Source organism: Devosia aurantiaca (genome assembly GCF_011058215.1).
GTDB lineage: Bacteria > Pseudomonadota > Alphaproteobacteria > Rhizobiales > Devosiaceae > Devosia > Devosia aurantiaca.
In genome coordinates this window covers 5,001-60,431 of sequence record NZ_JAALFG010000001.1, presented here as the reverse complement: position 1 = coordinate 60,431, position 55,431 = coordinate 5,001, and the positions used below count along the sequence as shown (strand labels likewise).

Here is a 55,431-nt window from a genome sequence, read left to right as displayed (position 1 = left end):
GCGCCCGACAGCGCCGTGGTGCTGCTGCACGGCTATGGCAGCGATGGCAACGACTTTATCGCCATGGCGCCGCACTTCCAGCACCTGCTGCCGGGTGCGCTGTTCGTCTCGCCGCATGCGCCCCATCCTGCGCAGATGACGGGGTTTGGTCATCAGTGGTTTCCGATCAGCCTTGAGGAAGGGCGGCTGGCGCAGCGCCAGTTTGGCGTGGCCAGCGCGCGTCCGGTGCTGGTCGATTTCCTCCATGACCTTTGGGAGCAGACCGGCGTACCGCCAAACCGCACCATCCTGGCCGGCTTCAGCCAGGGTGCGATGATGGCGCTGCATGTCGGCTTGTCGCTGCCCAAGGAAGAAACCCTCATGGGTGTGATCGGCATCTCGGGCGCATTTCTGCCGCCGGACAATTTCGGCGATCCGTCCTTGGCTCGTCCTCCGGTCTGCCTCGTGCATGGTGACCGGGACGACGTTGTCTCACCCGAGCACAGCGCAAATGCTAACAGTCTGCTAACCAAGTCCGTCCCAGTGCTACGATATCACGTAAGCCGGGGAACTGGGCACGGCGTTTCGCCGGATGGAATCGCCTTCATCGCCAAGTTCATCGAAGTAATCACGAACAAATAAGCATCGCTGCCGCTTCACACGCCCGACACAAAGGGCTTAGTATAAAGGGGCTATGGACTTACGCGATTCCCGTTTCGGGAGCCTCAAGTGACTATCCATGTGTCGCCTGAGACCTGTCCCGCTCTTGTATTGAACGCCGATTACCGGCCGCTCAGCTATTACCCATTGTCCTTATGGTCCTGGCAGGACGCGATAAAAGCGGTGTGCCTCGATCGGGTGAACATCGTTTCCGAATACGAGACGAAGATCCATTCGCCCAGCTTCGAGATGCGGCTGCCCAGCGTCGTGTCTCTCAAGGACTACGTGAAACCGGCACGGCATCCCGCCTTCACGCGCTTCAATGTTTTCCTGCGCGACCGTTTCCAGTGCCAGTATTGCGGTTCGCCGCACGATTTGACCTTCGATCACGTCATTCCGCGCTCGAAAGGCGGTCTCACCACCTGGGAAAACGTCGTTGCCGCCTGCGCGCCGTGCAACCTGCGCAAGGCCAACCGCCTGCCCAGCGAGATCAAGATGTTCCCGCATCAGGCGCCTTTTGCGCCGACCGTGCATGACCTCCACAACAATGGCCGGGCCTTCCCGCCCAACCACCTGCACCAAAGTTGGCTCGACTACCTTTATTGGGACATCGAACTCGAGCCCTAGTGGCGGTTGCGGCGGTACTGGAAGGCAATGGACGCAAACAGCAGCACGACGATGGCTAGCGAGATCAGCGCGTTGTAGCCGGCCAGCGAAATGCCGAGAAAGCGGAACTGGACGACGTCGCAGCCGATGACCGGCTTGAGGTCGTTGAGTGCGTCGAGGCTGAACTCTTCGCCGAGGCCCGTGCAGGCAGTCGGGCCGGGCCAGAAACCCCATTCAACGCCAGCGTGGAAGGCGCCCATATAGGTGCCCCAGGCGAAAATGGCGAGTACGATCGCCATGCCAATATACCAAACGGGCAAGGGCAGCCTGTTCCAGAGCACGAGGATCAGCGCCAGGAGCGGCAGGCCCCAATAGTAGGCGAGGCGCTGTTCGAGGCAGAGTTCGCAGGGCACGAGGCCGCCGATATATTGCGATCCCAGCGCACCCAGGATGGCGGCGAGGCCAAGAAGAAAGGCAAGACCGGCAGCGATCTTGTCGAGCGGGCGGGCAGGGGACATGGCGATGATCTCAGGTGACGCTGTGATGGGAAGGACTTAGCGCCCGGCTGGGGCAAAAGCCAGATGGCAACAGGCTCGTGATTATTGCCCGTCTACGGCCTTCTTGAGGGCCATGGCATTTTGCGGCGCGTGCAGTTTGTCCTCGTGGACGAAGTAGGCGAAGACGTCACGACCGCCATCGCGCCAGGTTGCTATCTCCTTGGCCCAGCTTGCAATATCGGCATCTTCGTAGCCGGTGGCGGCTTCGCGCGCAGGCCCTTGCAGGCGGCAATAGGCGAAATCTGCGGTGAGTTCACGGCTAGAATTTTCCAGCGTATCGGCGATAACGCGAGCGACGTTGTGTCGAGCGAACAATGCGTTCGCTGCAGGATCATCAAAGCTTTTGTGCCGCGGCTCGATGGCGTGGCGGATCGGACCGACATCGGTTGCGTCGAGATAAGGTTCCGACTTGGAGCCATCGGCTTCGCTGGCGAGGGCCAGGTAGGAGGCGCTGTCTTTCGGTAAGAGCTTGAGAAAATCGGCAAGGACCTGTGGATCGAAGGCCAGGTTGGGCGGTAGTTGCCAGACAAAGGGGCCCAGTCGATTGCCGAGGGCCAGCGGACCGGAAGCAAAGAAGTTGGCGAGTTCCTGGCGGCAGTTCTTGAGGCGGCGAATGTGGGTGACGAGTTGCGGACCCTTGATGGAAAATCGAAAATTATCGGGGGTTTCGCCGGCCCATTTCTGGAAACTTGCTGGCTTCTGATTGGCGCGAAACGTTGCGTTGATCTCGATCGTCGTCAGTTGGCTGGCTGCGTAGCTCAGCTCTTTTTCTGAACGAGACCTTGCGGGAAGAAGGTGCCGCGCCAGGGTTCGAACACCCAGCCGGCGGTTCCGGTTCGCACTTCGCCACGATCTGTCATTCCCATTCCCTCCCTGAGGCGAGAGTGTCGCGACAGGTCGGTGTTAGCAATAGGCCGCAAATTGGTAATCATTTTTTGCCTTATTTGAGTGCATGGTGAACGAAGAGTTTCCGGGGGTGTTGTGTGCGCCGATCAACCATCGTTTCTTTTGCCGCAGCCATCCTTTCGGGTCTCAGCGCGGCAACCGCTGGCGCATGCGATGACCTGCGCATGGCGCGCGGTGGCGTGGTCACCGAGGTGGTCGACGGCGACACGGTGATCCTCGATTCGGGGCTCGTGGTGCGCATGATCGGAACGCAGGCGCCCAAACTGCCCCTGGGTCGGGAAGGCTATCCGACCTGGCCGTTGGCGCCCGAGGCAAAGACCGAGCTCGAAAACCTGGCGCTCAACAAGACGGTGATGCTCGGTTATGGCGGCGAGGAAAAAGACCGCTATGACCGGGCCCTTGCGCATGTCTTTGTCGAAGAGGGCGACGATGCCGTCTGGGCGCAGCAGCATATGGTCGAGAATGGCTTGGCGCGGGTTTACTCGTTTCCGGACAACCGCAAATGCCTCGATCAACTGTTTGCGGCTGAGGCGCGGGCGCGCGTGGAGCGGCTTGGAATCTGGACCGATCCCTATTACAGCGTGCGGGCGGCGGATCGACCGGCTGATTTGCTCGACCGAGTGGGCGACTATGAATTGGTGGAAGGACGCGTGCTCGTTGCCGAACGCAGCGGATCGCGCGTCTACCTCAATTTCGGGCGCTTCTATAAGGAAGATTTTACGGCTGTGATCGAAGCGCCGGCGCTGCGGCTTTTCGCGGCGGACGGGTTTGATCCGTTGACGCTCGAAAATGCCTTTGTGCGCATCAGGGGATGGGTGGATGACCGGGATGGTCCGCGCATCGAGATAACCCATCCCGAACAGATCGAGGTTCTGGCGAGGCAATGACCGCGCTTTTGAGCAAAAAGGTTTGGCGCATGGGAACGCTGGCAGCGCTGCTGCTGGCGCTGAGCGCCTGCACGTCGCTGACAGGGTCCAACATCAATGTGGCGCGCACCGGCGACATTCCGGCGCCGACCGTCGTGCCGGAAGGTACCGACCCCAATGATGACGTTCTGGGCCGGCGTGAGCATCCGCGCATTGTTGCGGCCTATGGCGGGGTCTACGAAGACCGGCAGGCCGAGATCATGGTCGCGCGGATCGTCGGCCGCCTCCTGGCGGCAGCCAACCAGCCCAATGTGCAGTTCCAGGTCACCATTCTCGATACGTCCGAAGTCAATGCCTTCGCGCTGCCGGGCGGCTACATCTATGTGACGCGCGGAATCCTGGCGCTGGCATCGGACACGAGCGAATTGGCAGCCGTGCTGTCGCACGAGATCGCGCACGTCACCTTGCGCCATGCCCGTGCCCGCACCGACAAGACACGCAACACGCAGATCGTCGATCGGGTGATCACCGGCATTCTGGGTGGCGATACGTCGACCGACGCCACCGCCAATCGGACGCGCCAGCAGTTGGCGGCATTCAGCCAGAATCAGGAACTCGAAGCCGATGCCGAGGGCATCAAGTTTGCCGGCAAGGCAGGCTATGACAGCCAGGCGGCGGCGCGCTTCCTGGGCGTCATGAGCCGGTTCGCGGCCTTTTCGGCAGGCGATACCGGCGATGGCGGCTTCTTGTCCTCACACCCGTCGACACCCTCCCGCATCCAGACCGCTTCAAGCCGGGCGCAGGGGCTGTTCGGGTCTTCGGCTGCCGGCGAGACGGATCGGGAAGGCTATCTTTCGGCAATTTCCGGCATGACCTTTGGCGACAGCCCGTCGCAGGGCTCGATCATCGGCCAGAGCTTTATCCATCCGGCGTCCAAATTCACCTTCACCGTGCCGCAGGGCTATTCGCTGCAAAATTCGCAGAGCGCGGTGGTGGGCGTTGCGGGCGATGGCGAAGCCGTGCGCTTCGACAGCGCCGTAGTGCAGCCCAATATGGCGCTGACCGATTACCTCAAGTCCGGCTGGATCGCCGGGCTCAAGGCCGACACTGTGCAGTCGCAGAGCTTTAACGGCATCGAAATGGCTTCTGGCCTCGCGCAGACGGACCAGTGGTTCTTCCGCGTCGCCGTGATGCGGCTCGATGGCGAAGTGTACCGCTTCATCTTTGCGGCCAAGTCAGACAGCCAGCGCTTTGCCAGCGGCGCGCAGCAGACGCTGCAGAGCTTCCGCCGCACCGATGCCAACGATCTGGCCAAGATCCGTCAGTTGTCGATCCGGCTGGTCACGGCAAAAGCCGGCGACACGGCGGACAGCGTGGCAGCGCAAATGGCCAATATCGCTGGCGGGCGGGATCTCTTTTATATCCTCAACAACCTTTATCCGGGGATCCGATGTCGCCGGGGCAGCGCTACAAGATCGTCAGCCGTTAAGGCTAGTCGGACGTGGCGTGCTGAAAGACAGCGCTGGCACGGCCAACCCCGTTGACGCCGAAGACGTTGCCGAATGCGTTACTGAACACCAGCATGCCGCTGATCAAGGCCACGGCGATCAAGCCGGCAATCAGCCCGTATTCGATGGCTGTGGCACCGGCATCATTGCGCAGAAACCGAATACTCAAAAGCTTGAGCATGGCCGCTCCTGAACAGGCGCCTTCTGGCGCTCACAAAAGATCGCAAAGGGCTGCGATCAGGGGCTCGTCCGCCGGTGGCATGGGATAGTCGCGCAGGGCTTGAGGCCTCACCCATTTGAGGGCTTGGTGCTCCCGGGCCTGCGGCGTGCCCTGCCATTTGCGGCAAACGTAAAGTGGCATCAACAAATGAATGTTTTCGTAAGAGTGGCTGGCAAAGCTTAAGGGCGCGAGGCAAGCTTCCTTGGTCTCGATCGCCAACTCTTCGCGAAGCTCGCGGATGAGGGCCGCCTCCGGCGTTTCGCCGGGTTCGACCTTGCCGCCAGGAAATTCCCAGAGTCCGGCCATGGACTTGCCTTCCGGCCGCTGCGCGATCAGGACACGGCGATCGGCATCGACCAGGGCGCAGGCGACAACCAGAAGGATCGGCTTGCCTGTCACTTGGCGGCTCCGGGAATGCGATAGTGGTAGTCGTACTGATGGGTGTAGCCGAGGCCCGTGTAGAGCGCCTTGGCGGCTTCATTGTCGCCCTGGACGTTGAGGGCTGCAAACTTTGCGCCCTGATCCTTGGCCCAGCTGAGGCCGGAGCGCATCATGGCGGCTGCCAGCCCCTGGCGCCGGCGGGTTGGATCGGTCACCACATTGCCGGTGATGCCTATGCCATTGGCCACGGCCATGATCGAGGAGGCAACGGCTTCGCCATCGCGGTGGATGACCACGCCCGCTGCAGGGACCGCAAGCATGGCAAGCAAAGCCTTCATCGCCGCCAGGGTCGCATCATCGTAGCTTTGCAGGCGCTGGGCGATTGCGAGGAATTTTGGGTCAAGCGGCGCAAAATACTCTGCGCTGGCATCGGCTTCAAAATCGCCGAGCTCCATGGCAAAGAGGTGGCTAGGGTCGATGGTCTGCCAATCGGCCTCATCGAGCGTGGCATTGAGTTCCGGGCTCGATAGCGGGGTGATGCGGAAGACCGGCTTGATCTTGCGCAGCACCATCCAAGACGAAGCCGAGATCACCCGGACATCGGCATCCTCGAAATCATCAGGGTCGAAGCACTGGGTGGAGTTGGCCCGCTTCGTATAGCCGCCCGCGGCACGGCGCAGCCAAGCGCCGTCCCATTTTTCTTCAATGCCGGGCCAGGCCAGGAGGCCGGCGCGTTCGAATGCTTCGGCGTCGGGGAGGCTCACATCAGCTCCGATAGTCGCCGTTGATGGTGATGTAGCCGTGGGTAAGGTCGCAGGTATAGACCGTGGCCTGGCCTGAACCGAGGCCAAGCTCGACCGTGACTTCAAGCTCTTCGCCCTTCATGTAGGCGCTGGTGGCAGCTTCGTCATAGCCTTGCGCGCGCTCACCGTTCCTGGCGACAACGAGGTCGCCGAAACGGATCGAGAGCTTGTCGCGGTCGGCCGGCTCGCCGGCCTTGCCGACGGCCATGACGACGCGTCCCCAATTTGCGTCTTCGCCGGCAATGGCGGTCTTGACCAAGGGCGAGTCAGCGATCGCCTTGGCGATGCGGAAGGCGGAGGCGTCGGTGGTGGCGCCTTCGACATGGATCGAGACCTGCTTGGTCGCGCCTTCGCCGTCGCGAACGGTGAGGATGGCGAGCTCGAAGAGAACGTCGGCAAGTGCGGCGCCAAAGATTTCGGCGCGCGGGTCATCGAGGCTGTTGATGGCATCGACCGGCGCCTTGCCGGTGGCAAAGGCAAGAAGCGTGTCGGAAGTGGAGGTGTCACTGTCGACTGTGATGGCGTTGAACGTGGTCTGCACATGCTGGCTGAGCAGCGCCTGCAGAACCGGGGCCGCGATCGGCATGTCGGTGACGACGAAGCTCAGCATGGTCGCCATGTCCGGCGCAATCATGCCCGAGCCCTTGGCGATGCCGTTGATCTTGACCTCGACGCCATCAATCTCGAGCACGGCGCCCGAGAGCTTTGGAAAAGTATCGGTGGTCATGATCGCCCTGGCCGGCTCGATCCATGGCGCATCGACGAGACGGGTGGCGGCTTCGTCGAGCTTGCCATCGAACTTGCTCGCGTCGATCAGCTCGCCGATCACCCCGGTCTGGGCGATGAAGACTTCCGACGGTGCGCAGCCGAGAGCCTGTGCCGCGACCCTCGTGATATAGCGAACGCTTTCGCGGCCCTTCTGGCCGGTGAAGGCGTTGGAATTGCCCGAGTTTACGACCAGTCCGCGGGCAACGCCGCCGGGCAGGTTTTCGCGGCAGAGCTCGACTGCAGCCGAGGAGGTGGCGGAGCGGGTGAGCACACCGGCGGCCACCGTGCCTTCATCGAAGGCCATCAGCAGCACGTCGGTGCGGTTCTTGTACTTGATGCCCGCTTCAGCCGTGGCGAAGCGAACGCCGGCGATGGGCGGCAGATCCGGATAGGATTTGGGAGCGAGGGGAGAAACCGGATGGGCAGCCATGAAGCATCACCTTAGCCAAGCAGAATGTGCTTCGTGTGCCCGAAACATGTGACGGGCGCAAGGCTGAGGCGAGGCTCCCGGCTTAGGCAATGATGCGCTTCTTGCCGGCGATGAAGGCGCCGAAGCGGCTGGTGATGAAGGGCACGACAAGGAAGACGATGGTGGTGGCCATGAAGGGCACGAGCACGAGACTGCGCTGCCAGAATTCCCAGCCTGGCGTCATCATGGAGACAAGCGTCGCATAGATGACGACCACGGGATAAACGGCAAAAGTCATGAGCAGGGCCATGCGGGCCTTGGCGGCAAAAGAGAGGTGCATGAGAAACTCCAACGAAACGATGCGTTTCGATATTTAACGAAACGGTCCGTTTCGTTCAAGTCTTTTCTTCAGCTCTTTTTTGACCCATATTGCCGACATGGAAACCGAGACCGAAGATCTTAGCCGCCGCTCGATCGGCGCCCGCCGCAATCCTGCAAGCCAGGAGGCCATTCTCGACGCCGCCGAAGCGGTGCTGCGGGAAGGCGGCATTGCAGGCTTTTCAATCGAGGCGGTGGCACGGCGGGCGAGGGCGGGTAAGCCGACGATCTATCGCTGGTGGCCCAATCGCACGGCGCTGATGCTGGACGTTTATACGCGCTTCAAGAATGCCCGCGCCTTTCCGGACACCGGAACGCTGCGCGGCGACCTCGTGGCGTTTCTGGACAACCAACTGCTCGGCTTTTGGAAGGACAGCCTTTGCGGCACGGTTTACCGCGCAGTGATCGCCGAGGCCCAAAGCGATGCGGGCGCCGAGGAGGCTTTGCAGGCCTATCAGGCAGATCGCAAGCAGCGTGCCCTTGTTCTCGTGGAGCGCGCCAAGGCGCGCGGCGAGGTATCCCAGGATGTCGACGCGGCGCTGATCATCGATCTTGTGGTGGCCTATGCCTGGCACCAGTTGCTGGTGGGGCATGTGGCGCAATCGATGAGCAAGGTCGAGGCGGTCGTCGATACGGTTCTGCTCGGCACTCCCGGCTACCGGGCATAAAAAAGCCCGGCGCATGGCCGGGCTTTCCCCTTCGATTTGGGTGATCTTACTGCGCGGCCGGCTCGGCGGCGACACCGGCAGCCGCTTCGGCTTCCATGGCCTCCTGGGCGTCGAACTTTGCCTTGAGCTCGGGATCGGCGATGTTGACGGTGACGCCGGCCATCAGCTCGTCGACCTTGGAGACGAAGGCCTGCTGGAGAAGCTGCTGCTGGATCTGCGGGGCAACCTGTTCGAGAGCCGGCGGGGCGGACTGGCGCTTTTCCTCGAGACGGATGATGTGCCAGCCAAACTGCGACTGCACCGGAGCGGAGATGTCGCCCGGATTGGCCAGCGCATAGGCGGCTTCCTCGAAGGGCTGGACCATCATGCCGCGGCTGAAGAAGCCGAGGTCGCCGCCATTGGCTGCGCCGGGATCGATGGAGTTTTCCTTGGCGAGGGTGGCAAAATCGGCGCCGCCATCGAGCTCGGCCTTAAGCTCGTTCGCCTTTTCCTCGCTGTCGACGAGGATGTGGCTCGCGTGGATTTCGTCCTGCGGCTGGAACTGGGCGACGTAGCGGTCGTATTCGGCCTGCACGGCCTCGGGCGTCACGGCGCCGGCAATGGCGTCGGCAAAATAGGCTCGGCGGAGGGCGCGTTCTTCAAGATAGGCCTGGCGCTGGGCAAAAAGCGGGGTCTGGTCCATGCCGGCGGCGCGCGCGGCGTCGGACATGACCTTCATGTCGATGAGGATGCGGACCAGAAAGGCGCGGCGCTCTTCGGGCGGCATCTGCGAGAGGTCCTGCGCCATGTCTTCGGCGGCAAAGCCGAGATCGGCTTCGGTGATGTCCTGGTCGCCGACCGTTGCGACTACGGCATTGGGGTCGATCGCTGCCGGTGCGGCAGGCGTCGCGGCGGCAGGAGCGGCCGGTGCGGCCTCTGCCGGGGCAGCATCGGCGGGGGCGGCTGTGTCAGCAGGCGGAGTCGAGGCGTCCTGGGCGATCGTCGCCACAGCCGGCGCGGCAAGCATGAGCGCAGCAAGGCTAAGGGCGCGGGTCAGGCGCGAAGAAGAGGTCAGCATCGGGGAATTGTCTCCTTGGCCGGGCCCATCGCGGGCGATCCAGCATGGTCGAAAAGCAGTTCGGACCCGGCTCGCACGACAAGGGGGCCAAAATGTGCCGCCAGCATCGCGATCCGTTCACTCGATCGTGGTCGGCAAAGGCGTAAAGCCGAAGGATCAAGGGAGGTGTCGCCGATTTCGGATACGTTGACAAGCCTTGGCCCCCTCCTACATCTCACCCGCTTTTACGAAAGCATGCGCCTTGTGCCGCGTTCAGTACGCGCCGGGACATGCGGACACTCCACACAGGGAACCGGAAGGGTTTCCCCAAGTTGTGACGAGGCGAAAATGGGGTCTGCTGCCGCGCCCGTCTGACGCTGGCTGCCCAACCCGACGCCCCGCCGCCCAACACAAGGACCTTACGAATATGGCACTTGCTGCGTTTGCCCGAAAGATTTTCGGGTCGCCGTCTGACCGTCAGGTCAAGCGGTACCAGGGCAAGGTGACGGCGATCAATGCGCTTGAGCCGGATCTGGTCAAGCTCAGCGATGACGAATTGCGGGCCCGCACCGCCGATTTCAAGGCGCAGATCGAGCGCGGCGCGAGCCTCGACGATCTCGTGGTGCCGGCCTTTGCCACCGTGCGCGAAGCGTCCAAGCGCGTCCTGGGCATGCGGCACTTCGATGTGCAGATGATCGGTGGCATGGTCATGAACGACCGCGGCATTGCCGAAATGCGCACCGGTGAAGGCAAGACGCTGGTGGCGACGCTGCCGATGTATCTCAATGCGCTGACCGGCAAGGGCGCGCATCTGGTCACGGTCAACGACTACCTCGTCAAGCGCGACGCGGCCTGGATGGGCCAGATCTATGCTTTCCTCGGTCTGTCCTGGGGCACGATCGTGCCGGGTCTTTCGGATGCCGAGCGCAAGGCCGCCTATAACGCCGACATCACTTACGGCACCAATAACGAGCTCGGCTTCGACTACCTTCGCGACAACATGAAATATACGCGCGCCCAGATGGTGCAGCGTGGCCATGAATTTGCGATCGTCGATGAAGTGGACTCGATCCTCATCGACGAAGCGCGCACGCCGCTGATCATTTCTGGTCCGTCCGAAGATCGTTCCGAACTCTATATGCAGATCGATGCGCTGATGCCGATGATCGGCGAGGGCGATTTCGAGCTCGAAGAAAAGCACCGCGCCGCGACCTTTACCGACCAGGGCGTCGAAAAGCTCGAAGCAGCGCTCGCCGAAGCAGGGCTGCTCAAATCCGGCTCCATGTATGACGTCGAAAACGTCGCGCTGGTGCACCACGCCAATTCGGCGCTGCGTGCACACAAGCTCTTCCGTCGCGACAAGGATTATATCGTCCGCAACGATGAAGTCGTCATCATCGACGAATTCTCGGGCCGCATGATGCCGGGCCGCCGGTATTCGGAAGGCTTGCACCAGGCGCTGGAAGCCAAGGAACACGTCAAGATCCAGGCCGAGAACCAGACGCTGGCCTCGATCACGTTCCAGAACTATTTCCGCCTCTACAAGCGCCTTGCCGGCATGACTGGTACGGCCGAGACTGAAGCGGAAGAATTCGCCGACATCTATAGCCTCGGTGTGACCACCGTTCCAACCAACCTGCCGATCCAGCGCATCGACGAAGACGACGCGATCTTCCGAACGGCAGAAGAAAAGTTCGACGCCATCGCCGACCTGATCAAGGAATGCCAGGAACGCGGGCAGCCGGTTCTGGTCGGCACGACCTCGATCGAAAAATCGGAAATGCTGGCCGATCTTCTGCGCAAGAAGAATGTGGGCCAGATGAACGTGCTCAATGCCCGTCACCACGAGCAGGAAGCCTTTATCGTGGCCGATGCGGGCCTGCCGGGCGCGATCACCATCGCCACCAACATGGCTGGCCGTGGTACCGACATCCAGCTCGGCGGCAATCTCGAAATGCGCATCCAGAAAGAGGCCGATGGCCTCGAAGGGGAGGCGCGCGACGCCAAGATCGTCGAGATCAAGGGCAAGATCGCCGAAGACAAGCAGAAGGCCTTGGCTGCCGGGGGCCTCATGGTCATCGGTACCGAGCGCCATGAATCGCGCCGTATCGACAACCAGCTGCGTGGCCGTTCGGGCCGCCAGGGCGATCCGGGGCATTCAAAATTCTTCCTGTCGCTTCAGGACGATCTGATGCGCATCTTCCCGGTCGACAGCATGGACTCCATGCTCGGCAAGCTCGGCCTTGAGCAGGGCGAGTCGATTACCCATCCGTGGGTAAGCAAGGCCATCGAGCGGGCGCAGGGGAAGGTGGAGTCGCGCAACTTCGACATCCGGAAGAACATCCTCAAATACGACGACGTGATGAATGATCAGCGCAAGGTGATCTTCGAGCAGCGTATCGAATTCATGGATGCGACCGACGTCAGCGAAACCATTCTCGACATGCGTCAGGAGGTGGTCACCAATATCGTCGCCAAGTCGATCCCGCCGCGCTCCTTCCCAGAGCAGTGGAACATCGAGCAGCTGACGGAAGCCTGCAAGACCTATCTCAACCTCGACCTGCCGATCGCCGAGTGGGCGCAGGAAGAGGGGATCGACGCCGAGACCGTCGAAGAGCGCATCCGCAACTCTGCAGACCAGTTCATGCAGAGCAAGGAAGAAAATACGGTCAAGGCTTTCCAGGAAGCCGGTTCGCCGATGCCAAACGTCATGCGGCAGATGGAAAAGGACATCCTGCTGCGCTCGGTGGACGGGCTCTGGCGCGAGCATTTGGTGATGCTCGACCACCTCAGCAAGGTTGTCGGCTGGCGCGGTATCGCCCAGCGCGATCCGCTGATGGAATATAAGCAGGAAGCCTATGAGCTGTTCCAGTCGTTGCTCGCCAACCTGCGCGAGCTGGTGACGACGCAGATGAGCCATCTGATGATCCAGCCGCGTCCGCCGGCACAGCCGTCGTCGATCCCGCCGCTCAACCTCAACACGACGGGGCTCAGCGCTACGCATATCGATCCGACGACGGGCGAAAACGATGCGACGAGCGGTGTTAGCGGTACCGTGCCGGGCAATGCCTTTGCGGCAGGTCCCTTTGCCGATGGGCAGAATGATAGCCAGGATGCCGATACGTCGTTACGGCCGATCGATCCTGCGCTGCTGGTCGGGGTGTCTCGCAACGCTCCCTGCCCCTGCGGTTCGGGCAAGAAGTTCAAGCACTGCCACGGCGCCTTCGCCTAAGAAGTGGCGTGATCCAAGTTCTAGGGGCGGCCTTCTGGTCGCCCTTTTGTTGGGCTCAGCAGGTGACGCGGATTTCGGCGTAGCCGGTCAGGCCTTCGTCGCCGCTCGAGGTCACGCCGATGGTGCAGGCGCTGTTGGGGAGGGGCATGGAGCCGCCCGAGGGGATGGTCGTGCCATCGACCAGGGTCATGTAGCCATTGTCGATCATGCCGACCTCGACGCTCGCCGGCTGGCCGCAGATTTGATACTTGTCGCCCATCGCCACCAGCAGCCGCATGCCGGCGGGAAGGCAATCCTCGCCAGTGGCGGTCACCGCGGGGGTCGAGGCCGGTGCGATGGGAGGCAGGGTTACGGCGGCGGTCTGCGCTTGCTCAAGCGCGGTCAACCGGTCGGACAAAGCGGTCAGTTCTTCGCTGGTGGGGCCAGCAGCAGCCGCGGGCTGGCTGCGGGCATAAAGATCAAGGCTCACGCGCAGCTGCGCCAGCTCGGTCGATAGCCGCAGGATTTCGCGTTCGCCCTGGGCCGAGAACCAGATCGTCGAGCCGAGGGCGCCGAGGCCTGCAAGAGCGCCAATCGTGCCCAGGATGATCGGCAAACGGGATCGTTTGACCCGAGCGGTTTGGGGCAGGAGGGTCTCGGAAGCCATGACGACTTCTGGGCTTTGGCTTGGGGTCTCGCTCGTCGGCTGATCCACGGCGGGTCTCCACATGCGTTAGGGTGGCCATCTCACCCAAGTGCGGCAGCAGTACGGCTAGGGGCGCTGGGCTGAAGCGGTCGGCATGGCTGCCGGCTGGCTCATCGCTGGTGCCGGGGCAGGTGTCGTGGCCGGAGCTGGCGCGGCGCCGCCGGTAAACATATTGCCCATGTTATTGAAGAAGCCGCCGATGGCCTGTTCTCGCTGCTGCAGCGCCAACTTTTCGGCTTCCTGCTTGGCCGCAGCATTCTGGATCGTTGCGACGCGGCTGGCCAGCGCAGCGTCGTCGGCCTGCTGACGCTCCGTGACCGAAGCGTTCTGGATCGAGGGCGGGCAGAGGCCCGCAGGGTCGAGCGGACCGGCCGAGGATGGGTTGAAGATGTACTGCTTTTCGCAAACGTCCCAGACCGGCGGGGTCTTGGTGGTTTCGAAATAATCGTAGCCTTCCTTGATGTCCTTCCAGAACTCGATGTGCTGGCTCGAAGCGTGCTGGGCAAGGTTCGCCGGTGTCATGCGGAAGGGGAAGATCTGCAGCTGGAAGCTGGTATTGCCGCCCTTAAAGGTTTCGCGGGCCAGGGCATAGATTTCGGCAATGCCGGCATCGGTCATGGCGTAGCAGCCGACGGACTTGCAATCGCCATGGACCATGAGGTTGGACCCGGAGCGGCCGTTGACGCGATCGAACTTGTTGGGGAAGCCGGTGTTGAAGGAGAGATAATAGGCCGACTTGGGATTCATCAGGCCAGGCGTGATCGTATAGAAACCCTCGGGGCTCTGCCGGTCGCCTTCCTTGAATTTGGGTCCGAGATCACCGGAGTAGGTGCAGATTTCGTAGGTCTTGAAGAGATTGTAGGTGCCGGAGCCGGTCTGCTTCCAGACTTCGAGCACGGATTCCTGCTTGAAGATGCGGACGACCATGCCGCGCTCGGGCGCCGAGCCCATGTTGCGCAGGCCCTGCACGACGCCAGAATTGAGCGGAATGTTGTGGCGGTTGTTGTCGCCCTTGGCAAAGCTGGCGCAGGCGGCAAGGCCGATGGCCAGCCAGCACAGGATGACAACAGCGCCGAGGCGATTGAAAAAGGTCGCAGTCACTAAAATTCTGCCCACGCAAAGAAGGCCCGGACCGGGCCAATGGTTAGCGCAGAATGACCCAATGCGGTGAACGAAGCCTTTACCACGGGCGAGTGCACTGTCGGAAGCAGTGCACAATCACGCAAGCGTGTGGATCGGTGTCCTAGAGCGAAGTGCCTATGGCGAGGAACTTTTCGCGGCGATGCTCGCGGGTTTCGAGGCGCGATCGATTGCCGAAATCCTTGAGGAAGGTCTCGATGGCCGACTTGGCGTTGTCGAGCACCACGGAAGGGTGGCGATGGGCGCCGCCGGTCGGTTCGGGAATGATGCCGTCGATGACACCGAAGCCCAAAAGGTCCTGCGCGGTTATCTTTTGCGCGGTGGCCATGTCCTGAGCGCGCGCGGCATCGCGGAAGAGAATCGAGGCGCCGGCTTCGGGCGAGATCACCGAATAGATGGCGTTTTCGAGCATCAGCACGCGATTGGCCGTGGCGATGGCGATGGCGCCGCCCGAACCGCCTTCGCCGATGACGATGGCAAGGTTGGGGACACCCAGTTCAAGGCCTTTTTCAGTGGAGCGGGCGATGGCTTCGGCTTGGCCGCGCTCTTCGGCGCCGATGCCGGGATAGGCGCCGGCGGTATCGACAAAGGAGATGACCGGAACCGAGAAGCGGTCGGCCATGTCCATGATCCGGACGGCCTTGCGGTAGCCTTCTGGATTGGCCATGCCAAAATTATGCTTGAGGCGGGTTTCGGTGGAATTGCCCTTTTCCTGGCCGAGGATGGCAACGGGCTGGCCGTTGAAACGGCCGAAACCGGCCTGGAGGGCCGCGTCTTCGCCGAACTTGCGGTCACCGGCGAGCGGGGTCCATTCGGTGATGAGCTTGGCGACGTAATCGGAAAAATGCGGGCGCTGCGGGTGGCGGGCAACCTGGGTTTTCTGCCATGGCGTCAGCTTGCGGTAGATCTCGACCAAAGCCTCTTCGGCGCGGGCGGAGAGCCGGTTGACCTCCTCGTCGATGGACACGGCCTGGTCGGTTTGTGCCAGCGACTTGAGTTCGGCGATCTTGGCTTCAAGATCGGCAACCGGCTTTTCGAAATCGAGATAAGACTGCATTCCACCGCCCGTAGGGGTCTGATTTTTCGCGCGAAGGCGCTGCTCTTGCGCCCTAAAGTGGCTGGAAAGTGGCGGTGGAGTCCCACCAAGTCAAGCACTGGCTAACGGAGGGTTAGCATTTGCCGTCACTCAAGTGCTACTCGCGAGCGGATGATGGCTCTCCACAAGGGTGCGCAGCTTCTCGTCCAGCACGTGGGTATAGATTTGCGTTGTGGAAATGTCGGCATGGCCGAGCAGCATCTGGACGACACGCAGATCGGCGCCGCCAGCCAGCAGGTGACTGGCGAAGGCGTGACGGAGGACGTGCGGAGCGATGCGTGCGGAGGAAATCCCGGCGCGGCCAGCAAGGGCTTTAAGATCGCGGGCAAAGACCTGGCGGGTGAGGTAGCCGTCTTCGCCATTGGCGGGAAAAAGGAAGGGGCCGGGCGGGAGTTTTTCTTTCCAGGCGCGGACGGCGTCGCGGGCGCGATCGTTCATCGGCACGATACGTTCCTTGTTGCCTTTGCCGGTGACGGTCAGAAACGCGCCCTCGCGCATCACGGCATTCCGGCGCAGGCTTACGAGTTCGGAGACGCGGAGGCCGGTGGCGTAGAGCATTTCGAGGAGGACATAAAGCCGCTGGGCCGATTCCTGCTTGGGCCCCTCGGTGTTGGCTTCCGTCTCGGCCAGGGTAAGGAGCTTATCCACTTCGGCGACCGACAGGACCTTGGGCAAGGCGCGGCGCGATTTGGGGCTGGCGACGATGCGGGTCGGGTCATCGCCGCGCATACCATCGGCACAAAGAAACTTGTGGAACTGGCGGATGGCGGAGAGACGCCGAGCGCTGGACGACGCAGAAAGACCTTCGGCCTTGAGACGATCAAGATAGGCGGTGACGGTATCGCGCGGGCAATCGAGCAGGGTCTGGCCCTTGCCGGTGACGAATCCGGAATAATCGGACAAGTCGCGGCGATAGGCTTCGATCGTGTTGGCGGCAGCGCCGCGTTCGGCGCTCATCATTTCGAGGAATGCCGAAATTAGATGGCTCATTGCGCCGGGGTTTCCGCCGGGGTGCTGGTGACATTGGGCTGCAGCAGGGCAGGGCCACCGCCGCTGGTACCGGTCTCACCGGTTTCGCCCAGAAGTTCGCGCGTGGGGATGCGCTGGCTCACTTCCTTGGGTGTCGGCTCGACAAAGGTCACGAGCGCGAACATGCCGGCATAGACCAGACCGGCCAGAAACAGCAGGGTGATCAGGAGGCGGAAAAGAGTGGGCATGGCGGTCCTGCTTCAATTTTATCGATATGCTAGCGGGTAAATCTTGCCATGTCGTTCCCAACCTTGATCCGGGCATGCTTGACAGGAGCGGCCGGGGCAGTTTGAAAGCGCTATGGGCGGAGGGCATTCGGGGTGAGCAGGACGGAAGGCGGAGCGCGTCAGTCACGCGCCCGGGCGCTGGCCAACCGGCTCGGCGGCAGGCCGCTGGTGCTGGTGGGCATGATGGGCGCCGGCAAGACCACCGTTGGGCGCCGCCTTGCCAACCGTCTCGGACGCAGCTTCATCGACAGCGACGAAGAGATCGAGCGCGCGGCGCAGATGACGATCCCCGAAATCTTCGAGCAGCGGGGCGAGCCCGAGTTTCGCGCCGGTGAAATGCGGGTGATCGCGCGGCTGCTTAAGGAAAACGACGTCGTTCTGGCGACCGGTGGTGGGGCCTTCGTCAATCCCGAGACACGGGCACTAGTCAAGGCGGAGGCAGTGTCGGTCTGGCTCAAGGCCGATCTCGACGTCTTGTTCGAGCGGGTGTCGCGGCGTTCGAACCGGCCGCTGCTGAAGACCGCCGATCCCAAGGGCACGCTCGAAAAGCTGATTGCCGACCGCTATCCGATCTACGAGGAAGCCGATGTCACGGTGATGAGCCGCGACGTGCCGCAGGACAATGTGGCGGCGGACGTGGTTTCGGCGGTACTCGACCATTTGAGAAAGCAATAGGCGCATGGCCCAGATCGATCACAAAGTCCATGTCGCGCTGGGCGAGCGGGCCTACGACATCCTGATCGGGCCGGATCTCCTCGCGGAGGCGGGCGCGATCCTGGCAGATAAATTTCCCGGCCGCCGCTATGGCATCGTCACCGACGAGAATGTCGCCCAGGCGCAACTGCCGCGGCTGACGGCGGGGCTCGATAGGGCGGGGCTCGACTACGAGACCGTGGTCTTGCCGGCCGGCGAAGCCACGAAGAGCTATGCCATGCTGGAGCGCGTGGTCGAGGGGCTGCTGGCGGCAAGGCTCGAGCGCGGTGACCTCGTGATCGCGCTGGGCGGCGGGGTGATCGGCGACCTTGCCGGATTTGCCGCTTCGGTGACGCGGCGGGGCATGGACTTCGTGCAGATGCCGACTTCGCTTCTGGCGCAGGTCGATAGTTCGGTCGGCGGCAAGACGGGGATCAACTCGCCGTATGGCAAGAACCTCGTGGGTGCCTTTCACCAGCCAAGACTCGTGCTCGCCGATCTTTCGGCGCTCGACACGCTGGACCGTCGGCAATTTGCGGCCGGTTATGCGGAAGTGGTCAAATACGGGCTGATCGACGACCCGGATTTTTCGAGTGGCTCGACGCCAATCTTGACGAAATTTTCGAGGGCGGTCCGGCGCGAGGCGAGGCGGTGGCGCGCTGCTGTGCGCACAAGGCGCGGGTGGTGATCGAGGACGAAAAAGAGATCGGCGTTCGCGCGCTGCTTAACCTGGGACATACGTTTGGGCATGCGCTCGAAAAAGATACCGGCTATGGGGATCGCCTTCTGCATGGCGAAGGGGTCAGCATCGGCATGGTGCTGGCGCATCGGTTTTCGACCGAGTTGGGGCTGGCGCCGGGACAGGATGCCGGCCGTGTCGTTGCGCACTTGAAGCGGGCGGGGCTGCCCACCACATTGGCTGATATCCCGGGGATGCTGGGATCCACACAAGATTTGATGGCGGCGATTGCGCAGGACAAAAAGGTCCAGCGTGGCGCGCTGACGTTTATTTTGACCCGCGGAACGGGGCAGGCGTTTATCGAAAAGGGCGTGGAGCCGGGGCGCGTTGCTGCGTTTTTGAGGAGATGCGGGAAGAACTCTAGACCCCCACCCGGCCTCCCCCCCCGTAAGGCGGGGGAGGAGTACGATCGAGTTCAGCCCACGGGCGGAGCTCCTCCCCTTCTGCAGGGGAGGTTGGGTGGGGGTTCTGTAAAAGCAAAAAAGCCGGCACCATTTCCGGTACCCGCTTCGGATCGTGCTTGGGAGGCGCTTAAAGGCGGCCGCGCTCGGCGAGGACTTCGCCGGTTTGGATGGCCTTGGAGAAGGGGATGAGCTGGTAGATGGCCGAAAGACCGACCAGGACGTAAACGATGCGGGCGAGGGCACTGTCCTGGCCGCCGAAGATGGACGCGACCAGATCGAACTGGAACGCGCCGACCAGCAGCCAGTTGATGCCACCAATGATGATCAAGAGAAGAGTGGTAAGATTAAGCGCCTTCACGGGAGACCTCCACAGTTGTGATCTCCAAACCGCTGAACAGGGGCTTCGTTCCGGCTTTAACGGAACTCAAGCCTTGTCTGCGGGAATGACTTCGATATTGAGGGCATGCACGCGCTCCTTCAACTCATCGTCGAGTTCGCTCATGACCGCGCGGTGTTGCGCGACGCGGCTTAGCCCGTCAAAATCCCGGGTCGCGATTCTGACGCGGAAATGGGTTTCGCCGCCTTCCTGCCATCCGGCATGGCCATGGTGGCGGTGAGAGTCATCGATCACCTCCAGAAGGAGGGGATGGAAGCGTTCGGTAAGTTTGGTTTTGATTCTGTCCGCCATGGACATGGGGCTTGGCTCCGTTTTGGTGGTCTCTAACTAGGTGCAAAGAAACTGCAATCCAAGATATTCGACTCCATTCGCGTTCGTCCGCGCCGCGAAGAAAAGCCCGAACCGATCGACGTTGTTTGCGACTGGGAAGGGTGCGAAAAGGCCGGCGAGTACAAGGCACCAAAGGGTGTGCGCTCGGAAGGGCAGTATCACCATTTCTGCCTTGAGCATGTGCGGCACTACAACAAGGCGTTCAACTTTTTGCCGGCATGAGCCAGGAAGAGCTGGACGAGGCGCTGCATTCGCCGCCCAAGACCGAGAACCGCTCAAGCTTTGGCACCGGCAGTGCCGAGGCGGCGCGCGCGGCTGCGCGGCAGGCGAGCCCTCGTCCGGGCGACAAGCATGGCGATCCATTCGGGGTGTTTGCGCGCTATCGCTACCAGCAGAGCAAGCGGCCGGCGACGGAGCGGGTCAAGCCGCTCAACGAGAATGACCGGCGGGCGCTGGAAACCTTGGGCTTTACCGCCCATGCCAAGTCCGACGACATCAAGACGGCCTATAAGAACCTGGTCAAGAAGCACCATCCGGACGTCAATGGCGGCGATGCCTCGTCCGAGGAGCGTTTGCGGGCGGTGATCGCGGCCTATTCGCACCTCAAGAAGGTGGGCTTCGTGGTACGGTAGCCATGCTGCCAAGCCCTACCCGCACCGCGCTAATGCTGCTATAGAGCCACCGCCTTCCCCTTAGATGACACCCGAAAATCCAAGAGCATTCCGATGACCGAATTCACCAATCTGCCCGATACCGAATACAAGGCGCGGGATCTGTTCGGTATCGATACCGACATGGTGGTGAAGGGGTTTTCTGAAAACAACGGTCACGTGCCGCCGGTCGACCCGGATTACCTGTTCGACCGCAACACGACATTGGCGATCCTTGCCGGCTTTGCCTATAACCGCCGCGTCATGGTGCAGGGCTACCATGGCACGGGCAAGTCGACCCATATCGAGCAGGTCGCTGCGCGGCTCAACTGGCCGCTGGTGCGCGTCAATCTCGATAGCCACGTTTCGCGTATCGATCTCGTGGGCAAGGATGCAATCGTGCTCAAGGACGGCAAGCAGATCACCGAATTCCGGGATGGCATCCTGCCCTGGGCGGTGCAGAACAACGTGGCGCTCGTCTTCGACGAATACGATGCCGGTCGTCCCGACGTGATGTTCGTGATCCAGCGCGTGCTGGAGCAATCGGGCCGGCTGACGCTGCTCGACCAGAACCGCGTCATCGTTCCGCATCCGGCATTCCGGCTGTTTTCGACCACCAACACTATCGGCTTGGGCGATACGTCCGGGCTCTACCACGGCACGCAGCAGATCAACCAGGGCCAGATGGACCGGTGGTCGATCGTGACGACACTCAACTACCTGCCGCACGAAAAGGAAGTCGGCATCGTCCTCGCCAAGAACAAAAGCTATGGCGCGACCGACAAGGGCAAGAAGCAGATTTCGAACATGGTGCGCCTCGCGGACCTCACGCGTTCGGCCTTCATCAATGGCGATATTTCCACCGTCATGTCGCCCCGCGGCGTCATCACCTGGGCAGAAAACGCGGTGATCTTCGGCGGCGACATTGGCTTTGCCTTCCGGCTGACCTTCCTCAACAAATGCGACGAACTCGAACGCCCGGTGGTGGCGGAGTTCTACCAGCGCGTGTTCGGCGAGGACCTGCCGGAGAGCTCGGCCAACCTGGCCGTGATGGCTTAAGCTGCGGCACGACACGGCCTCGCCCTTCGACAGGCTCAGGGTGAGGTCTACTGTGACATCTGCGATTTCTCCGTAGACCTCATGGTGAGCCTGTCGAACCACGAGGTCGTGGCTGGATATCATGGCACAACCACCGCGCAGCAAGCTCAATAAGCCCGATATGACCCAGGCCTTCAAATCGGCCATGGGGGCGACGGTGCGCGCCATTGGCGGGCAGAGCGAGCTCGAGGTGAGTTTTACCGCCGACCGGCCGCTGCTGACGTCGGATCGGGCGCGGCTTGCCAACCTGCCGCGATTGCCGACGAGGCGCGACATCGCCATTGCCCGCGGGCAGGGCGATGCCATGGCCATGCGGCTAGCCAGCCACGATCCTGATACGCACCGCAAGCGCGTGCCGATGGACCCGCAGGCGCGCGCGGCGTTCGATGCGCTGGAACAAGCGCGGGTGGAATCGCTGGGCTGTATCCGCATGCCGGGCATGGGCGGCAATATTGCCGAAATGCTGGAAGACCGGCTGTTTCGTGCCAATTTTGCCGAGATCGACGCCAAGGACGATGCGCCCTTGGCCGAAGCGCTGGGCTTGATCCTGCGCGAAAAACTGGCGGGTGTGCCGGTGCCGCCATCGGGGCATGCGCTGGTCGATCTCTGGCGCAGCGAAATCGAGAACAAGGCAGGCACGTCGCTCGATACGCTGCTGACCGCCTACGAGGACCAGGAAGAGTTTTCCAAGGCGGCGCGCAAGGTATTGCGCGATCTCAACCTCATGTCGGAGTCCGACATGGCGGACCCGTCCGATAGCGACGAGGAAAACCAGGAAGAAAACCAGCCCGAACAAGGCGATGCGTCCGACAAGGCGCCGGAACAGGGCGAGGGCGAGAACGAGCAGGAAGACTCCCAAGACGACCAGCAGTCGGGCGAGTCCGAAGAAACCGGCGACGTCGAAGGCATGGAAGCCGACATGGCGGACAGCGACGAGGACGCCGAAGCGGAGGCCGGGGAAGACGCGCCCATGCCGCCGCCGGCCAAGGATGGCGGCACGCAGCTCACCAACCAGTTCAACTATAAGGTCTTTACCCAAAAATACGACGAGATCATCAAGGCGGCCGAGCTTTGTCCGCCCGATGAGCTCGACCAGTTGCGGGCGCTGCTCGACAAGCAGTTGGAAAACCTTGCCGGTGCCGTGGCGCGGCTGGCCAACAAGCTGCAGCGCCGCTTGATGGCGAAACAGAACCGGAGCTGGCAGTTCGATCTCGAAGAGGGATTGCTGGACACGGCGCGGTTGACGCGCGTGGTGACCGATCCGCTGCAGGCGCTTTCGTTCAAGGTCGAGAACGATACCGACTTCCGCGACACCGTCGTGACGCTGCTGATCGACAATTCGGGCTCGATGCGGGGGCGGCCGATCACTATTGCCGCGATCTGCGGGGATATTTTGGCGCGGACGCTGGAACGCTGCGGCGTCAAGGTCGAGATCCTGGGCTTTACCACGCGCGCCTGGAAGGGCGGCAAGAGCCGGGAAGCCTGGCTTGAGGCCAACCGGCCGGCCAATCCGGGCCGCGTCAACGATATCCGCCACATCATCTACAAGGCGGCCGACGAGCCCTGGCGGCATGCGCGGCGCAATCTGGGCCTCATGATGCGCGAGGGGCTGCTCAAGGAAAACATCGACGGCGAGGCGCTGGAATGGGCGCGCAAGCGGTTGATGGGGCGGCCGGAACAGCGGCGCATCCTGATGGTGATTTCGGACGGCGCGCCGGTGGATGACTCGACGCAATCGGTCAATGCCGGCAACTATCTCGAGGCGCATTTGCGGCAAGTGATCGAGGACATCGAGACGCGTTCGCCGATCCGGCTGGTGGCCGTGGGCATCGGGCACGACGTGACGCGCTATTACCGCCGCGCGGTGACCTTGCTCGATGCCGAAGAGCTGGGCGGTGCGCTGACCGATGAGCTTGCGGCGCTGTTCGACGAAGAATTGCCGGCACAAACGCGGCGGCGGTCGCGGGGATGATGGTGCGGGCCGTTTCTGCCCTTGCATTGATGCTTTTGGTCCAGCCGGCCATGGCGGTGGATGCAACGGTTAGTGCGGCGCCGGTCACGCGCTTCAAGGGTGCGGCTCTCGACCAGAACGTGGACGGGCTGATCTTTCGTGGCGGCATTACGCTGCAAAGCCCGGACGACACGTTTGGCGGGCTGTCGAGCGTCACCCAGACGGGAGCGGAGCAGCGGGTTTCCTTTGTCACCGACCGCGGGCAGTTCGTCAGCGGGCAACTGGCCTATGACGAGGCCGACCGGCTGTTCGGGTTTATCGGCGTCCAGATCGAGCCCTTGCAGAATTCTAAAGGCGCAGTCTTGCCGCGGCAATATGCACGCGATGCCGAGGGCATGGATACGATCTGGCGGGACGGCGTGCCCTATGCGGTGCGGGTCGCCTTCGAGCATCTGACGCGGGTGGCGGATTTTCTGATCACCGAAGGGCGGCCGGGCGGGCCGGCGCGCGAAATACCGATCCCCGACTGGCTGAGCGACCTGCGCACCAACGAGTCGCTGGAATCGCTCTGCGTCGCGCCGCTGGCGTCGCCGGTTGCGGGCTCTACTGTGTTGATCGCCGAGTCCGCGGTGGATGAGAACGGCAACCATCGCGGCGAGCTTTTGGGGGTCAACGACAAGGGGCCGATCGGCTATGTCAATTCGCCGGTGGTCAATCCGACCGATTGCGCCTTTCTGCCCAACGGCGACCTTCTGGTGCTCGAGCGCGGCATTTCGATCTTTGCCTTTGTCATGAACCTGCGCCGAGTGCCGGCCGCCGAGGTGCGGCCGGGCAATATCATGGCTGGCGAATTGCTGTTGTCGGCCCAGGGCGGGGAGGTCGACAACATGGAATCGCTGATGGTGCATGTGACGCCGGGTGGCGAGACGCGCATCCTCATGGGCTCGGACAACAACTTTAATGATTGGCAGCGGACGATGCTGCTCGAATTTGCCTTGCCTTAGACGATTGCCATTCGCCGGACGAAAAGGTCGCGGATGGTCTTGTAGGGCGCGAGCAGGAGGAGGGCCATGATGAGCTTGACCAGGAAATCGCCCAGCGCGAGCGACTGCCAGAGTTCGACTTCGGGGCCGATGCCGAGCAGCGGGGCCGGGAAGGCGAGGGACGAGTCTTCCATGCCGAAGAAGCTGTCGATGCCGGCAAAGGCGGGCGCCATGGCCAGGGTGAAAAAGATCACCGTGTCGAGGGCCGAGCTCACCAGCGAGGAAAACATCGGCGCATGCCACCAGGCGCCGTTGCGCAGACGGTGAAAGATCGAAACGTCGAGGAGCTGAGCGACGAGGAATGCCGACCCGGAGGCAATGGCGATGCGCGGGGTCGCGAGCCAGATCGAAAGCAGCACTGCGACGGCAAAGCCGGCGACCACAACCAACCGCGTCTTTTGTGGACCAAAGGCGCGGTTGGTAAGGTCGGTGACGAGAAAGGCCACCGGATAGGTGAAGGCGCCCCAGGTGAGGATGTCACCGAGGTTGACGCTGCCCAGGGTGAACTGGACCGGAAACTGAACGAGGACATTGGAGGCGGCAACGGTGGCCACCATGGCGGCCACGGCCACCAGGAAACGAGACAGCATGGGACTGAACCTATGTTGAGCGCCGTCGGCAGGAGACCGGGGCGCAATGAATTAGCGACTATCAGGTTGTAAGCCCAAGAGCCAGTAGCCCTCATCCTGAGGTGCGAAGCGCTAGCGAAGCCTCGAAGGGCGCGGGCGTGGCAGGATAGCTCCACCCGCCCGACCTCGTGGTTCGAGACGCTACGCTCCTCACCATGAGGTCTCAGGGCCTTGGTCTTACAGCCATCAAATAAAAACCGCGTGGCAGTTGGCTACCACGCGGTTCAAAACTTGGGAGAAACGGTCGCTTAGGCGTTGGCGGCCAGGGCGGCGCGGACTTCCTTCTTGATGCCGAGAGCCAAGGGGCTCAGATCGGCGTCGTCCTGCTTGACGAGGAAGGCATCGAGGCCACCGCGGTGCTCGACCGAACGGAGGGCTGCAGCGGAAATGCGCAGCTTGACCGGGCGCTGCAGCGCTTCGGACTGAAGCGTCACATTGATGAGGTTGGGGAGAAACCGGCGACGGTGACGGTTGAGAGCGTGCGAAACGGTGTTGCCCACCATAACGCCCTTGCCGGTAAGTTCGCAGCGACGTGCCATTCTTGTGAATTCCTGTTTGTGTAAAGGTCCTTCGTGGCAGGCGAACCCGCACGGGCCTCGATTGTGGTGAAATCTCGCGGGTCTTTAGGGGAAAGGGGCGCTGGCGTCAACCCGGAGCCGGGCTCAAACGGCTGCGAGCGCCTTGCGTGGCGGCGGAGGGGGCGGCACTTTGGGCTTTAACCCTGATTCGTATTCGTAGCCGAGATAGACCGTGATCCGTTCCACGCTCCTTGCCTTTTCCCTTGCCACGCCCTTGCTCGCGGCGCCAGTCCAGGCCGCGCCGGTCGATGCCAAGGTCTCCTATGTGGTGACGGTGGGCGGGATCAATGTGGCGCTGGTGGATGTCGACTTCGACGATGACGGGCAGCGCTATGCCTTCGACGTCAAGGCGCGAGTGACCGGACTGGGCTCGGTCGTGGCCAGCGGCACGGCGACGGCCAATATCAGCGGTACATCAGGCGGATCGAGCCTTCAGTCAGAGCGCTTCCAGCTCGAGACGCGGGCTAATGGCGAAATATTCAATGTCGATGTCGGCTTTTCGGGCCGCAATGTGGGTTCGTTTACCGTCAACCCGCCGGTGCTCGATGGTTATGACCGGGTGCCGCTCGAGCGCGGGCATCTGACCAATGTGGGCGATTTCCTTTCAGCCTTTGTGCTCAAGGGCAATGGGCTCGACCGCTCGCTCTGCGATCAGAACTTCCGCATCTTTACCGGCGTCGAGCGCTTCAACATCGCCATGAATTTTCTGGACAATGACGAAGCCACCTCGCCGCGTACCGGCTACCAGGGTCCGCTTGTCGCCTGCTCGGTGGATTACCAGCCGGTCTCGGGGCATTTCGAGAGCTCGGAGATGACCAGCTATCTGGCCGACACCAGCCGCATTATCGCCTGGTATGCGCCGCTCGGCGCCTCGGGCTATTTCGTGCCCTATCGCGTCATTATCGGCACCTCGATGGGCGACATGTCCATGGTGCTGACCAGCGCCCGCAGCTGAGGGCCAAGTCCCGAAACGGGACGGTCAACGAATTTATTGATAATTTTGGCGGGTGAAGAGCCTGCAGAAGCGCCCGGGCCGGGTTAACGGTTCGGGCGCTTTTTTGTTTTTCGGCGGTAGGGGATTGGGAGGGAAGGGCCAAAAGTCCGGTAAATTTACGCGGTGTTTATGAAGATGAATGGATTTGGCGGCTTCGGGAGAGTCGTCAGTAGGAACTAGACATAGAACGGCCGTCAGCCACCAGAACTTGTGTAGAACAAAGGCGCATTCGGGCGTGTGTCGCGATTCTCTCCCTGTTCGTTCTGGGTTTGGCCAGAGGGTTAAAGCTAATAACTCAACGACTTCGAACCTGTGCCAAAATGGGCTTTTGCAGACACCCCCTTCCGAGCGGCGCTAGGCTCCTTCGTCGCCAAGCTCTGCTTGCCTTCCCCTCTGAGGGGGAAGGTGGGGCCGGTGCATTAGGCTAGGCAGTGCCACATCCGCCGCACTGACCCTCCCCCTCAGAGGGGAGGGTAGCGCAGCTTGGCCGTAGGCCTAGCGTAGCTAGGGAGGGGTGCATGCAGTGGCGGACGTGTCCCATTGCGGTACGTCAATGATGTTTATTCTCAATTCGGCACTCTGAACGCGAGGTTTCGTGCGGGCTTGCGAATGAAGGCACGAAGAAAGCGGTGAGCTTGGCTGTTAACGATCTTTCCACTTCTGACCGCCTGGAGCCGAAATTTACCGGTCTTCAATACTGTTAAACGCGTTTCCTTGCCGGGTAGGTAAGCGGCTTGGAGCCTGGTTACATGCTTGTGGCTCATCGCTTTTCAACCCACCACATCTCGTAGGGAACAAAGCCGCATTGGGTGATTCTCGCCGATTCGATGCTGGTTCGTTCCCATCTCGTTCCGGCGGTTAATTGCGGGGAGCAAGCGTGGCAACTTTGTCCCTTTGCGGGACATTGCGCTGGCGGTACTCGCAAGTGGCGCATGGACCGCTTACATAGGGGCGCAATGAGTTTCGCACCTTCCCACTCGGTCAAGGCCATTCTGGGGCCGACCAATACCGGCAAGACCTATTTCGCCATCGAGCGGATGCTGGCCCATCCCACCGGGATGATCGGCCTGCCGCTGCGCCTTTTGGCACGCGAGGTCTATCAGCGCGTCGTGGAGCGGGTAGGCGAGCAGGCGGTGGCGCTGATCACCGGCGAAGAGCGCATCGTGCCCGCCAAGCCGCGCTATTGGGTGGCGACGGTGGAAGCGATGCCCATGGACATCCATGTCGATTGCGTTGCTATCGACGAGATCCAGACGGCGATCGACTTCGACCGCGGGCATATCTTCACCGACCGGATCCTCAGGGCACGCGGCTTTCATGAGACACTGCTGCTGGGCTCGGGCACGATGGCCAATGTGGTCAGAAAGCTCGTGCCGCATGTCGAGATCATCGACCGGCCACGATTTTCGCAGCTGACCTATGCGGGGTCGAAGAAGATTTCGCGGCAGCCGCCGCGCTCGGCCATCGTCGCTTTTTCGGCGCGGCAGGTCTATGCCATTGCGGAGCTGATCCGGCGCGAGCGGGGCGGGGCGGCCGTAGTGATGGGTGCGCTGTCACCCCGCACGCGCAATGCCCAGGTCGAGCTTTACCAGAATGGCGATGTGGATTTTCTGGTCGCAACCGATGCCATCGGCATGGGGCTCAACCTCGACATCCACCATGTGGCCTTTGCCGACGATACGAAATTCGATGGTCATCAGTCGCGGCCGCTGACGCCGTCCGAGCTCGGGCAGATCGCCGGGCGGGCGGGGCGGCACAAGCATAATGGCACCTTTGGGGTGACCGGCGGCACCGAAGGGTTCGACGAAGAACTCGTGGTGCAGCTCGAAACGCATGACTTCGAGCCGGTCAAGGTCGTGCAATGGCGCAACAGCGTGCTCGACTTTTCATCGATCGAGCGGCTGCGTGGATCACTGGAAGCGGCGCCGGATGATCGGACGCTGACGCGGGTGCCGGTGGCCAAGGACCAGCATGCGCTTGAATTTGTTGCCCGCAACGAGGGCGCGGCGCTGGCGCGCGGGCATGAAGCGGTCAAGCTCTTGTGGGAATGCTGCCAGATCCCCGACTACCAGGGAATTTCGCCCGCCGCGCATGGCGAGATCGTTACGCGCATCTTCACCGATCTCAGACGAAACCGCCACGTCAACGCGGATTGGATTGCCGAGCAGGTGCGGTTTTGCGACAACAGTGAAGGCGATATCGATACCCTGAGCAACCGGATCAAGCAGATCCGGACTTGGACCTTTGTCGCTAATCGCAAAAACTGGCTTGAAGACCCGGCTTATTGGCGCGAAAAGACACGGGATATTGAAGACCGCCTGAGTGACGCGCTCCATGAGCGCCTAACCCAGCGCTTCGTCGACCGACGGACCAGCGTGCTGCTCCGCCACCTGAAAGACAAACGTATGGTATCTCCTGAAATCAACGGCCAAGGCGAAGTGCGGCTCGAGGGCCATCTGATCGGAACGATCGAGGGCTTCCGCTTCACGCTGGCGCGCAACGACGGCGACATGGACGCCAAGGGTCTGCGCGGGGCGGCCGAGTCGGTGGTGGCGCCGGAGATCCACAATCGCGCCGAGCGGCTCGGCGGTGCGCCGAACGAAGAATTCGTGCTGGCGACGGACGGACGCATGCGCTGGCGCGGCGAAGTGGTTGCCGAGCTGGCCGAGGGCGACAGCATCTACCGGCCGCGCATCATCATTCTTGCCGACGAGACCTTGACCGGGCCGGACCTCGAAAAGGTGCAGGACCGGCTGTCGCTCTGGCTGCGGCACCATATCAATACCGTGCTCGAGCAGGTGATGAGCCTTGAAGCGCCAGCCGATATCGAGGGCACGGCGCGCGGCATCGCCTATCAGCTGTTTGAAGGCATCGGCATCCTGCCGCGCGGCGCAGTGTCGGATGAGGTCAAGGGGCTTGACCAGGACGTGCGCGGCAAGCTGCGCAAGCTCGGCATCAAGTTCGGCGCCTACCATATCTACCTGCCTCTCTCATTGAAGCCGGCGCCGCGCGAACTGGCGATCATCCTTTTCGCGCTTAAGCATGGCGGCGTGCGCCAGCCGGGCGTCACCGACATTCCGCATATCGTGCTTTCGGGCCGGACGAGCTTTTTGGTCGATCCGGAAGTCGATCCGCGGCTTTACGAGATTGCCGGCTTCAAGGTGGCGGGCAAGCGCGCCGTCCGCATCGATATTCTCGAGCGCCTCGCCGACATCATCCGGCCGCTGATCGCGCTCGATGCCGGTCGGCCCTATGCGGGCGACCTGCCGGCCGGCGCCGCGGAAGGCAATGGCTTCCGCACGACCGTCGAAATGACCAGCCTGCTCGGCTGTTCGGGCGAAGATTTTGCGTCGATCCTCACCTCGCTTGGGTATCGCCTGCGGCGTACGCCGAAGGTTGCGGCGCCTGCCGAAGCTTCTGCGGAAGCGCCGGCGCTCGAAGCGGTGCTGGAGGATAATTCGGCGACCGTCGATGCCGTGGATGAAGTCGGCGTCGAATCTGCTCCGGTCGAGATTGTGGCTGAGGGTGTCGTGCCGGATGCCGCGCCGGCTGATGCTGCTGCCCCGGCGGAGCCGGAATTCGACGAGGTCTGGTTCCCGGGCCGCCGCAACGACCATCACCAGCCGCGTCGTCCGGAAGGTCGCCGCCGGCCAGAAGGCGATGCCGAAGCGGGGCAGAACCGCCGGCCCGACCGCACGCGCCCGGCCCATGCCAAGGGCGGCCAGCGCCGGCCGGAAGGCGATGCGGGGCAGCGCCCGAGCAATGAGCGTCCGAGCAACGAGCGGCCCAAGAACGAACGTCCGAAGAACGAACGCCCGGCGCATACGCGGCCACGCGATGAAGAACGCCGTACTCGTCCGGAGAAGAACGAGCGTCCGGCCGCTAATGCGCGTCCGGCACGGGAAGAGCGCAAGGTGGTGTTCGATCCCGATAGCCCCTTTGCCAAGCTCGCCGCCCTGCGCGGCAAGACCGAGTAATTGACGGAATCGGGCGCAGCGCCGCACAAGGAGCGGCTCGACCGGTTCCTCCATTTCTCGCGCGCGGTCAAATCGCGGACGCTGGCGCAAAAGCTGATCGAAAGCGGGGCGGTCCGGGTTAATTCTGAAAGGACCGAACGCACCGATCTCAAGGTCGGCGCCGGGGATGTCCTGACCATGACGCTGCACGGCCGGCTGGTCGTGTGGCGGATCCTCGATGCCGGATCGCGGCGTGGGCCGGCCAGCGAAGCGCAGGGGCTTTATGAAGATATCTCGCCGCCGCCGCTGCCGCGGCCCGAAGTCTCCGTTTATGACGCGGCAATTGCGGAGCGGGCGCCGGGATCAGGACGGCCGACCAAGAAAGAGCGGCGGGAGACGGATCGGCTGATCGAGGACGAGGAGTAGGGATGTACCCCCATGAGGTCCTGCACCTTCATCTTGCCAAGACCTCGTCCTTCGACGGGCTTAGGATGAGGTCTACTCGAACATCATCACTACGAGCTGCGCCAAAGCGCGCATGTGCGAGTATTGCAGCCGGCACGGAAACCGTTTAGCACCGGCATCGTTGAGACAGGCGCGCTTACCTTCCCCGAGCTAAGCCGCTTCCTAATCGGGATAGCCCTCCGAAGATGACCTATATCGTCACCGACAACTGCATTGCCTGCAAATATACCGACTGCGTCGAAGTGTGTCCGGTGGACTGCTTCTATGAAGGCGAAAACATGCTGGTGATCCATCCCGACGAGTGCATCGATTGTGGCGTTTGCGAGCCTGAATGCCCCGCCGAAGCGATCAAGCCTGATACCGAAAGCGGTCTCGACGCCTGGCTTGAACTCAACCGCAAGTTCTCGGCCGCGTGGCCGAACCTGACCGAGCGGCGCGAGCAGCTGCCCGAGGCCAAGGAACGCGACGGCGAAGAAGGCAAGCTTGCCAAGTATTTCTCGGAAGCTCCGGGCGAGGGCGACTGAGCGCATCAGAGTGTCGGTGCGGTGTGACTCCGCTGCACTTGCCAGCGTGACGCGGCGGTGATTCGAAACTTTTGATTCTGCTGAAATTTTGTGCTATAGCCTTCTGCACATGCAGTTGAGCTCGTCACCCCCGTGCCGCAAGGCACGATTTTTTGACACACATCTCCTGTTTCCTGGGCGTCGGACAAGCGGTCCCGACGCGCATGGAGCTTGACTGCACCAAAGTCCGGTAGCGGACATGCAACGAGTGAAGTGGTTGGTCCTTACCGCAAGGAGCCTGCCATTGGGGCGTCAACAAGGAGTTCCAGTTTATGGTAGCCAAGAAGGTTCAGACACGGCTCGGGTTCAAGACAGGCGAATATGTCGTCTACCCCGCCCATGGTGTCGGTTTGATCGTCTCCATTGAAGAGCAGGAAGTCGCTGGCCTGACCCTCGAGCTGTTCGTGATCAGCTTCGAGCAGGACAAGCTGACCCTTCGCGTCCCCGTTGCCAAGGTCAAGTCGGTCGGCATGCGCAAGCTCGCCGAAGAAGACGAGATCAAGAAGGCACTCGATACCGTGACCGGCCGCGCCCGTGTCAAGCGCACCATGTGGTCGCGCCGCGCTCAGGAATATGAAGCAAAGATCAATTCGGGCGACCTGATCGCGATTTCCGAAGTGGTCCGCGACCTTTATCGCTCCGAAGACCAGCCCGAGCAGAGCTACTCCGAACGCCAGCTGTTCGAGCAGGCCATGGATCGCATGAGCCGCGAAGTCGGTTCGGTCAAGAAGCTGACGCTGACCGAGGCCGTTCAGGCCATCGAAAAGCAGCTCGCCAAGAGCCCCAAGCGCACCAAGGCCGATGCGGCTGAGAGCGAAAGCGACGAAGAAGCTGCGGCGTAAGCTGTTTGCGAAGTGAAATGACAAAGGCCGGCAGCGATGCCGGCCTTTTTGTTTTTGGACTGAGGCTGCGGAGGTATCGATACCCCCTCCCTACCTTTGCTACGGCCTGCGCCCTAGCGCCGGTACCCTCCCCTCAAGGGGGAGGGTAAGCACTGGGGCTGTGTCACCACTGCGTTTACCTTCCCCCTCGGAGGGGAAGGCAAGCAGAGCTTGAGAGGAACGAGCCTAGCGGCGCTCGGAAGGGGGCGACCTTCACCCCAAATTCGCGGGCCGGCCGCTCCAGCTCAGCGCGACGACGATGAAGCTGAGGACGCCCACCAGGACATGGGGCCACCAGATCTGATCGGCGAAGTTGAAGAGCCAGGGGGAGACGAGGAGGACGAGGCCGACCAGGACGTCCAGCACCAGGTGTATGGAGTAGGGGATGAGTTTGGCGACGGAGAGCTCGTAGCGGGTAATGAGGCTGACGATGATGATGGCGATAGCCGAAACCGTAGGTACCATCTGTGCAGGTCCGCCGTCGGCAAAGCCGAAGAGGTAGGGAGCCAGCAGCAAGACGGCGGCCACGAGATAGTCGATGATGCCGTGAACGCGCGATGACATAGTGACAGCCTCCAAGATCCATTGTTTGGCAATGGACTAGCGAAGCGCGGGTTCCCGGGGGCGTTTGCTGTCACACGGCGAGCATTTCGCGCATGGCGCTGGCTACAGCTTCGGGATGGTAGGGCTTGCCGAAAAAGCGGCTGCCCGAAGGCAAGTCATCCGCACCGACACGACGATGGCCGGAGGTCACGATGATCCTGATCGGTGGCCATCGATCACGAACGGCGGCAGCCAATTTCAGCCCATCCATGCTGCCGGGCATGTCGATATCGGTGAACATGACCTGCACATCGCTGCGATCGGCGAGCATAGCGATAGCCTCGTCGGCATTGGCGGCCTCGAGCACATGGAAGCCAAGGTCATCCAGGCGATCAGAAATGTTCATCCGCAACAGCGGCTCATCTTCGACGATGAGGACGGTGAAGGGTGAGGTCATTGGAGCGACAGCCGATTATCCGGTGATAAAAGCAGTTGGCTGGTCGAATGCGGCCGAGGCCGCAAAAGATGCTGCAACGCTGATCACAAATATGGGCAGTGGCGATCAGGTTTTTCCCAGGACGTCGCGCATGCTGACGGTGGCGCTTCCGGGCCGCAGCGGCTGCTGCTGGCTTTCATGCGGGACCCATCCGGCGAGCCATATGATTTCGAGCGTTGCGCGGATGCGGCCATCGGGATCGGCATCGCGGCTGGCGTAAGCCTGGGCTGCGGTGGCTAGCAGAGTGCGTGTCGCGAAGCGGCGCGGGCGATCGGCCAGCGGATTGGCGGCACCCAAGGCCTTGAGTTCGGCCATCAGGGCGAAGGGACTGGAATAGCGCACGCGATGGGTTTCTACGTCGGCGACGGGAAGGGCAAAGCCGGCGCGCTGCAGCAGGGCGCCGGCATCGCGCACCTGAGTCATGGGCGCCACGCGAGCAGAGGCGCCGCCCGAGACGTCGAGATCTGCGGCAAGGAAAGCCTCGCGCAGCTCGCTCAGCGTTTCACCGCCCAGAAAGGCTGCAAGCAGGAGGCCGTCGGGCTTCAACACGCGCCGCAAGCGGGCGAGGTGGCCGGGGACGTCGTCGACGGCCTGAAGATGCAGCAGCGAAACGATGAGGTCGTGCTCGCCTGGTGGCAGGTCGGGGAAGTCACCGTCAAAGGCCTCGACGCGTTGAGCGGTCACTGGGCCGTTGGCGGTGAAGAGCGTGTCGGGGAGCGTCGCCGCGTCCGGACCGATCAGGATGGCACGCGAAAAATCGCGCTTGTGGGCGCCGAGACGGTCCTGCAGGTCCTCGACCACGAGGTCACGCACGAAATTGGCACTGCCCTGGCGGCGATACAGGTTGTGGCGGATTTGGGCGGGGTCGAAAAGACGGGGCGGGGCGGACATGAAGGGGCTTTCGCCGGGGCCGGCTCGGGACAATAATGGTCCTTATGGTCTTGGGGGAAGACGAAGTCAAAGCACGGAGCCTTGTGGCGCGAACCGCCGGTGGTTTGCGGCGGATGGGCCTTGCCATGTTGGAACAGCTTTATCCGCCGGTTTGCGATGCCTGCGGCGCGCCACTGGCTGAGGGTGGTGGCCTCTGTGCCTCGTGCTTCACGCAATTGCGACCGATCACGCCGCCGTTCTGTCCGGTACTTGGACTCCCTTTTGAGACGGACGAGGGCGTCGGAATGTTGTCGGCGGAAGCCATTGCCGATCCGCCACCCTTCGGGCGGGCGCGGGCGGCGCTTGCCTATGGCGAGATGGTCGGGACGCTGGTGAGCCGGCTCAAATATGGAGACCGGGTCGAACTCGCGACCTTTGCGGGCGGCTGATGGCGGCGGCCGGACGCGAGTTCTGGGAGGCAGAGCCCGTGCTTGTGCCGGTGCCGCTCCATCCCAGTCGTCTGCGCTTCCGGCGCTATAACCAATCCCTGCTGTTGGCGCAGACGGTCGGCCGCATTACTGGGCTCACCGTCGACCCGCACCTGGTCGCGCGGCGCAAAAGGACGCGGCAACAGGTGGGGCTTTCGGGCCATGGGCGCTTGCGCAATGTGCAGGGCGCATTCGTCACGCATCCGCGGGCGCTTGAACGGTTGGCGGGGCGGCCGGTTGTTCTGGTAGACGATGTTTATACGACGGGCGCCACGGTCAAGGCCGTGACGCGGGCATTGAAGAAGGGCGGAGCAGAGCAGGTCGATGTGTTGACCTTTGCCCGCGTTGTCATTGGCGACGATGTGCCCATATAAGATCAATATGAGTTTTCGGAGCCGAGCCATGGCCAAGATCGAGATCTACACCACCCCCACCTGCCCCTATTGCCACGCGGCTAAGTCGCTGCTCAACGAAAAGGGCGCCGAGTTCGACGAAATCACCGTGCTCGATCCCTCCTTGCGTGAAGCCATGACGCAGCGCGCCAATGGCCGCCGGACTGTGCCGCAGATCTTTATCGATGACGCCCATATCGGCGGTTACGACGACATCGCGGCGCTTGATCGCCGTGGCGGCCTCGATCCGCTTCTGGCGCAATAGCAAAGTGAAAGTCGCAGCTATCCAGATGCGCTCGGGGCTCGACCCCGAGGCCAACCTTCGCGCGCTCGAACCGCTTCTGGCGGAGGCGGCGGCGCAGGGCGCCCAGTATGCGCTGACCCCGGAAGTGACGATGATCTTCCCGGAAAACCGGGAGCAGTTGCGCTCGGTGGCGGCGCCGTTCGAGGGGCATCCGCAGCTGGCGGCCGTGGGTGAGCTGGCGCAGCAGCACGGCATGTTCGTGCAGGTGGGGTCGCTGCCGATCCCGCTCGAGGATGGGCGCTTTGCCAATCGTTCGGTGCTGTTCGGGCCGGACGGGCGGCAGGTGGCCACCTATGACAAGATCCACCTCTTCGATGCCGATATCGCCGGGCTCAACGCGTATCGCGAAAGCGCGACCTATCGGGGTGGCGACGTGGCGGTGACGGCCGACCTGGGCGAAATCACGCTCGGTTTTGCCATCTGCTACGACATGCGTTTTCCGCGCCTCTTCAATGCGCTGGCCAATGCAGGAGCAAACCTCATCGCTGTGCCTGCAGCCTTTACGGTGCCGACCGGCCAGGCGCATTGGCATGTGCTGCTGCGGGCACGGGCGATCGAAACAGGGTCTTATGTGATCGCGGCGGCACAAGGGGGGACGCACCAGAACGGGCGCGCGACCTATGGACATTCGCTGATCATCGACCCTTGGGGCAAGGTCATTGCAGAGCTCGACCATGACGAGCCGGGCGTGCTTGTCGCCGAGATCGATGCGGCGGCGGTGATCGAGGCGCGGGGCAGGGTGCCGGCTTTGGCCAATGCGCGCGATTTTGCCATGCCCTCTTCCCAGCGTTGAGCGGCAGACCTATATCGGCACTATCGTGATCAGCTACTCTCTCCAGTGTGCGCAGGGCCACCGCTTCGAGGCCTGGTTCAAGAATGCCGCGGCCTATGACGAGCAGCAGGCGCGCGGCATCGTCGCCTGTGCCCAATGCGGCGACGCGCATGTCGAAAAGGCACCAATGGCACCGGCCGTGGCGCGCACCGATGGCGAGCGGGTTTCGGTTTCGTCGATGCATCCCGACGCGGTCAAGTTTCGCGAGATGCTGCGCGAATACCGGCGCAGGGTCGTCAGCACGGCTGAAAATGTTGGCGACCGCTTTGCCGAGGAGGCGCGCAAGATTCACTTCGAAGAGGCCGACGAGCGCGCCATCTTTGGTGAAGCAACCCGCGACGAGGTTGCGGCTTTACTCGATGACGGCATCGAATTTTTGCCGTTGCCGGATGTTGGCGACGACAACTAACCTCCCATAGGAGAAAAAGAATGGCTCAACTCGACGCATCCCTGTCGGGGACTTTCGCTATTGGCGGTGATCTTACCGTCAACCGTCTCGGCTTTGGAGCCATGCGCATCGTCGGCAAGGGAATCTGGGGCCCGCCGGAAGATCGCGAGGAGGTGCTGCGTGTGCTAAAGCGCCTGCCTGAGCTTAACGTCAACTTGATCGATACGGCGGAAAGCTATGGCCCCTATATCAGCGAGGAGCTGATCGGCGAGGCGCTGGCGCCTTATAGCGAAGGCACGATCGTTGCGACCAAGAGCGGGCTGACGCGCACCGGGCCGGACGAATGGCATCAGTTGGCGCGTCCCGAATTTTTACGCCAGGGCGTGATGACGAGCCTTCGCCGCCTCAAGCTCGAGCAGATCGACCTTTGGCAGCTGCACCGCATCGAGACCAAGACGCCCCGTGCCGAGCAGTTCGGTGTCATTGCCGATATGCAGAAGGAAGGGCTGATCCGCCATGTGGGGCTTAGCGAGGTCAGCGTTGCCGATGTCGAGGAAGCGCAAAAGTACTTCAAGGTTGTAACGGTGCAGAACCACTACAACCTCGCCAGCCGCAAGAGCGAAGCGGTGCTCGACTATTGCGAAAAGAACGGCATCGGCTTCATTCCATGGTTCCCGCTGGCCGGTGGCGATCTGGTCGAGGGCCAGGATGCGGCGCGCGAAGTGATGCAAAAGCATGAGGCCAGCGGCAGCCAGATCGCGCTTGCCTGGCTGCTGAAGCGCTCGCCAGTGATCCTGCCGATCCCGGGCACGGGCAAGGTCAAGCATCTCGAGGACAATGTTGCCGCTGCTGCCATCAAGCTCAGCGACGAGGATTTTGCGACGCTCGACAAAATCGGCCGCAAATAAAAGCACGTCCGCTCCCGGCGAAGCAAAACCGCTTGCCGGGAGCTGTTATGCCGTGGAACTATTCGCCTCAGGCTTGGGGGAATGGTCATGAAGATGGTGGCAGCCGCTCTTGTTGCGGCGACGTTCAGCGTACCGGCGATGGCAGCGGGGATCCTCGATCCGGTGCTTGGTGAGCCCGGCGATTGTTACGCCCGCGCCTATGACCGGGCGCATTTGAGCCGCCATCCGCGCCAGCGGGTCTCGACCATCGCGCTCGGCTATTCCGAATGGCAGGAGCCCGGCTACGACATCACGCTCGATCTCAGCTTTACCCTGCGCGACGGGAGCGTTTACTCCGGCCTTGCCTATTGCCGGGAGGACCTTTGTGCGCTCGAAGGCGACGGGGGCTATTTCAATCTTTTGCCGCGCAATGACGGGCTCGAGCTTTCGGTGGTTCGATTTCTCGAACTCGAAGGCTTTGATGGCTTTTCAGGAAATTTGATGGATAGCGACGATCAGGTCTTCCTGATCTATCCGGCGCGACCAGCAGCCTGCTTCGCGGATTAGGTCGGTTCGATAGGGAGGGTGGAATCCCCGCTATCGAACCTGACCAAATCAGCTGTCTTGCAGACCGCTGAAAAGGCTGCGTGCGTGTTAGCACCGGAAGAGGTGCTTGTCACGTGTTTGTCGTGAAGAGACGTCGCTCCCCTGACCTCATCGCTCAGGATGAGGTCTTGCGGACCTTTGTCACAATAAAAACGGCGTCAATTCCAGAGCTTGTCGATCTCGGTCGTATCGCGCACGGCGCCCTTCGAGGCAGAGGTGACGAAAGCCGCGTAGGCCTTGAGGGCCGTGGTGACCTTACGCTTGCGCGGTTCGGCGGGTTTCCAGCCGACGTCGTTTTGCTGGTCGCGGCGGCGGTGCATTTCGGCTTCGGGAACGAGGACGTTGACCGTGCGGTTGGGGATGTCGATCTCGATGATGTCGCCTTCCCGCACGAGGCCGATGGCGCCGCCTTCGGCAGCTTCGGGGGATACGTGGCCAATGGAAAGACCGGAGGTGCCGCCGGAAAAGCGTCCGTCGGTCAGAAGGGCGCAGGCTTTGCCGAGGCCCTTGGACTTAAGGTAGCTCGTCGGGTAGAGCATTTCCTGCATGCCGGGGCCGCCGCGCGGGCCTTCGTAGCGGATGACGATGACGTCGCCTTCCTTGATTTCGTTGGAAAGGATGGCCTTGACGGTCATGTCCTGCGATTCAAAGACGCGCGCAGGGCCAGTGAACTTGAGGATCGACTCGTCGACCCCGGCGGTTTTGACGATGCAGCCGTCGAGGGCGATATTGCCCTTGAGCACGGCGAGGCCGCCGTCCTTGCTGAACGGCGACTCGGCGGAACGGATGACGCCGTTCTGGCGATCGAGGTCTAGCTCGGTCCAGCGGTTGGACTGGGAAAAGGCCTCGGTGGTGCGCACGCCGCCGGGTGCGGCCATATAGAACTGGCGCACGCTTTCCGAATTGGTGCGGGAAATGTCCCACTTGTCGAGCGCGTCGCCCATGGTGGAGGCATGGACGGTCGGTTCGCGGCGGTTGATCAGGCCGGCGCGATCGAGCTGGCCGAGGATGGCAAAAATGCCCCCGGCGCGGTGGACGTCTTCCATATGGACGTCGTTCTTGGCAGGAGCGACCTTGGAGAGGACCGGCACCTTGCGCGACAGGCGATCGATGTCGTCCATGGTGAAATCGACGCCGCCTTCATGGGCTGCGGCAAGGATGTGCAGGACGGTGTTGGTCGAGCCGCCCATGGCGATATCGAGCGACATGGCGTTTTCGAAGGCCTGCTTGGTGGCAATGGAACGCGGCAGCACGGTTTCGTCGTCCTGCTCGTAATAGCGGCGGGCGAGATCGACGATGAGGTGGCCGGCTTCCTGGAACAGGCGCTTGCGATCGGAATGGGTAGCGAGCGTCGAGCCGTTGCCGGGCAGCGACAGGCCCAGCGCTTCGGTCAAGCAGTTCATGGAGTTGGCGGTGAACATGCCCGAGCAGGAGCCGCAGGTGGGGCAGGCGGCTTCCTCGACGGCCTGCACTTCTTCGTCGGTGTAGTGCTCGTCGGCAGCCATGACCATGGCATCGACGAGATCGAGCGCCTGCAGCTTGCCCTTGACTATGGCCTTGCCCGCTTCCATCGGACCGCCGGAAACGAAGACCACCGGGATGTTGAGGCTCATGGCGGCATTGAGCATGCCGGGGGTGATCTTGTCGCAGTTGGAAATGCAGACCATGGCATCGGCGGTGTGGGCGTTGACCATGTATTCCACCGAGTCCGCGATGATGTCGCGGCTTGGCAGCGAATAGAGCATGCCGTCATGGCCCATGGCGATGCCGTCATCGACCGCGATGGTGTTGAATTCCTTGGCGACGCCGCCCGCTGCCTCGATTTCGCGCGCGACCAGCTGGCCGAGGTCCTTGAGGTGGACGTGGCCGGGGACGAACTGCGTGAAGGAATTGACCACGGCAATAATGGGCTTGCCAAAATCGCCGTCCTTCATGCCCGTGGCGCGCCAGAGCCCGCGGGCGCCGGCCATGTTGCGGCCATGGGTGGTGGTGCGGGAACGATAGACGGGCATGAGACTATTCCTCGACAAGGCTGCCGGTGGGACCGGTGTTTTGCTTTTCTCTAGACCCATTCCAGGACACGGGCAAGGACAACCGTACCGGCGGGTACGGTTGTGGCATCAAAATCGTGACAGCGAACATGCGGGGTGCGTGCCTGCGGGCATTTACGGATCGCAGATCTGCCAAGCGGGATAGGTCTTAAGGGCCCGTCAAGGCGCCAAACACCACGCCCGAGCCAATCATCGGGAAACATCGCCCGGTTTGCGCGTGGTGGGGCATGACGAGATATCTTTCGATCACCGAGCACCAAGTGCCCAAGGGTAAGAGTGCATTGTTTCTGTTTGTGCACGGGGCGGAACTGTGCGCCGGCGTGCTCGAGCATCGATATGACGGCCGCCTCGTGCGCCGGCTCCCCGAACATCCGCAACCGACCCAACTGGTGCCGACCATCTGCGATCTCATGGAAGGACAAGGGGTGGATAGAGACCTTTATGTCGTCCTCGATGCAGGGGCTTTCTGGCCGGATGCATTTCCAGTTCTACATAATGGCAAATCAAACTCTTTATATGTTTTATGAAAGTTAAAAGACCAATTTCGAATATAAATCGGTAACCAGATAATTAGCTGTTAGAAAAAGTAAGTACAACATCGAATTATGCCGGATCCTCAGTCAGCAGATTATCTTGCTCAACATGGCGATACGGCCATTGTCAAAGGAGGTAGTCATGATTTTAAAGCGTTATTTTGCAGCTCTCGCATTCTCCGCCATGCTCATCCCGTCGATGGCACAGGCACAACTTCTCGGCGGTGGCGGCGGCCTGCTCGGCGGCGGCAGCGGATCGAGCGACTCGAGTGTTCTCGGCATCGTTGGTGGTTCCGATAGCGGGGCGCTGGTCACGGTCGGCGACAATGCCGGATCGTCCGGCGCGATCAATGTCGGCCTGGGCGGCAGCGATGGTCTGGTCAGCGCTAATATCGGTTCGGGTTCGGAGCCGCTGGTGGGTGCGACGGTGCTCGGATCGAGCGGCATCGTCGATGCCAATGTCAATCTTGGCGATGTCGGCATCGGCGCCAATGTCGGCGGGCCGAACCTGATCGATGTCGATGTTCGTCTGCCAGGTGGTGGCAATGGCGGTAATGGCGGCAATGGTGGGAACGGCGGCAACGGCAACAATGGCGGTGGCGGCAATAACGGCAGTAACGGTGCCAACGGCAGTAATGGTAGCGGCGGCTTCGCCATTCTGCGCAGCGGGTCGGGCGGTGGGTTTGGCTCGAGCAGCTCCGCTTGTGCCAATTCGAACCCGAACCAGCTTATCTCGCTGTTCCAGAACAGCAAGATGAGCGGCTGGAACCGCGCCAGCTCCATTCAGCTGATCCCGGTCCAGGTCTGCCGCGATGTGCGCAATCAGATCGCCAATTGGCTGGCTAACAATCCGAGCTACCACCAGCTGGTGGGTCAGGTGGCCGGTGACGCGCTGATCAATGCAGCGCTCAGCCGCACCAACAAGCAGCCCGGCCATGTTCTTGGCGTGCAACGCCAGGGCCAGACGCTGATGGTCTACGTGTTCTGATCCTCCCCAGCCCATCAGAACATGCTGCCGGCCGTCCTTTGGGGCGGCCGGTTTATGCTGTGCGGCGCTCGGCAAGGACCATGTAGTTGATGCCCATGTCGGACGAGAGCTTCCACTCATCGGCGAGGGGATGAAAGACCACGCCGGTCTCGCCCGTGACCCGCAGATTGTTGCGGCGGATCTGCGCCTTGATTTCTTCGGGCGTCAAAAACTTGTTCCAGTCGTGCGTGCCGCGCGGCAGCCAGCGCAAAACATATTCGGCGCCGATCACCGCAAAGGCCATGGAGCGGGCGGTGCGGTTGAGCGTAGCGGTGAACATGAGGCCGCCCGGCGCCACGAGGTCGGCACAGGATTTCATGTAAAGGGTCACGTTGTCGACGTGTTCGACCACTTCCATGTTGAGCACGACATCGAAGCGCTCGCCGGCGGCGACCAAGGCTTCGCTGGTGGTGGCGCGGTAGTCGATCGCAAGGCCCGACTGTTCGGCATGGATGCGGGCGATGGCGATGTTGCGCTCGGCCGCGTCGATGCCGGTGACGGTGGCGCCGAGGCGGGTCAGCGGTTCGCAGAGCAAGCCGCCGCCGCAGCCGACATCGAGGATGGTGAGCCCTTCGAAGGGTCGGATCGAGGTAGCATCGCGTCCGAAATGGCGCACCAGATTGTCGCGGATATAGGCGAGGCGGACCGGATTGAATTTGTGGAGCGGCTTGAACTTGCCCTTGGGGTCCCACCACTGCTCCGCCATGGCGGTGAATTTGGCAATTTCGGCGTCGTTGACGGTGGTCTCGGTCATGGGGCGGCTCCGTTTGTCCGATATGACCCATCGAGAGTGGCAGGGGCAAGGCGCGGCGTGTCGCAGGCGTGGCCTGCCACCGATGCCTGATAGGCCGCCTCCATCTTGGCTAGGGCAGAGGCAAGAGGGGCGGGTGAGCCCAGATGGATATGGCGCAATTCGTCCATGAACTCAGTCCAAAGTTGTGGCCCGCCATCCTCGAGAACTTGGGCCCGGGCCGACAACTCGACGGAAGGGTGGGCGTGCCGAATGCCCCAGCTGCCCATGAATGCCATGAGAGGCACCAGCTCGATGGCTTGTTCGGTGAGGCTATAAACCACGCGCTGCTTATGAGTTGGATCAGCGGACCGGGTGAGCAGACCGCTGGCGGTCAGGCGCTGCAGGCGGTCGGACAGGATATTGGACGCGATGCCTTCAAGGCTTTCGGTCAGATAGGATCGGAAGCTGCGTCGGCGCCCACCGAACATTGTGTCGCGCAGGATGATCAGGCTCCAGCGGTCGCCAAATGTTTCAAGCGTCAGATTGATCGGGCATCCGGACCGTCTCAGCTTCATCGCTTCACTCCTGACCAGTTGCAAAATAGAGGTGGTTTCTTGCTCCGGCCCACTGCTATCACAGGTTGCAAGGAAAGAAACGCAGCAAGGGAGTGCGACATGGCCAAGCTTTTCTTCGGAATGAACCAGTCGCTCGACGGTTACGTGGATCACGACCGCATGCAGCCGCCTGGCTCCAAGCTCTTTCAGCACTTTATTGACCAGACCGATGGGCTGACGGGCAGCCTCTATGGCCGCACGCTTTACGGCCTGATGCACTATTGGGACGTCGATCAGCCGGGCTGGGGGGAGCGGAGCACGAATTTGCAGTCGCGTGGCGCAAGGCGCCGAAATGGGTGGTGTCGCGGACGCTGAAGGACGTCGGGCCCAATGCGACGCTTCTGAGCGAGGATTTCGTAGCTGATATTCGCCGGCTGAAGGCCGAGCATGAGGGCGAGATCGAGGTCGGCGGGCCCAAGCTGGCGCAACGGCTGACGGAGCTGGGGCTGATCGACGAATACCGCATCTACCTTCATCCCGAAGTTCTGGGCCACGGCACCAAGTTTTTTGCCGAAGCACGACCGCGGCTGCGTTTGGAAAGCCACGAGCAGATCGACGGGGACGTCATGCGGCTTAGTTACGTGCCGGCGTGATCGCACACGCTCACCATTGATCGCGCTTCCCGTTTATGGCATGTCCCCGCCAACATTAAGCGTACCGCCGGGTTCGGCAGGGTTTCGGGGAAGCAATGGCCCGTATCGTCGTCAAGTTCGGGGCACTTCGGTCGCCACGGTCGAACGCATCCGCAATGCCGCGCGCCATGTGAAGCGCGAAGTCGATGCCGGTCACGAAGTGGCGGTGGTGGTTTCGGCCATGAGCGGCAAGACCAATGAGCTGGTCGGCTGGGTCAACGAAGCATCGAAGCTGCACGACGCGCGCGAATACGATGCCGTCGTGGCCTCGGGCGAGCAGGTGACTGCGGGCCTCATGGCTATCGTGCTTGCGGAAATGGGCATCCAGTCGCGCTCCTATGCCGGCTGGCAGGTGCCGATCCATACCGACGACGCTCATGGCGCGGCACGCATTACCGCCATCGATGCGACCGAACTCAACGACCGGATGAGCAATGGCTGGGTGCCGGTGATCACCGGCTTCCAGGGCGTTTCGCCCAACAATCGGCTGACGACGCTGGGCCGCGGTGGTTCGGATACGTCCGCGGTGGCCGTGGCGGCCGCGGTCGGTGCCGACCGTTGCGACATCTATACGGATGTGGACGGTGTTTACACGACCGATCCGCGTATCGTGCCCAAGGCGCAGCGCATGACCAAGATTTCCTTTGAGGAAATGCTGGAGATGGCGTCGCTCGGCGCCAAGGTCTTGATGATCCGCTCGGTCGAGATGGCGATGGCCTACAAGGTGCGCCTCCTGGTGCGCTCGAGCTTTGATGATCCGGATGCGCCACAGATTGCGCCCGATGGAACGCCGGGCGTACCCGGTACACTGGTTTGCGATGAGGATGAGATCGTGGAAAAGCAGATCGTTTCGGGCGTGACTCTCGCCAAGGCCGAAGCCAAGATCACACTGCGCGACGTCAAAGATAGCCCCGGCGTTGCAGCTGCCATTTTCGGCACGCTGGCCGACAAGGGCATCATCGTCGACATGATCGTCCAGAACATCGCCGACGACGGCGCGACCACCGACATCACCTTTACGGTGCCCGACAGCGAATATGAAAAGGCCACCAAGGCGCTCGAAGACAATGGCGGGCGCTTCGAATATGCCCGCCTTTCCGGCTCGCGCGGCGGGGCAAAGGTCTCCGTCGTGGGTGTCGGCATGCGCAGCCATGCGGGCGTTGCGGCCTCTATGTTCAAGGCCCTGGCCGATAAGGGTATCAACATTCAGCTCATCACCACATCGGAGATCAAGACCTCGGTGTTGATCGATGAAGAATATGCCGAGCTTGCGGTTCGAGCGCTCCACACCTATTACGGTTTGGACAAGAAGGACGCCTGACCTATTCGAGGGGAATGGGCCGCGTCCTAACAGGGGGCGGCTTTGCGAGCTGCCTGATTGAGGCAATGGTGACGACCATAGGCGGCCCAAGGGTGCTGCTGCGGCAATTGCGCGAGACCATGGCGGAGCCTCTGGCTTCGCAGGCGCGGCTCGACAAGATCGTCAACCTCATCGCCGACAACATGCGCGCCGATGTCTGCTCGTTCTACGTGTTGCGCGACGATGGCGCGCTCGAGCTTTTCGCGACTCGCGGTCTCCAGGCAGAATCGGTGCATATGACGACGCTGCGGCTGGGCGAGGGCCTTGTCGGCCTGATCGCGTCGGAAGCCGAGCCGCTCAGCCTCGACAATGCACCGGCCCATCCCGCTTTCGCCTATCGGCCGGAGACGGGTGAGGACCAGTACAATTCTTTCCTCGGCGTCCCTGTCCTGCGCGCAGGGCAGATGCTGGGCGTGCTGGTGGTACAAAATTCGGATCACCGTCATTTCGGCGAGGATGAAACCGAGGCGATGCTGACTACGGCCACAATCCTGGCCGAGATGATCGCCACCTCCGACTTCGACAATCTGATCAAGCCGGGGTCCGATATCGACCTCAGGCGACCACGCATGTTCAACGGCGTCAGCTTTACCGATGGCATTGCCCTGGGCACCGTGGTTCTGCACGACCCGCGCGTCGTCGTGCACAATTTCATTGCCGAAGATACCGACGCCGAAAAGCTGCGGCTCGATGCGGCGCTGGCCTCGATGCGCGTCTCGATCGACGCCATGCTCGACCATGGCGACATGCAGCCGACCTCGGACCATCGCGAGATTCTTGAAACCTACCGCATGTTCGCCAATGACCGCGGCTGGGTGAAACGCTTGAGCGAAGCCATCGACAATGGCCTTTCGGCGGAAGCGGCGGTCGAGCGGGTGCAGAATGACACACGCGCGCGCATGCTGCGCCAGACCGATCCCTATATCCGCGACCGGCTGCACGATCTCGACGACCTGGCCAATCGGCTGCTGCGCGTCCTGACCAATACTGGGCAGCCAGCGCATCGCGACTTGCCCGACAATGCCATTCTCGTCGCCCGCAATATGGGACCGGCGGAACTGCTGGAGTATGACCGCACCAAGCTGCGCGGGATCGTCCTGGAAGAAGGCGGCGCCACGGCGCATGTTGCCATTGTCGCACGCTCGCTCGGCATCGTCGCGGTGGGGCAGGCGGATTCAATCGTTTCGGTTTGCGAAACCGGCGACGACATCATCATCGACGGCCCGGCGGGGCAGGTGCATGTGCGGCCGACGCCCGAGGTCGAGCAGACCTATATCGACAAGGTCCGGGTTTCGGCGCGACGGCGGGCGCATTATGCGGCACTGAAATCAAAGCCTGCCGTCACGCGCGACGGCATCGAAATCACCTTGCTGCACAATTCGGGGCTCGTCGCCGACTTGCCGATGCTGGACGATACCGGTGCTGCCGGTGTCGGTCTCTTCCGCACCGAGTTGCAGTTTATGATTGCGAGCCGCCTGCCGCGTTTGCAGGAGCAGGCCGAGCTTTATGCCGAGGCCATGGCGCTGGCAGGCGACCGGCCGGTCGTCTTCCGCCTCCTTGACATCGGTGGCGATAAGGTTTTGCCGTATCTGCGCGCGACGTCGGAAGAAAACCCGGCCATGGGGTATCGCTCGATCCGGCTCGGCCTTGATCGTCCGGGCCTGCTGCGGACGCAGGTTCGGGCCTTGCTGATGGCGGCGAAGGGCCGTGCGCTCAAAATCCTCGTGCCGATGGTCACCGAGACGTTCGAGTTTTTGCAAACCAAGCGCGTCATCGCCAAGGAAGTCGAGCGCTTGCGGCGCTCCGGGCAGCCGGTGCCGTCGCGGCTTGAAATCGGCGCCATGGTGGAAGTGCCATCGCTGCTGTTCGAACTCGACCAGATCCTGCCCGAGGCCGATTTTGTGTCGATTGGTTCGAACGACCTTGTGCAGTTTCTGACGGCGGCCGATCGCGCTAATCCGCGCGTGTCGAAAGCCTATGATCCGATCGCGCTGCCGCGCCTGCGGGCCATCCGCATGGTGGTGGATGCGGCCGAACGGCACGGCAAGCCGGTGACCATGTGCGGCGAATTGGCGGGCAAGCCGATGGAAGCCTTGGCGCTGATGGCGATCGGGATGAACCGGTTGTCCATGGGGCCGGCCTCGATCGGTCCGATCAAGGAAATGGTGCTCAATCTCGAACTGGCGCCGATCCGCGCGGCTGTGGCCGAGGCTTTGAGCGACGGCGCCAATGGCGCGGCGATCCGGACCTTGCTGACGGGATGGGTGGAGAAGCAGAACCTGCCGATGGGCTAGCCTTTTTCCTCCACCGCTTGCGGGGGAGGGGCCGCCAGCCGCGGTGGAGGGGGTGCAACAAAGTCATAGCGTCAAAATTGCACCTCCCGCGCAAGCGGCTCCCTCTCCACCACGCTTCGCGTGGTCCCCCTCTCCCGTGAACGGGAGAGGAAGGCAGGGGTCCGCTTAAGGCTTGCGGTTGATCCTGTCCCTCTTTACAGCCTCGCGGGACACGCCAGAAAGTTTATCTCTATGCCTTCTTTGCCCATGGACAAGCTCGACGCGCTCGAAGTGCGGTTTCAGTATATCGAAGCGGCGCTTTCGGGTGGGGCGAGCCAGGACGAGTTCGCAAAACTGTCCAAGGAGCATTCCGACCTCTCCGAGATTGTCGGGCAGATCAGCGCTTACAAGAAAGCCCAGCGCGATCGGGCCGAGGCGGAAACGCTCTTGAAGTCGGGCGACCGGGAAATGGCCGAAATGGCCGAGGTCGAGATCGAAGAACTGGATGCTGAGCTCGAGACCCTGGCGCAATCGATCCGCATCCTCCTGCTGCCCAAGGACGAGGCCGACGAAAAGTCGATCATCCTTGAAATTCGCGGCGGCACTGGGGGCGACGAGGCGGCGCTTTTCGCCGGCGACCTCTTCCGGATGTATGAGCGCTATGCCTCGCTGCGCGGCTGGAAGGTGACGCTGATGGAGGAAAGCCCCGGCGAAATGGGGGCTATAAGGAAGTCATCGCCAATGTCTCGGGCAAGGGCGTTTATGCGCGGATGAAGTATGAGTCCGGCGTCCACCGCGTGCAGCGCGTGCCGGCGACGGAAGGCTCGGGGCGCATCCATACATCAGCGGCGACGGTCGCGGTGCTGCCGGAAGTGGAAGACATCGACATCGAAATCCGCAACGAGGATATCCGCATCGATACGATGCGGGCTTCGGGCGCCGGCGGGCAGCACGTCAACACAACCGACTCGGCAGTGCGCATTACCCACCTGCCGTCCGGTATCGTCGTCACCTCGGCAATGAAATCGCAGCACCAGAACCGGGCGCAGGCGATGATCGTCTTGCGGTCGCGGCTTTACGAAATGCAGCGCGAAGAGCGGGATTCGGCTCGATCGGCGGAACGCAAAGGGCAGGTGGGATCGGGCGATCGCTCCGAGCGCATTCGCACCTATAATTTCCCGCAAGGCCGGGTGACCGACCACCGCATCAACCTGACGCTCTACAAGCTCGACAAGGTCATCGCCGGCGAAGCGCTGGACGAGCTGATCGAAGCGCTGATCACCGAAAATCAGGCATCGCAGCTAGCGGCCATGGAGCAAGTCAACTGATCACGATCGGCCAGCTCTGGCGCCGCTGGCGCGACATGCTGGACCATGAAGGGTTTGCGACAGCGACGCTGGATGCAAAGCTGCTGACCGGGCATGCGCTGGGCCTTGATGCGCTGGCGCTCTCGCTGCGGGAAAACGAACCTGTTTCGGACGAGATGGTGGGCCGCGTCGACCAGATGCTCCGGCGGCGGATGACGGGGAGTCCGTGGCGCGCATCATCGGCGAGCGGGAATTTTATGGTCTCGCCTTTGGCCTCAATGCAGCAACGCTCGAGCCGCGTCCCGATACCGAGCTGCTGGTCGATCTGGCGCTCAAGGCCCTACCGCAAGGTGGTCGCTTGCTGGACCTCGGGACCGGAACGGGGTGCATCCCGATATCGATCTTGGTCAACCGTCCGGATACAAGCGCCATGGCAACGGATGTTTCCGCCGAGGCGCTGGAGATGGCCAAACGCAATGCCGGGCGGCATGGTGTGGCGGGGCGGATCGACTTTGTGCGGGGAGTTGGTTCGAGGCGGTTGGTGGCTCCAAGGCATTCGATCTTATCGTTTCCAATCCGCCCTATATCGCCACGGCGGTAATCGAAAGCCTTTCGGCAGAGGTCAAGGCTTTCGATCCGATGCTGGCATTGGACGGGGGCCGGATGGGCTCGAGCCTTATCGGGTGATCGCGTCGGCTTCCGGGCACTATCTCAGGGCCGGCGGGCAGGCCATGGTCGAGATCGGCTATAACCAGGGACGGAGCGTTGCCTCGCTGTTCGAAGACGCCGGTTTTTCCGACGTCGCCGTTCATCAAGACCTTGCAGGGCTTGATCGTGTGGTTGTCGCGCACCACTTGTGATGAAGAACAGCGTCTTTAAACCAGTCACCGCAATTTGTGCTGGTCAAGCGGGCTCGAACCGAGTAATTTGCCCTTGCTGTCAACGGCGCATCATGGGCGCCGCAGCGACCACACCCAACTCAACGACTATGCTGCCAGGGGCAGCGCGGTTCCGCAAACGGAACGGTGCAAGGGTGGGGCGGATCGATCCGCCAGGTTGTTGCCGACCGCATTTAGGTCTTCATGAAGCCAGTTCAGGGTCCCGCGGCGTGCAGTTTATCTCCGCCGGGGCCGGGCCAGACCCAGGCGCATCGTCCGGGTCCGCCATAGTGAGACGCTTAACTTTTAGAGTTAGATCAGCGACCCGATGAGACCAAACAACCAAAACAAGAACCGGCAGCGTAATCGCAATGGCGGGCGCAAGCACGTCAATCCGCTGTCGCGCAACTACGAGAGCAACGGCCCGGACGTGAAGGTGCGCGGCAACGCTGCCCATGTCGCGGAAAAGTACCTGCAACTCGCCCGTGACGCGCAATCGAGCGGCGACTCGGTGATGGCGGAAAACTATCTCCAGCACGCCGAGCATTATTTCCGCATCGTTTCGTCCGCACAGCAGGCCCTCAACGGCCCGCGCGATGGCCAGAGCCAGGATGACCTGGACTTCGACGACGATGCCAACGACGTCAATTCCCGCTTCTCCTCGCCGCAGCCGATCCAGCAGCCGCAGGACAACGGTGGCTACCAGGACAATGGTGGCAACAATGGCGGCCAGCGCGAGGGTCGCGACAACGGCAATGGCGGTGAGCGGCGCGAGTATCGCGAAACGCGCGAAAACCGCGACAATGCCAATCGCGAAAACCGCGAGACCGTGGTGGCCGGCGAAGGCGAACAGCCTGTCGTCCAGGCAGCCGGAGAACCGGTGCAGGCCGCTCCTGGCGAAGAAGCCGGTGAGCAGGCGCCGCGCAAGCAGCGCGAACGCCGTCCACGCCGCCGCCGCCCAGCGGCAGGCGAGGGTGGCGAGCAGGCCCCTGCGGGCGAGGCCGAGGTGAGCGAACTCCTGCGTTCCTCACCGGCAATCCAGCCAACGCCGCCGAGTAGATCTTTAAAAATGCCGGGTCCAGTGCCCGGCATTTTTGTTTTCGGGTCTTCCGCCCAGCGCGAAACTTCCTACATGCATTGGTGAACGGATGTGCCTTTTGAGGGCATCCGCAAATCGACGCTATCGGCGCCGTAAGGGCCGAAAAGGAGTTTTGCATGAATATCGAAAAGTATACCGAGCGGGCTCGCGGTTTTATCCAGAGCGCCCAGACCGGTGCGATGAATGCCGGCAACCAGCAGTTCGCCCCGGTGCATCTGCTCAAGGTCTTGCTGGATGACGACCAGGGCATGGCCAATGGCCTGATCGCCAAGGCAGGCGGCGACCCCAAGGCAGCTCGGGCCGGCACGGCTGCTGCACTCAACAAGATCCCCAAGGTTTCCGGCGATGCCGGTCAGCTTTATCTCAGCCGCGAACTGTCCAAGGTCTTCGACACTGCCGAGCAGGCAGCGCAGAAGGCCGGCGACAGCTATGTGACGGTCGAGCGATTGCTCTTGGCGCTGGTGATCGAAAAGGACACCGATGCCGGTCGCGTATTGGCATCAGCCGGCGTAGCGGCGCAGGGGCTCAACACCGCGATCGAAGCGATCCGCAAGGGTCGCACCGCGGATTCGGCTTCCGCCGAGAACACCTATGACGCGCTCAAGAAATATGCGCGCGATCTCACCGCCGATGTGCGCGAGGGCAAGCTCGACCCGGTGATCGGTCGCGACGAAGAAATCCGCCGCACCATCCAGGTGCTGTCGCGCCGCACTAAGAACAATCCGGTGCTGATCGGTGAACCCGGCGTCGGCAAGACGGCGATCGCCGAAGGCCTGGCAATCCGCATGGTCAATGGCGACGTGCCGGAATCGCTCAAGAACAAGAGCCTGATGGCGCTCGACATGGGTGCGCTGATTGCGGGCGCGAAATATCGCGGCGAGTTCGAAGAGCGGCTGAAATCGGTGCTGAGCGAGGTGACGGCGGCCGAGGGGCAGATCGTCCTTTTATCGACGAGATGCACACGCTGGTCGGCGCCGGCAAGGCGGATGGCGCGATGGATGCGTCCAATCTCCTCAAGCCTGCGCTGGCGCGCGGTGAACTGCACTGCGTGGGCGCGACGACGCTCGACGAATATCGCAAGCATGTCGAAAAGGACCCGGCTCTGGCGCGGCGTTTTCAGCCGGTTTTCGTTTCCGAGCCGACGGTCGAGGACACGATCTCGATCCTGCGCGGCCTTAAGGAAAAGTACGAGCTCCATCATGGCATCCGCATTGCGGACTCGGCCTTGGTGAGCGCGGCGACTTTATCGAACCGCTACATCACCGATCGCTTCCTGCCCGACAAGGCCATCGACCTGATGGACGAAGCGGCAGCGCGGCTGCGCATGGCGGTCGACTCCAAGCCTGAAGCCCTGGACGAACTCGACCGGCGCATCATGCAGCTCAAGATCGAGCGCGAGGCGCTACGCAAGGAAGACGACGATGGCTCGCGCACGCGGCTGGGCCGGCTCGAGCAGGAATTGTCCGGGCTCGAAGAGCAGGCACAGGCCCTGTCGGCCAAGTGGCTGGCGGAAAAGGAACGGCTGCAGGGTTCGACCAAGATCAAGGAAGAGCTCGATGCCGCGCGCGGACAGCTGGAAATCGCACAGCGCCAGGGCGACCTCGCCAAAGCGGGCGAGCTGGCCTATGGCGTCATTCCAGACCTCGAAAAGCGGCTCAAGACCGCGGACGATCCGGATGGCAATGGCAAGCCCGATCCGTTAATGGCCAAGGAAACGGTCGAGTCGAGCGATATCGCCCAGGTGGTGTCGCGTTGGACCGGCATTCCGGTCGACCGCATGCTGGAAGGCGAACGCGAAAAGCTCTTGGCTATGGAAACATCGCTCGGCGCACGCGTCATCGGCCAGAACGAAGCCGTTGCCGCGGTGGCGAAGGCCGTTCGGCGCTCGCGCGCCGGGCTCCAGGATCCGAACCGGCCGATCGGCTCGTTCATGTTCCTTGGACCAACCGGCGTCGGCAAGACCGAGCTGACCAAGGCCTTGGCGCAGTTCCTGTTCGATGACGAGACCGCCATGGTTCGTCTCGACATGAGCGAGTTCATGGAAAAGCACTCCGTCGCCCGGCTGATCGGCGCCCCTCCGGGCTATGTCGGCTATGACGAAGGCGGCGTGCTCACCGAAGCGGTGCGGCGTCGGCCCTATCAGGTCGTCCTGTTCGACGAGATCGAAAAGGCGCATCCGGACGTGTTCAACGTCCTCCTGCAGGTGCTCGACGATGGGCGTCTGACCGATGGGCAGGGACGCACGGTCGATTTCCGCAACACGGTCATCATCCTCACTTCCAATATCGGTTCGCAGGCGATCCAGGAACTCGAGGATGGGGACTCGATCGAGCTGGCACGTGGCCGGGTGATGGATGCGGTCAAGGCGACGTTCAAGCCGGAGTTCATCAACCGGATCGACGAGATCCTGTTGTTCCACCGGCTGGCGCGCGAGAACATGGCGGCAATCGTCGATATCCAGTTCAGCCGGCTCGAAAAGCTGCTCAAGGATCGCGATATCGGCCTTGATCTCACGCCACGCGCTCGCGAGTGGCTGGCGCGGGAAGGCTATGATCCGGCCTATGGCGCACGACCGCTCAAGCGCGTCATCCAGCGCGAAGTGCAGGATGAGCTGGCCGAGGAAATCCTTTCCGGTGCCGTCACCGACGGTGCACGGGTGGTGGTCGATGCCGACGATAGCGGGATCATCCTGCGACCGGCCGGGGCTTTGCCCAGCGAAGCTGCTGCTTAACCAAAATGAGGGTCGGTCGAAAGACCGGCCCTTTTGTTTTGCGCTTGCCTCTTTCTCGCGCGCTATATAGAACATAAAGAGAACAAAGGGGAAGAGATGCATACGACCAATTATCGCGACACGCTGATCCTTCCTTCACCCGATTGCGCTGCCGCTGAGGCGACAGCACCAACCAAGCCCGGAACGATCGCGGCTCTCCAGCACGAGCGCTTGGTTGCAGCGCCCTATACGATCACGAGCGATGACTTGCTGTTCGGTATTCATGCCGATCGGAAGGAAATCGCCGAGGAGGAGCGGGGGCCTGCCCGCATGGAGTTCTTTTCCAAGGGCCAAGCCTGCCTTCGCGCTTCACCCTTGGTGAAGACCTTGGGATGGGCACTGCATCATGACAGCGATGGGCGTGTGGCGCTTGTCGATCCCGATTCGAGCCGCTTCGCGCAGTTGCAGGCGCAAGAGGGGATCACCAAGCTCGTCGGCATGCGCAGCAAGAAGGCATAGGAGCGTCGCATGGCTGAGCGGATCGACTATATCGAATTTCCAAGTGGCGCGATCGGGCAGAGCAGCGCGTTTTTCGAGAAGGCCTTCGGCTGGAGCATGGTGAGCTATGGCCCTGACTATCAGGCGCTGGAGGGGGCAGGGCTTGATGGCGGCATCGATGGCAGCGCCGATCGGGTGGCGGCGACCGTGGCCGTGGTCCGTACAGACGATCTCGATGATGCAGAACGGCGCGTGATTGCAGCAGGTGGCGTCATCACGCAGCCGCAGTTCGATTTTCCCGGTGGCCGCCGGTTTCACTTCCGTGAGCCGGGCGGCAACGAGTTGGCCGTCTACGTTTCGCGCGAAGCGTAGCTACTGCGCCTGGGCGACGGTGACCGGCGCCGGATCGCGGGCCATGAGGTCGTTGATCTGGGCGATCGTGGCGTCGAACTCGCCACGATATTGCTCGGCCAAAACATTGTCCTTGGGCAGTTTCACGCTCAAGGGATCAACGAGATTGCCGTTGATCTTGATCTCGAAATGAAGATGCGGACCGGTCGACTGGCCGGTCGATCCGACATAGCCGATCAGCTGCCCTTGGCGGACGCGGCTGCCGGCGCCGAGCCCATCCACGAATTTGGAGAGGTGGCCATAGGCGGTTTCATAACCGTTGACATGCTCGATCTCGATCTTGTTGCCGTAGCCGGAAGCCCATTTGTAGTAGGAGATCACGCCGTCGCCGGCGGCATAGATCGGCGTGCCGGAGCGGGCGGCAAGATCGACGCCGGTATGGAGGCGACGCGTCTTGAAGATTGGGTGGATGCGATAGCCGAAACGGGAGCGCAGCGTGCCGCCGCCTTCCAGCGGTCGGCGATTGAGGAAGCGCTTTCCGGTTTCGCCATCGGGATCGTAGAAATCCACCGTACCGTCATCGGTGGTGAAGCGGTAAAGCTGCCGCTTGCTGCCGCCCAGCGTCAGGCCGACATAAAGCAGCGCATCGGGCGCCCCTTCGATTTCTTCGGTTTCGAGAATCTCGATCGTGTCGCCGGCAGTGATGCGCTTGGTCATGTCGACGTCATAGGCGAACATGCCGATGATGCGTTCAATGGTGTCGTCGGCAAGATCATGCTTGCGGCCGGTTTCCCAAATCGACCGGTAAACCGTGGGCAGGTTGCCGACATTGATCTGCTCGACGTCTTCGGCTGGGAATTCTACCCAATCGGGCTGAAGGCCGACCACATATTGGCCGGTATCGCTCAGCGCTACGGTCGCGATATGGCGGTCGCCCGGGGCGCCGTCCGGCCGGTAGATCGACATGCGATAGGGCACAAGGCTCGTCGGCGAGCTCGAGAGCGGACCGTAAAGGATTCGGAGGCGAATGCCGG

General features: G+C 62.2%; 55 protein-coding genes and 7 pseudogenes (2 of these 62 running past the window's edge). 38 read left to right on the top strand and 24 right to left on the bottom strand.

Translation table 11 applies throughout. The features are described 5' to 3' along the window. Both G5575_RS00325 and G5575_RS00320 read left to right on the top strand, forming a co-directional pair. Positions 1 to 621, top strand: partial view of an alpha/beta hydrolase gene (locus G5575_RS00325; RefSeq protein WP_164532616.1) — the 3' portion only. Its footprint begins 45 nt before the window's first position; 621 of the gene's 666 nt are visible here — the last part of the coding sequence; its start codon lies off the left edge, out of view; it ends in the stop codon at positions 619 to 621. A gap of 87 nt (positions 622 to 708) precedes the next feature. Then, positions 709 to 1,266 carry an HNH endonuclease gene (locus tag G5575_RS00320; protein WP_164532615.1) on the top strand — a complete coding sequence of 186 codons (558 nt, stop codon included), beginning with the start codon at positions 709 to 711 and terminating at the stop codon, positions 1,264 to 1,266. Here the strand turns inward: G5575_RS00320 and G5575_RS00315 are convergent. Both G5575_RS00315 and G5575_RS00310 read right to left on the bottom strand, forming a co-directional pair. Beyond that, the gene (locus tag G5575_RS00315; RefSeq protein ID WP_164532614.1) at positions 1,263 to 1,763 is read right to left on the bottom strand and encodes a disulfide bond formation protein B; all 501 of its coding nucleotides are present in this window, start codon (positions 1,761 to 1,763) and stop codon (positions 1,263 to 1,265) included. The genes G5575_RS00320 and G5575_RS00315 overlap by 4 nt on opposite strands. A gap of 81 nt (positions 1,764 to 1,844) precedes the next feature. Continuing rightward, entirely contained in the window at positions 1,845 to 2,534 is a 690-nt protein-coding gene (locus G5575_RS00310; protein WP_328765890.1) for a DUF72 domain-containing protein, read from the bottom strand. A 251-nt stretch (positions 2,535 to 2,785) separates the two neighbouring features. Here G5575_RS00310 and G5575_RS00305 point away from each other — a divergent pair, with 251 nt between their 5' ends. Both G5575_RS00305 and G5575_RS00300 read left to right on the top strand, forming a co-directional pair. Next, positions 2,786 to 3,595, top strand: a complete 810-nt coding sequence (locus G5575_RS00305; RefSeq protein ID WP_328765780.1) for a thermonuclease family protein — start codon at positions 2,786 to 2,788, stop codon at positions 3,593 to 3,595. Next, positions 3,592 to 5,118 (top strand): M48 family metalloprotease, encoded by a 1,527-nt coding sequence (locus tag G5575_RS00300; RefSeq protein ID WP_164532613.1) that lies wholly within the window; start codon positions 3,592 to 3,594, stop codon positions 5,116 to 5,118. Before G5575_RS00305 ends, G5575_RS00300 begins: the two co-directional genes overlap by 4 nt. Here the strand turns inward: G5575_RS00300 and G5575_RS00295 are convergent. The 5 genes from G5575_RS00295 to G5575_RS00275 form a co-directional block, all read right to left on the bottom strand. Continuing rightward, entirely contained in the window at positions 5,066 to 5,263 is a 198-nt protein-coding gene (locus G5575_RS00295) for a Flp family type IVb pilin (protein WP_164532612.1), read from the bottom strand. The genes G5575_RS00300 and G5575_RS00295 overlap by 53 nt on opposite strands. Before the next feature lie 30 nt (positions 5,264 to 5,293). Further along, positions 5,294 to 5,701, bottom strand: coding sequence for an 8-oxo-dGTP diphosphatase MutT (mutT, locus tag G5575_RS00290; protein WP_164532611.1), 408 nt, complete (start codon positions 5,699 to 5,701; stop codon positions 5,294 to 5,296). Next, on the bottom strand, positions 5,698 to 6,447 hold the full coding sequence (locus tag G5575_RS21375) for a GNAT family N-acetyltransferase (protein WP_164532610.1): 750 nt from the start codon (positions 6,445 to 6,447) through the stop codon (positions 5,698 to 5,700). Before G5575_RS21375 ends, mutT begins: the two co-directional genes overlap by 4 nt. 1 nt (position 6,448) lies before the next feature. After that, positions 6,449 to 7,684 carry a bifunctional glutamate N-acetyltransferase/amino-acid acetyltransferase ArgJ gene (argJ, locus tag G5575_RS00280; protein WP_164532609.1) on the bottom strand — a complete coding sequence of 412 codons (1,236 nt, stop codon included), beginning with the start codon at positions 7,682 to 7,684 and terminating at the stop codon, positions 6,449 to 6,451. An 82-nt stretch (positions 7,685 to 7,766) separates the two neighbouring features. Continuing rightward, entirely contained in the window at positions 7,767 to 8,003 is a 237-nt protein-coding gene (locus tag G5575_RS00275; protein ID WP_164532608.1) for a hypothetical protein, read from the bottom strand. A gap of 79 nt (positions 8,004 to 8,082) precedes the next feature. Between G5575_RS00275 and G5575_RS00270 the strand changes: the two genes are divergently transcribed. Continuing rightward, on the top strand, positions 8,083 to 8,709 hold the full coding sequence (locus G5575_RS00270; protein WP_235935476.1) for a TetR/AcrR family transcriptional regulator: 627 nt from the start codon (positions 8,083 to 8,085) through the stop codon (positions 8,707 to 8,709). Between the two features lie 46 nt (positions 8,710 to 8,755). Here the strand turns inward: G5575_RS00270 and G5575_RS00265 are convergent, their stop codons facing one another. Then, positions 8,756 to 9,766 (bottom strand): peptidylprolyl isomerase, encoded by a 1,011-nt coding sequence (locus G5575_RS00265; RefSeq protein ID WP_164532607.1) that lies wholly within the window; start codon positions 9,764 to 9,766, stop codon positions 8,756 to 8,758. Between the two features lie 406 nt (positions 9,767 to 10,172). On the opposite strand from G5575_RS00265, the gene secA reads away from it, so the two are divergent. Then, on the top strand, positions 10,173 to 12,977 hold the full coding sequence (gene secA, locus G5575_RS00260; protein WP_164532606.1) for a preprotein translocase subunit SecA: 2,805 nt from the start codon (positions 10,173 to 10,175) through the stop codon (positions 12,975 to 12,977). 55 nt (positions 12,978 to 13,032) lie between these two features. On the opposite strand, the gene G5575_RS00255 is transcribed toward secA, so the two are convergent. The 5 genes and pseudogenes from G5575_RS00255 to G5575_RS00235 all read right to left on the bottom strand — a co-directional run. After that, positions 13,033 to 13,623, bottom strand: a complete 591-nt coding sequence (locus tag G5575_RS00255) for a hypothetical protein (protein WP_164532605.1) — start codon at positions 13,621 to 13,623, stop codon at positions 13,033 to 13,035. Positions 13,624 to 13,728: 105 nt separating this feature from the next. Next, positions 13,729 to 14,763 carry a murein L,D-transpeptidase family protein gene (locus tag G5575_RS21370; protein WP_207632947.1) on the bottom strand — a complete coding sequence of 345 codons (1,035 nt, stop codon included), beginning with the start codon at positions 14,761 to 14,763 and terminating at the stop codon, positions 13,729 to 13,731. 142 nt (positions 14,764 to 14,905) lie between these two features. Further along, positions 14,906 to 15,859, bottom strand: coding sequence for an acetyl-CoA carboxylase carboxyltransferase subunit alpha (locus tag G5575_RS00245; protein WP_164532604.1), 954 nt, complete (start codon positions 15,857 to 15,859; stop codon positions 14,906 to 14,908). 129 nt (positions 15,860 to 15,988) lie between these two features. After that, on the bottom strand, positions 15,989 to 16,888 hold the full coding sequence (locus G5575_RS00240; protein ID WP_164532603.1) for a site-specific tyrosine recombinase XerD: 900 nt from the start codon (positions 16,886 to 16,888) through the stop codon (positions 15,989 to 15,991). A gap of 92 nt (positions 16,889 to 16,980) precedes the next feature. Further along, positions 16,981 to 17,115: pseudogene (locus tag G5575_RS00235) on the bottom strand (histidine kinase); the annotation flags it as partial. 132 nt (positions 17,116 to 17,247) lie between these two features. On the opposite strand from G5575_RS00235, the gene G5575_RS00230 reads away from it, so the two are divergent. Both G5575_RS00230 and aroB read left to right on the top strand, forming a co-directional pair. Continuing rightward, positions 17,248 to 17,829, top strand: coding sequence for a shikimate kinase (locus G5575_RS00230; RefSeq protein WP_164532602.1), 582 nt, complete (start codon positions 17,248 to 17,250; stop codon positions 17,827 to 17,829). Positions 17,830 to 17,833: 4 nt separating this feature from the next. Next, positions 17,834 to 18,930 (top strand): annotated as a pseudogene (aroB, locus tag G5575_RS00225) (3-dehydroquinate synthase); the annotation flags it as partial. Positions 18,931 to 19,117: 187 nt separating this feature from the next. Here the strand turns inward: aroB and G5575_RS00220 are convergent. Both G5575_RS00220 and G5575_RS00215 read right to left on the bottom strand, forming a co-directional pair. Continuing rightward, a complete protein-coding gene (locus G5575_RS00220; RefSeq protein WP_164532601.1) occupies positions 19,118 to 19,348 on the bottom strand; it encodes a DUF378 domain-containing protein in 231 nt (76 codons plus the stop codon). A 66-nt stretch (positions 19,349 to 19,414) separates the two neighbouring features. Beyond that, entirely contained in the window at positions 19,415 to 19,684 is a 270-nt protein-coding gene (locus G5575_RS00215) for a BolA family protein (protein ID WP_164532600.1), read from the bottom strand. Positions 19,685 to 19,935: 251 nt separating this feature from the next. Here G5575_RS00215 and G5575_RS00210 point away from each other — a divergent pair, with 251 nt between their 5' ends. The 4 genes from G5575_RS00210 to G5575_RS00195 all read left to right on the top strand — a co-directional run bounded on the left by G5575_RS00210 (position 19,936) and on the right by G5575_RS00195 (position 24,420). After that, on the top strand, positions 19,936 to 20,349 hold the full coding sequence (locus G5575_RS00210; protein ID WP_164532599.1) for a J domain-containing protein: 414 nt from the start codon (positions 19,936 to 19,938) through the stop codon (positions 20,347 to 20,349). 93 nt (positions 20,350 to 20,442) lie between these two features. Then, a complete protein-coding gene (gene cobS, locus G5575_RS00205; protein WP_164532598.1) occupies positions 20,443 to 21,426 on the top strand; it encodes a cobaltochelatase subunit CobS in 984 nt (327 codons plus the stop codon). A gap of 121 nt (positions 21,427 to 21,547) precedes the next feature. Beyond that, positions 21,548 to 23,437, top strand: a complete 1,890-nt coding sequence (cobT, locus tag G5575_RS00200) for a cobaltochelatase subunit CobT (RefSeq protein WP_164532597.1) — start codon at positions 21,548 to 21,550, stop codon at positions 23,435 to 23,437. Positions 23,438 to 23,439: 2 nt separating this feature from the next. Beyond that, positions 23,440 to 24,420, top strand: a complete 981-nt coding sequence (locus tag G5575_RS00195) for an esterase-like activity of phytase family protein (protein WP_164532596.1) — start codon at positions 23,440 to 23,442, stop codon at positions 24,418 to 24,420. Here G5575_RS00195 and G5575_RS00190 read toward each other — a convergent pair. Next, positions 24,417 to 25,049, bottom strand: a complete 633-nt coding sequence (locus tag G5575_RS00190) for a queuosine precursor transporter (RefSeq protein WP_164532595.1) — start codon at positions 25,047 to 25,049, stop codon at positions 24,417 to 24,419. The two genes, G5575_RS00195 and G5575_RS00190, sit on opposite strands and share 4 nt — an antisense overlap. 287 nt (positions 25,050 to 25,336) lie before the next feature. Beyond that, positions 25,337 to 25,627: a 50S ribosomal protein L28 gene (gene rpmB, locus G5575_RS00185; RefSeq protein WP_164532594.1), complete on the bottom strand. Its 291-nt coding sequence runs from the start codon at positions 25,625 to 25,627 to the stop codon at positions 25,337 to 25,339. 211 nt (positions 25,628 to 25,838) lie between these two features. On the opposite strand from rpmB, the gene G5575_RS00180 reads away from it, so the two are divergent. The 5 genes from G5575_RS00180 (at position 25,839) to G5575_RS00160 (ending at position 32,486) form a co-directional block, all read left to right on the top strand. Continuing rightward, complete coding sequence (locus G5575_RS00180; protein WP_164532593.1) at positions 25,839 to 26,621, top strand: DUF3108 domain-containing protein; 783 nt, start codon at positions 25,839 to 25,841, stop codon at positions 26,619 to 26,621. A gap of 995 nt (positions 26,622 to 27,616) precedes the next feature. After that, positions 27,617 to 30,637, top strand: coding sequence for a helicase-related protein (locus tag G5575_RS00175; protein WP_164532592.1), 3,021 nt, complete (start codon positions 27,617 to 27,619; stop codon positions 30,635 to 30,637). Continuing rightward, positions 30,638 to 31,042, top strand: coding sequence for an RNA-binding S4 domain-containing protein (locus tag G5575_RS00170; RefSeq protein WP_164532591.1), 405 nt, complete (start codon positions 30,638 to 30,640; stop codon positions 31,040 to 31,042). Between the two features lie 224 nt (positions 31,043 to 31,266). Further along, a complete protein-coding gene (gene fdxA / locus G5575_RS00165; RefSeq protein WP_164532590.1) occupies positions 31,267 to 31,605 on the top strand; it encodes a ferredoxin FdxA in 339 nt (112 codons plus the stop codon). Between the two features lie 311 nt (positions 31,606 to 31,916). After that, positions 31,917 to 32,486, top strand: a complete 570-nt coding sequence (locus tag G5575_RS00160; RefSeq protein ID WP_164532589.1) for a CarD family transcriptional regulator — start codon at positions 31,917 to 31,919, stop codon at positions 32,484 to 32,486. A gap of 252 nt (positions 32,487 to 32,738) precedes the next feature. On the opposite strand, the gene G5575_RS00155 is transcribed toward G5575_RS00160, so the two are convergent. The 3 genes from G5575_RS00155 to G5575_RS00145 form a co-directional block, all read right to left on the bottom strand. Next, positions 32,739 to 33,089 (bottom strand): SPW repeat domain-containing protein, encoded by a 351-nt coding sequence (locus G5575_RS00155; RefSeq protein ID WP_164532588.1) that lies wholly within the window; start codon positions 33,087 to 33,089, stop codon positions 32,739 to 32,741. A gap of 70 nt (positions 33,090 to 33,159) precedes the next feature. After that, positions 33,160 to 33,525 (bottom strand): response regulator, encoded by a 366-nt coding sequence (locus G5575_RS00150; RefSeq protein WP_164532587.1) that lies wholly within the window; start codon positions 33,523 to 33,525, stop codon positions 33,160 to 33,162. A gap of 105 nt (positions 33,526 to 33,630) precedes the next feature. Continuing rightward, positions 33,631 to 34,455, bottom strand: coding sequence for a methyltransferase domain-containing protein (locus tag G5575_RS00145; RefSeq protein ID WP_164532586.1), 825 nt, complete (start codon positions 34,453 to 34,455; stop codon positions 33,631 to 33,633). A gap of 35 nt (positions 34,456 to 34,490) precedes the next feature. Between G5575_RS00145 and G5575_RS21365 the strand changes: the two genes are divergently transcribed. From G5575_RS21365 to G5575_RS00115, 7 genes are all read left to right on the top strand, one after another. Next, positions 34,491 to 34,883, top strand: coding sequence for a double zinc ribbon domain-containing protein (locus G5575_RS21365; protein ID WP_328765777.1), 393 nt, complete (start codon positions 34,491 to 34,493; stop codon positions 34,881 to 34,883). After that, positions 34,883 to 35,296, top strand: a complete 414-nt coding sequence (locus tag G5575_RS21360; RefSeq protein ID WP_328765776.1) for a ComF family protein — start codon at positions 34,883 to 34,885, stop codon at positions 35,294 to 35,296. The genes G5575_RS21365 and G5575_RS21360 overlap by 1 nt, the downstream gene beginning before the upstream one ends. A gap of 28 nt (positions 35,297 to 35,324) precedes the next feature. After that, positions 35,325 to 35,579: a glutaredoxin 3 gene (grxC, locus tag G5575_RS00135; protein WP_164532585.1), complete on the top strand. Its 255-nt coding sequence runs from the start codon at positions 35,325 to 35,327 to the stop codon at positions 35,577 to 35,579. A 4-nt stretch (positions 35,580 to 35,583) separates the two neighbouring features. Next, entirely contained in the window at positions 35,584 to 36,411 is an 828-nt protein-coding gene (locus G5575_RS00130) for a carbon-nitrogen hydrolase family protein (protein WP_328765775.1), read from the top strand. Between the two features lie 25 nt (positions 36,412 to 36,436). Next, positions 36,437 to 36,859: a DUF1178 family protein gene (locus G5575_RS00125; RefSeq protein WP_164532583.1), complete on the top strand. Its 423-nt coding sequence runs from the start codon at positions 36,437 to 36,439 to the stop codon at positions 36,857 to 36,859. A gap of 20 nt (positions 36,860 to 36,879) precedes the next feature. Beyond that, the gene (locus tag G5575_RS00120; protein ID WP_164532582.1) at positions 36,880 to 37,746 is read left to right on the top strand and encodes an aldo/keto reductase; all 867 of its coding nucleotides are present in this window, start codon (positions 36,880 to 36,882) and stop codon (positions 37,744 to 37,746) included. An 87-nt stretch (positions 37,747 to 37,833) separates the two neighbouring features. Continuing rightward, positions 37,834 to 38,292, top strand: coding sequence for a hypothetical protein (locus tag G5575_RS00115; RefSeq protein WP_164532581.1), 459 nt, complete (start codon positions 37,834 to 37,836; stop codon positions 38,290 to 38,292). Positions 38,293 to 38,489: 197 nt separating this feature from the next. Here G5575_RS00115 and ilvD read toward each other — a convergent pair whose 3' ends face one another. Continuing rightward, positions 38,490 to 40,343 carry a dihydroxy-acid dehydratase gene (gene ilvD / locus G5575_RS00110; RefSeq protein WP_164532580.1) on the bottom strand — a complete coding sequence of 618 codons (1,854 nt, stop codon included), beginning with the start codon at positions 40,341 to 40,343 and terminating at the stop codon, positions 38,490 to 38,492. A 266-nt stretch (positions 40,344 to 40,609) separates the two neighbouring features. On the opposite strand from ilvD, the gene G5575_RS00105 reads away from it, so the two are divergent. Beyond that, the gene (locus G5575_RS00105) at positions 40,610 to 40,909 is read left to right on the top strand and encodes a hypothetical protein (RefSeq protein WP_164532579.1); all 300 of its coding nucleotides are present in this window, start codon (positions 40,610 to 40,612) and stop codon (positions 40,907 to 40,909) included. A 148-nt stretch (positions 40,910 to 41,057) separates the two neighbouring features. After that, positions 41,058 to 41,903, top strand: a complete 846-nt coding sequence (locus tag G5575_RS00100) for a hypothetical protein (protein WP_164532578.1) — start codon at positions 41,058 to 41,060, stop codon at positions 41,901 to 41,903. A gap of 52 nt (positions 41,904 to 41,955) precedes the next feature. Here the strand turns inward: G5575_RS00100 and ubiG are convergent, their stop codons facing one another. Further along, entirely contained in the window at positions 41,956 to 42,696 is a 741-nt protein-coding gene (gene ubiG, locus G5575_RS00095) for a bifunctional 2-polyprenyl-6-hydroxyphenol methylase/3-demethylubiquinol 3-O-methyltransferase UbiG (RefSeq protein WP_164532577.1), read from the bottom strand. Further along, positions 42,693 to 43,250 (bottom strand): winged helix-turn-helix transcriptional regulator, encoded by a 558-nt coding sequence (locus G5575_RS00090; protein ID WP_164532576.1) that lies wholly within the window; start codon positions 43,248 to 43,250, stop codon positions 42,693 to 42,695. Before G5575_RS00090 ends, ubiG begins: the two co-directional genes overlap by 4 nt. 99 nt (positions 43,251 to 43,349) lie before the next feature. Here G5575_RS00090 and G5575_RS00085 point away from each other — a divergent pair. From G5575_RS00085 to G5575_RS00035, 12 genes and pseudogenes are all read left to right on the top strand, one after another. Further along, a pseudogene (locus G5575_RS00085) lies at positions 43,350 to 43,882 on the top strand (dihydrofolate reductase family protein). Positions 43,883 to 43,977: 95 nt separating this feature from the next. Beyond that, positions 43,978 to 45,242: pseudogene (locus G5575_RS00080) on the top strand (aspartate kinase). A 65-nt stretch (positions 45,243 to 45,307) separates the two neighbouring features. Next, positions 45,308 to 47,575: a phosphoenolpyruvate--protein phosphotransferase gene (gene ptsP, locus G5575_RS00075; RefSeq protein ID WP_164532575.1), complete on the top strand. Its 2,268-nt coding sequence runs from the start codon at positions 45,308 to 45,310 to the stop codon at positions 47,573 to 47,575. Between the two features lie 231 nt (positions 47,576 to 47,806). Then, a pseudogene (locus tag G5575_RS21995) lies at positions 47,807 to 48,351 on the top strand (PCRF domain-containing protein); the annotation flags it as partial. Then, positions 48,325 to 48,882, top strand: a complete 558-nt coding sequence (locus G5575_RS21990) for a peptide chain release factor-like protein (RefSeq protein WP_407924843.1) — start codon at positions 48,325 to 48,327, stop codon at positions 48,880 to 48,882. The pseudogene G5575_RS21995 and the gene G5575_RS21990, both read left to right, overlap by 27 nt. Positions 48,883 to 48,917: 35 nt before the next feature. Continuing rightward, a pseudogene (locus tag G5575_RS21985) lies at positions 48,918 to 49,028 on the top strand (hypothetical protein); the annotation flags it as partial. A gap of 59 nt (positions 49,029 to 49,087) precedes the next feature. After that, positions 49,088 to 49,462: a methyltransferase gene (locus tag G5575_RS21355; RefSeq protein ID WP_164532574.1), complete on the top strand. Its 375-nt coding sequence runs from the start codon at positions 49,088 to 49,090 to the stop codon at positions 49,460 to 49,462. A gap of 82 nt (positions 49,463 to 49,544) precedes the next feature. Next, positions 49,545 to 49,721 carry a hypothetical protein gene (locus G5575_RS00055; RefSeq protein ID WP_164532567.1) on the top strand — a complete coding sequence of 59 codons (177 nt, stop codon included), beginning with the start codon at positions 49,545 to 49,547 and terminating at the stop codon, positions 49,719 to 49,721. 346 nt (positions 49,722 to 50,067) lie between these two features. Then, on the top strand, positions 50,068 to 50,883 hold the full coding sequence (locus G5575_RS00050; RefSeq protein WP_164532573.1) for a DUF4167 domain-containing protein: 816 nt from the start codon (positions 50,068 to 50,070) through the stop codon (positions 50,881 to 50,883). Positions 50,884 to 50,954: 71 nt separating this feature from the next. Then, positions 50,955 to 53,569 (top strand): annotated as a pseudogene (gene clpB, locus G5575_RS00045) (ATP-dependent chaperone ClpB). A 96-nt stretch (positions 53,570 to 53,665) separates the two neighbouring features. Beyond that, the gene (locus tag G5575_RS00040; RefSeq protein WP_164532572.1) at positions 53,666 to 54,067 is read left to right on the top strand and encodes a DUF6157 family protein; all 402 of its coding nucleotides are present in this window, start codon (positions 53,666 to 53,668) and stop codon (positions 54,065 to 54,067) included. A gap of 9 nt (positions 54,068 to 54,076) precedes the next feature. Further along, the gene (locus G5575_RS00035; protein WP_164532571.1) at positions 54,077 to 54,418 is read left to right on the top strand and encodes a VOC family protein; all 342 of its coding nucleotides are present in this window, start codon (positions 54,077 to 54,079) and stop codon (positions 54,416 to 54,418) included. Here the strand turns inward: G5575_RS00035 and G5575_RS00030 are convergent, their stop codons facing one another. Then, positions 54,419 to 55,431 carry the 3' portion of a M23 family metallopeptidase gene (locus G5575_RS00030; protein WP_164532570.1) on the bottom strand. The gene runs 946 nt beyond the window's last position, so the window shows 1,013 of its 1,959 coding nt (coding positions 947-1,959); its start codon lies off the right edge, out of view; its stop codon occupies positions 54,419 to 54,421.

Excerpts from the sequence above, each read along its gene's own strand:
- G5575_RS00315 (WP_164532614.1), bottom strand. The coding sequence starts at position 1,763 with ATGTCCCCTGCCCGCCCGCTCGACAAGATCGCTGCCGGTCTTGCCTTT.
- G5575_RS00300 (WP_164532613.1), top strand. The coding sequence starts at position 3,592 with ATGACCGCGCTTTTGAGCAAAAAGGTTTGGCGCATGGGAACGCTGGCA.
- G5575_RS00295 (WP_164532612.1), bottom strand. The coding sequence starts at position 5,263 with ATGCTCAAGCTTTTGAGTATTCGGTTTCTGCGCAATGATGCCGGTGCC.
- argJ (WP_164532609.1), bottom strand. The coding sequence starts at position 7,684 with ATGGCTGCCCATCCGGTTTCTCCCCTCGCTCCCAAATCCTATCCGGAT.
- G5575_RS00275 (WP_164532608.1), bottom strand. The coding sequence starts at position 8,003 with ATGCACCTCTCTTTTGCCGCCAAGGCCCGCATGGCCCTGCTCATGACT.
- G5575_RS00265 (WP_164532607.1), bottom strand. The coding sequence starts at position 9,766 with ATGCTGACCTCTTCTTCGCGCCTGACCCGCGCCCTTAGCCTTGCTGCG.
- secA (WP_164532606.1), top strand. The coding sequence starts at position 10,173 with ATGGCACTTGCTGCGTTTGCCCGAAAGATTTTCGGGTCGCCGTCTGAC.
- G5575_RS00255 (WP_164532605.1), bottom strand. The coding sequence starts at position 13,623 with ATGGCTTCCGAGACCCTCCTGCCCCAAACCGCTCGGGTCAAACGATCC.
- G5575_RS00245 (WP_164532604.1), bottom strand. The coding sequence starts at position 15,859 with ATGCAGTCTTATCTCGATTTCGAAAAGCCGGTTGCCGATCTTGAAGCC.
- G5575_RS00240 (WP_164532603.1), bottom strand. The coding sequence starts at position 16,888 with ATGAGCCATCTAATTTCGGCATTCCTCGAAATGATGAGCGCCGAACGC.
- G5575_RS00215 (WP_164532600.1), bottom strand. The coding sequence starts at position 19,684 with ATGTCCATGGCGGACAGAATCAAAACCAAACTTACCGAACGCTTCCAT.
- G5575_RS00210 (WP_164532599.1), top strand. The coding sequence starts at position 19,936 with ATGAGCCAGGAAGAGCTGGACGAGGCGCTGCATTCGCCGCCCAAGACC.
- cobS (WP_164532598.1), top strand. The coding sequence starts at position 20,443 with ATGACCGAATTCACCAATCTGCCCGATACCGAATACAAGGCGCGGGAT.
- cobT (WP_164532597.1), top strand. The coding sequence starts at position 21,548 with ATGGCACAACCACCGCGCAGCAAGCTCAATAAGCCCGATATGACCCAG.
- G5575_RS00190 (WP_164532595.1), bottom strand. The coding sequence starts at position 25,049 with ATGCTGTCTCGTTTCCTGGTGGCCGTGGCCGCCATGGTGGCCACCGTT.
- rpmB (WP_164532594.1), bottom strand. The coding sequence starts at position 25,627 with ATGGCACGTCGCTGCGAACTTACCGGCAAGGGCGTTATGGTGGGCAAC.
- G5575_RS00175 (WP_164532592.1), top strand. The coding sequence starts at position 27,617 with ATGAGTTTCGCACCTTCCCACTCGGTCAAGGCCATTCTGGGGCCGACC.
- fdxA (WP_164532590.1), top strand. The coding sequence starts at position 31,267 with ATGACCTATATCGTCACCGACAACTGCATTGCCTGCAAATATACCGAC.
- G5575_RS00160 (WP_164532589.1), top strand. The coding sequence starts at position 31,917 with ATGGTAGCCAAGAAGGTTCAGACACGGCTCGGGTTCAAGACAGGCGAA.
- G5575_RS00155 (WP_164532588.1), bottom strand. The coding sequence starts at position 33,089 with ATGTCATCGCGCGTTCACGGCATCATCGACTATCTCGTGGCCGCCGTC.
- G5575_RS00150 (WP_164532587.1), bottom strand. The coding sequence starts at position 33,525 with ATGACCTCACCCTTCACCGTCCTCATCGTCGAAGATGAGCCGCTGTTG.
- G5575_RS00145 (WP_164532586.1), bottom strand. The coding sequence starts at position 34,455 with ATGTCCGCCCCGCCCCGTCTTTTCGACCCCGCCCAAATCCGCCACAAC.
- G5575_RS21365 (WP_328765777.1), top strand. The coding sequence starts at position 34,491 with ATGGTCCTTATGGTCTTGGGGGAAGACGAAGTCAAAGCACGGAGCCTT.
- G5575_RS21360 (WP_328765776.1), top strand. The coding sequence starts at position 34,883 with ATGGCGGCGGCCGGACGCGAGTTCTGGGAGGCAGAGCCCGTGCTTGTG.
- grxC (WP_164532585.1), top strand. The coding sequence starts at position 35,325 with ATGGCCAAGATCGAGATCTACACCACCCCCACCTGCCCCTATTGCCAC.
- G5575_RS00120 (WP_164532582.1), top strand. The coding sequence starts at position 36,880 with ATGGCTCAACTCGACGCATCCCTGTCGGGGACTTTCGCTATTGGCGGT.
- G5575_RS00115 (WP_164532581.1), top strand. The coding sequence starts at position 37,834 with ATGAAGATGGTGGCAGCCGCTCTTGTTGCGGCGACGTTCAGCGTACCG.
- ilvD (WP_164532580.1), bottom strand. The coding sequence starts at position 40,343 with ATGCCCGTCTATCGTTCCCGCACCACCACCCATGGCCGCAACATGGCC.
- G5575_RS00105 (WP_164532579.1), top strand. The coding sequence starts at position 40,610 with ATGACGAGATATCTTTCGATCACCGAGCACCAAGTGCCCAAGGGTAAG.
- G5575_RS00100 (WP_164532578.1), top strand. The coding sequence starts at position 41,058 with ATGATTTTAAAGCGTTATTTTGCAGCTCTCGCATTCTCCGCCATGCTC.
- ubiG (WP_164532577.1), bottom strand. The coding sequence starts at position 42,696 with ATGACCGAGACCACCGTCAACGACGCCGAAATTGCCAAATTCACCGCC.
- G5575_RS00090 (WP_164532576.1), bottom strand. The coding sequence starts at position 43,250 with ATGAAGCTGAGACGGTCCGGATGCCCGATCAATCTGACGCTTGAAACA.
- ptsP (WP_164532575.1), top strand. The coding sequence starts at position 45,308 with ATGGTGACGACCATAGGCGGCCCAAGGGTGCTGCTGCGGCAATTGCGC.
- G5575_RS21990 (WP_407924843.1), top strand. The coding sequence starts at position 48,325 with ATGAAGTATGAGTCCGGCGTCCACCGCGTGCAGCGCGTGCCGGCGACG.
- G5575_RS00050 (WP_164532573.1), top strand. The coding sequence starts at position 50,068 with ATGAGACCAAACAACCAAAACAAGAACCGGCAGCGTAATCGCAATGGC.
- G5575_RS00040 (WP_164532572.1), top strand. The coding sequence starts at position 53,666 with ATGCATACGACCAATTATCGCGACACGCTGATCCTTCCTTCACCCGAT.
- G5575_RS00035 (WP_164532571.1), top strand. The coding sequence starts at position 54,077 with ATGGCTGAGCGGATCGACTATATCGAATTTCCAAGTGGCGCGATCGGG.